Origin of the sequence: Lysobacter sp. 2RAF19 (assembly GCF_052115395.1) — a bacterium.
Lineage (GTDB): Bacteria > Pseudomonadota > Gammaproteobacteria > Xanthomonadales > Xanthomonadaceae > Noviluteimonas.
Genome location: NZ_JBFRGO010000002.1, coordinates 227,893 through 282,878 on the forward strand (window position 1 = coordinate 227,893; position 54,986 = coordinate 282,878).

56 protein-coding genes and 2 pseudogenes (2 of these 58 only partly in view) are annotated in these 54,986 nt (G+C 67.8%); 27 read left to right on the plus strand and 31 right to left on the minus strand.

The features are described from left to right. Positions 1 to 713, plus strand: partial view of an alpha/beta fold hydrolase gene (locus tag AB4059_RS07855; protein ID WP_498978258.1) — the 3' portion only. The gene continues 163 nt to the left of window position 1, outside the view; the window shows 713 of its 876 coding nt (coding positions 164–876); its start codon lies beyond the left edge, outside the window; the stop codon is at positions 711 to 713. Here the strand turns inward: AB4059_RS07855 and AB4059_RS07860 are convergent. The 4 genes from AB4059_RS07860 to ttcA all read right to left on the minus strand — a co-directional run bounded on the left by AB4059_RS07860 (position 685) and on the right by ttcA (position 4,010). Then, the gene (locus tag AB4059_RS07860) at positions 685 to 1,191 is read right to left on the minus strand and encodes a hypothetical protein (protein ID WP_498978260.1); all 507 of its coding nucleotides are present in this window, start codon (positions 1,189 to 1,191) and stop codon (positions 685 to 687) included. The two genes, AB4059_RS07855 and AB4059_RS07860, sit on opposite strands and share 29 nt — an antisense overlap. 49 nt (positions 1,192 to 1,240) lie before the next feature. Then, on the minus strand, positions 1,241 to 2,026 hold the full coding sequence (locus tag AB4059_RS07865) for a M48 family metallopeptidase (RefSeq protein ID WP_498978262.1): 786 nt from the start codon (positions 2,024 to 2,026) through the stop codon (positions 1,241 to 1,243). Positions 2,027 to 2,136: 110 nt separating this feature from the next. Beyond that, a complete protein-coding gene (locus tag AB4059_RS07870; protein ID WP_498978264.1) occupies positions 2,137 to 3,042 on the minus strand; it encodes a recombination-associated protein RdgC in 906 nt (301 codons plus the stop codon). 62 nt (positions 3,043 to 3,104) lie between these two features. Then, positions 3,105 to 4,010, minus strand: a complete 906-nt coding sequence (ttcA, locus tag AB4059_RS07875; RefSeq protein WP_498978266.1) for a tRNA 2-thiocytidine(32) synthetase TtcA — start codon at positions 4,008 to 4,010, stop codon at positions 3,105 to 3,107. A gap of 113 nt (positions 4,011 to 4,123) precedes the next feature. Here ttcA and AB4059_RS07880 point away from each other — a divergent pair, with 113 nt between their 5' ends. Continuing rightward, a complete protein-coding gene (locus tag AB4059_RS07880; RefSeq protein WP_498960185.1) occupies positions 4,124 to 4,306 on the plus strand; it encodes a YdcH family protein in 183 nt (60 codons plus the stop codon). Between the two features lie 3 nt (positions 4,307 to 4,309). Here AB4059_RS07880 and plsB read toward each other — a convergent pair whose 3' ends face one another. The 5 genes from plsB to AB4059_RS07905 all read right to left on the minus strand — a co-directional run bounded on the left by plsB (position 4,310) and on the right by AB4059_RS07905 (position 11,646). After that, positions 4,310 to 7,126: a glycerol-3-phosphate 1-O-acyltransferase PlsB gene (gene plsB / locus AB4059_RS07885; protein ID WP_498978268.1), complete on the minus strand. Its 2,817-nt coding sequence runs from the start codon at positions 7,124 to 7,126 to the stop codon at positions 4,310 to 4,312. Then, positions 7,126 to 8,049, minus strand: a complete 924-nt coding sequence (locus AB4059_RS07890) for a hypothetical protein (RefSeq protein ID WP_498978270.1) — start codon at positions 8,047 to 8,049, stop codon at positions 7,126 to 7,128. The genes plsB and AB4059_RS07890 overlap by 1 nt, the downstream gene beginning before the upstream one ends. A gap of 177 nt (positions 8,050 to 8,226) precedes the next feature. Next, positions 8,227 to 9,120: a 5'-nucleotidase, lipoprotein e(P4) family gene (locus AB4059_RS07895; protein WP_498978272.1), complete on the minus strand. Its 894-nt coding sequence runs from the start codon at positions 9,118 to 9,120 to the stop codon at positions 8,227 to 8,229. A gap of 61 nt (positions 9,121 to 9,181) precedes the next feature. Then, complete coding sequence (locus AB4059_RS07900) at positions 9,182 to 9,670, minus strand: GNAT family N-acetyltransferase (protein ID WP_498978274.1); 489 nt, start codon at positions 9,668 to 9,670, stop codon at positions 9,182 to 9,184. Beyond that, entirely contained in the window at positions 9,667 to 11,646 is a 1,980-nt protein-coding gene (locus AB4059_RS07905; protein WP_498978276.1) for a UvrD-helicase domain-containing protein, read from the minus strand. Before AB4059_RS07905 ends, AB4059_RS07900 begins: the two co-directional genes overlap by 4 nt. A gap of 66 nt (positions 11,647 to 11,712) precedes the next feature. Here AB4059_RS07905 and AB4059_RS07910 point away from each other — a divergent pair, with 66 nt between their 5' ends. Continuing rightward, positions 11,713 to 12,336, plus strand: coding sequence for a thymidine kinase (locus AB4059_RS07910; protein WP_498978278.1), 624 nt, complete (start codon positions 11,713 to 11,715; stop codon positions 12,334 to 12,336). Between the two features lie 7 nt (positions 12,337 to 12,343). Here the strand turns inward: AB4059_RS07910 and AB4059_RS07915 are convergent, their stop codons facing one another. The 3 genes from AB4059_RS07915 to mutM form a co-directional block, all read right to left on the minus strand. Continuing rightward, positions 12,344 to 15,169, minus strand: coding sequence for a serine/threonine-protein kinase (locus tag AB4059_RS07915; RefSeq protein ID WP_498978280.1), 2,826 nt, complete (start codon positions 15,167 to 15,169; stop codon positions 12,344 to 12,346). An 11-nt stretch (positions 15,170 to 15,180) separates the two neighbouring features. Continuing rightward, positions 15,181 to 15,744: an ECF-type sigma factor gene (locus AB4059_RS07920; RefSeq protein ID WP_036168671.1), complete on the minus strand. Its 564-nt coding sequence runs from the start codon at positions 15,742 to 15,744 to the stop codon at positions 15,181 to 15,183. A 74-nt stretch (positions 15,745 to 15,818) separates the two neighbouring features. Next, complete coding sequence (gene mutM, locus AB4059_RS07925) at positions 15,819 to 16,646, minus strand: bifunctional DNA-formamidopyrimidine glycosylase/DNA-(apurinic or apyrimidinic site) lyase (RefSeq protein WP_498978282.1); 828 nt, start codon at positions 16,644 to 16,646, stop codon at positions 15,819 to 15,821. Between the two features lie 188 nt (positions 16,647 to 16,834). On the opposite strand from mutM, the gene AB4059_RS07930 reads away from it, so the two are divergent. From AB4059_RS07930 to acs, 3 genes and pseudogenes are all read left to right on the plus strand, one after another. After that, entirely contained in the window at positions 16,835 to 18,031 is a 1,197-nt protein-coding gene (locus tag AB4059_RS07930; protein ID WP_498978284.1) for a DesA family fatty acid desaturase, read from the plus strand. A gap of 38 nt (positions 18,032 to 18,069) precedes the next feature. After that, positions 18,070 to 18,411: an EF-hand domain-containing protein gene (locus tag AB4059_RS07935; protein WP_498978286.1), complete on the plus strand. Its 342-nt coding sequence runs from the start codon at positions 18,070 to 18,072 to the stop codon at positions 18,409 to 18,411. Between the two features lie 55 nt (positions 18,412 to 18,466). Continuing rightward, a pseudogene (gene acs / locus AB4059_RS07940) lies at positions 18,467 to 20,344 on the plus strand (acetate--CoA ligase); the annotation flags it as partial. A gap of 63 nt (positions 20,345 to 20,407) precedes the next feature. Here acs and rpmG read toward each other — a convergent pair. From rpmG to AB4059_RS07985, 9 genes are all read right to left on the minus strand, one after another. Beyond that, positions 20,408 to 20,572, minus strand: a complete 165-nt coding sequence (rpmG, locus tag AB4059_RS07945) for a 50S ribosomal protein L33 (RefSeq protein WP_036168663.1) — start codon at positions 20,570 to 20,572, stop codon at positions 20,408 to 20,410. Between the two features lie 13 nt (positions 20,573 to 20,585). After that, positions 20,586 to 20,822, minus strand: coding sequence for a 50S ribosomal protein L28 (gene rpmB / locus AB4059_RS07950; RefSeq protein ID WP_036168661.1), 237 nt, complete (start codon positions 20,820 to 20,822; stop codon positions 20,586 to 20,588). 182 nt (positions 20,823 to 21,004) lie between these two features. Next, on the minus strand, positions 21,005 to 21,364 hold the full coding sequence (locus AB4059_RS07955) for a lipid-A-disaccharide synthase N-terminal domain-containing protein (RefSeq protein ID WP_498978288.1): 360 nt from the start codon (positions 21,362 to 21,364) through the stop codon (positions 21,005 to 21,007). A 2-nt stretch (positions 21,365 to 21,366) separates the two neighbouring features. Next, positions 21,367 to 22,092, minus strand: coding sequence for a glycosyltransferase family 2 protein (locus AB4059_RS07960; RefSeq protein ID WP_498978290.1), 726 nt, complete (start codon positions 22,090 to 22,092; stop codon positions 21,367 to 21,369). Then, a complete protein-coding gene (locus AB4059_RS07965; protein WP_498978292.1) occupies positions 22,089 to 23,105 on the minus strand; it encodes an SDR family NAD(P)-dependent oxidoreductase in 1,017 nt (338 codons plus the stop codon). Before AB4059_RS07965 ends, AB4059_RS07960 begins: the two co-directional genes overlap by 4 nt. Positions 23,106 to 23,185: 80 nt before the next feature. Further along, the gene (locus AB4059_RS07970) at positions 23,186 to 24,106 is read right to left on the minus strand and encodes a ParB/RepB/Spo0J family partition protein (protein WP_498978294.1); all 921 of its coding nucleotides are present in this window, start codon (positions 24,104 to 24,106) and stop codon (positions 23,186 to 23,188) included. Continuing rightward, positions 24,103 to 24,924 carry a ParA family protein gene (locus AB4059_RS07975; protein ID WP_498959402.1) on the minus strand — a complete coding sequence of 274 codons (822 nt, stop codon included), beginning with the start codon at positions 24,922 to 24,924 and terminating at the stop codon, positions 24,103 to 24,105. Before AB4059_RS07975 ends, AB4059_RS07970 begins: the two co-directional genes overlap by 4 nt. A gap of 55 nt (positions 24,925 to 24,979) precedes the next feature. Continuing rightward, positions 24,980 to 25,627 (minus strand): 16S rRNA (guanine(527)-N(7))-methyltransferase RsmG, encoded by a 648-nt coding sequence (gene rsmG, locus AB4059_RS07980; protein ID WP_498978296.1) that lies wholly within the window; start codon positions 25,625 to 25,627, stop codon positions 24,980 to 24,982. A 12-nt stretch (positions 25,628 to 25,639) separates the two neighbouring features. Next, positions 25,640 to 26,224, minus strand: coding sequence for a 4'-phosphopantetheinyl transferase family protein (locus tag AB4059_RS07985; RefSeq protein ID WP_498978298.1), 585 nt, complete (start codon positions 26,222 to 26,224; stop codon positions 25,640 to 25,642). A 133-nt stretch (positions 26,225 to 26,357) separates the two neighbouring features. Here AB4059_RS07985 and AB4059_RS07990 point away from each other — a divergent pair, with 133 nt between their 5' ends. Then, the gene (locus tag AB4059_RS07990; RefSeq protein ID WP_498979037.1) at positions 26,358 to 27,662 is read left to right on the plus strand and encodes an AMP-binding protein; all 1,305 of its coding nucleotides are present in this window, start codon (positions 26,358 to 26,360) and stop codon (positions 27,660 to 27,662) included. 161 nt (positions 27,663 to 27,823) lie between these two features. Beyond that, positions 27,824 to 28,093 carry a GlsB/YeaQ/YmgE family stress response membrane protein gene (locus tag AB4059_RS07995; protein WP_498959410.1) on the plus strand — a complete coding sequence of 90 codons (270 nt, stop codon included), beginning with the start codon at positions 27,824 to 27,826 and terminating at the stop codon, positions 28,091 to 28,093. Positions 28,094 to 28,189: 96 nt separating this feature from the next. Here AB4059_RS07995 and xth read toward each other — a convergent pair whose 3' ends face one another. Next, on the minus strand, positions 28,190 to 28,957 hold the full coding sequence (gene xth / locus AB4059_RS08000; RefSeq protein ID WP_498978300.1) for an exodeoxyribonuclease III: 768 nt from the start codon (positions 28,955 to 28,957) through the stop codon (positions 28,190 to 28,192). A gap of 40 nt (positions 28,958 to 28,997) precedes the next feature. Between xth and cysK the strand changes: the two are divergent. Further along, positions 28,998 to 30,029, plus strand: a pseudogene (cysK, locus tag AB4059_RS08005) (cysteine synthase A); the annotation flags it as partial. Next, entirely contained in the window at positions 30,009 to 30,524 is a 516-nt protein-coding gene (locus AB4059_RS08010) for a glutaredoxin (protein ID WP_498979039.1), read from the plus strand. The pseudogene cysK and the gene AB4059_RS08010, both read left to right, overlap by 21 nt. Positions 30,525 to 30,535: 11 nt before the next feature. On the opposite strand, the gene AB4059_RS08015 is transcribed toward AB4059_RS08010, so the two are convergent. Then, positions 30,536 to 31,963, minus strand: a complete 1,428-nt coding sequence (locus tag AB4059_RS08015; RefSeq protein WP_498978302.1) for a coniferyl aldehyde dehydrogenase — start codon at positions 31,961 to 31,963, stop codon at positions 30,536 to 30,538. Positions 31,964 to 32,001: 38 nt separating this feature from the next. Here AB4059_RS08015 and AB4059_RS08020 point away from each other — a divergent pair, with 38 nt between their 5' ends. The 8 genes from AB4059_RS08020 (at position 32,002) to AB4059_RS08055 (ending at position 39,731) form a co-directional block, all read left to right on the plus strand. Next, complete coding sequence (locus AB4059_RS08020) at positions 32,002 to 32,541, plus strand: gamma carbonic anhydrase family protein (RefSeq protein WP_498978305.1); 540 nt, start codon at positions 32,002 to 32,004, stop codon at positions 32,539 to 32,541. A gap of 65 nt (positions 32,542 to 32,606) precedes the next feature. Next, positions 32,607 to 33,119 carry an RDD family protein gene (locus tag AB4059_RS08025; RefSeq protein WP_498978307.1) on the plus strand — a complete coding sequence of 171 codons (513 nt, stop codon included), beginning with the start codon at positions 32,607 to 32,609 and terminating at the stop codon, positions 33,117 to 33,119. Positions 33,120 to 33,140: 21 nt separating this feature from the next. Continuing rightward, a complete protein-coding gene (locus tag AB4059_RS08030) occupies positions 33,141 to 33,821 on the plus strand; it encodes an RDD family protein (RefSeq protein ID WP_498978310.1) in 681 nt (226 codons plus the stop codon). After that, complete coding sequence (locus tag AB4059_RS08035; RefSeq protein ID WP_498978312.1) at positions 33,818 to 34,816, plus strand: stage II sporulation protein M; 999 nt, start codon at positions 33,818 to 33,820, stop codon at positions 34,814 to 34,816. Before AB4059_RS08030 ends, AB4059_RS08035 begins: the two co-directional genes overlap by 4 nt. Next, positions 34,806 to 36,302, plus strand: coding sequence for a DUF4129 domain-containing protein (locus AB4059_RS08040; RefSeq protein ID WP_498978314.1), 1,497 nt, complete (start codon positions 34,806 to 34,808; stop codon positions 36,300 to 36,302). Before AB4059_RS08035 ends, AB4059_RS08040 begins: the two co-directional genes overlap by 11 nt. Beyond that, on the plus strand, positions 36,299 to 37,429 hold the full coding sequence (locus AB4059_RS08045; RefSeq protein WP_498978316.1) for a DUF4350 domain-containing protein: 1,131 nt from the start codon (positions 36,299 to 36,301) through the stop codon (positions 37,427 to 37,429). The genes AB4059_RS08040 and AB4059_RS08045 overlap by 4 nt, the downstream gene beginning before the upstream one ends. Then, positions 37,426 to 38,433 (plus strand): AAA family ATPase, encoded by a 1,008-nt coding sequence (locus AB4059_RS08050; RefSeq protein ID WP_498978318.1) that lies wholly within the window; start codon positions 37,426 to 37,428, stop codon positions 38,431 to 38,433. Before AB4059_RS08045 ends, AB4059_RS08050 begins: the two co-directional genes overlap by 4 nt. Beyond that, complete coding sequence (locus AB4059_RS08055) at positions 38,430 to 39,731, plus strand: DUF58 domain-containing protein (RefSeq protein WP_498978320.1); 1,302 nt, start codon at positions 38,430 to 38,432, stop codon at positions 39,729 to 39,731. Before AB4059_RS08050 ends, AB4059_RS08055 begins: the two co-directional genes overlap by 4 nt. Positions 39,732 to 39,738: 7 nt before the next feature. On the opposite strand, the gene aroE is transcribed toward AB4059_RS08055, so the two are convergent. The 7 genes from aroE to AB4059_RS08090 all read right to left on the minus strand — a co-directional run bounded on the left by aroE (position 39,739) and on the right by AB4059_RS08090 (position 46,682). Then, positions 39,739 to 40,584 carry a shikimate dehydrogenase gene (aroE, locus tag AB4059_RS08060; protein WP_498978322.1) on the minus strand — a complete coding sequence of 282 codons (846 nt, stop codon included), beginning with the start codon at positions 40,582 to 40,584 and terminating at the stop codon, positions 39,739 to 39,741. 141 nt (positions 40,585 to 40,725) lie between these two features. Next, on the minus strand, positions 40,726 to 41,715 hold the full coding sequence (hemB, locus tag AB4059_RS08065) for a porphobilinogen synthase (protein ID WP_498978324.1): 990 nt from the start codon (positions 41,713 to 41,715) through the stop codon (positions 40,726 to 40,728). Between the two features lie 80 nt (positions 41,716 to 41,795). Beyond that, entirely contained in the window at positions 41,796 to 43,379 is a 1,584-nt protein-coding gene (locus AB4059_RS08070) for a PA domain-containing protein (protein WP_498978326.1), read from the minus strand. Then, a complete protein-coding gene (locus AB4059_RS08075; RefSeq protein ID WP_498978328.1) occupies positions 43,372 to 43,716 on the minus strand; it encodes a hypothetical protein in 345 nt (114 codons plus the stop codon). The genes AB4059_RS08070 and AB4059_RS08075 overlap by 8 nt, the downstream gene beginning before the upstream one ends. 335 nt (positions 43,717 to 44,051) lie before the next feature. Next, the gene (locus AB4059_RS08080) at positions 44,052 to 44,300 is read right to left on the minus strand and encodes a hypothetical protein (RefSeq protein ID WP_498978330.1); all 249 of its coding nucleotides are present in this window, start codon (positions 44,298 to 44,300) and stop codon (positions 44,052 to 44,054) included. Positions 44,301 to 44,316: 16 nt separating this feature from the next. After that, a complete protein-coding gene (locus AB4059_RS08085; protein WP_498979040.1) occupies positions 44,317 to 45,279 on the minus strand; it encodes a chorismate transformation FkbO/Hyg5 family protein in 963 nt (320 codons plus the stop codon). A gap of 32 nt (positions 45,280 to 45,311) precedes the next feature. After that, positions 45,312 to 46,682: an NAD(P)/FAD-dependent oxidoreductase gene (locus AB4059_RS08090; RefSeq protein ID WP_498978332.1), complete on the minus strand. Its 1,371-nt coding sequence runs from the start codon at positions 46,680 to 46,682 to the stop codon at positions 45,312 to 45,314. Positions 46,683 to 46,790: 108 nt separating this feature from the next. On the opposite strand from AB4059_RS08090, the gene AB4059_RS08095 reads away from it, so the two are divergent. The 9 genes from AB4059_RS08095 to AB4059_RS08135 all read left to right on the plus strand — a co-directional run bounded on the left by AB4059_RS08095 (position 46,791) and on the right by AB4059_RS08135 (position 53,899). After that, positions 46,791 to 47,063: a phosphopantetheine-binding protein gene (locus AB4059_RS08095; protein WP_498959442.1), complete on the plus strand. Its 273-nt coding sequence runs from the start codon at positions 46,791 to 46,793 to the stop codon at positions 47,061 to 47,063. Further along, positions 47,060 to 47,767: a COG4648 family protein gene (locus AB4059_RS08100; RefSeq protein ID WP_498978334.1), complete on the plus strand. Its 708-nt coding sequence runs from the start codon at positions 47,060 to 47,062 to the stop codon at positions 47,765 to 47,767. Before AB4059_RS08095 ends, AB4059_RS08100 begins: the two co-directional genes overlap by 4 nt. A gap of 86 nt (positions 47,768 to 47,853) precedes the next feature. Continuing rightward, on the plus strand, positions 47,854 to 48,132 hold the full coding sequence (locus tag AB4059_RS08105) for an ApeI family dehydratase (RefSeq protein ID WP_498978336.1): 279 nt from the start codon (positions 47,854 to 47,856) through the stop codon (positions 48,130 to 48,132). Continuing rightward, a complete protein-coding gene (locus AB4059_RS08110) occupies positions 48,129 to 49,154 on the plus strand; it encodes a lysophospholipid acyltransferase family protein (RefSeq protein ID WP_498978338.1) in 1,026 nt (341 codons plus the stop codon). The genes AB4059_RS08105 and AB4059_RS08110 overlap by 4 nt, the downstream gene beginning before the upstream one ends. Further along, a complete protein-coding gene (locus tag AB4059_RS08115) occupies positions 49,057 to 49,728 on the plus strand; it encodes a LolA-related protein (RefSeq protein ID WP_498978341.1) in 672 nt (223 codons plus the stop codon). Before AB4059_RS08110 ends, AB4059_RS08115 begins: the two co-directional genes overlap by 98 nt. Beyond that, positions 49,725 to 52,064, plus strand: coding sequence for an MMPL family transporter (locus AB4059_RS08120; protein WP_498978343.1), 2,340 nt, complete (start codon positions 49,725 to 49,727; stop codon positions 52,062 to 52,064). Before AB4059_RS08115 ends, AB4059_RS08120 begins: the two co-directional genes overlap by 4 nt. Further along, positions 52,061 to 52,504, plus strand: coding sequence for a hotdog family protein (locus tag AB4059_RS08125; RefSeq protein ID WP_498978345.1), 444 nt, complete (start codon positions 52,061 to 52,063; stop codon positions 52,502 to 52,504). Before AB4059_RS08120 ends, AB4059_RS08125 begins: the two co-directional genes overlap by 4 nt. Continuing rightward, positions 52,501 to 53,226: a 3-oxoacyl-ACP reductase FabG gene (gene fabG, locus AB4059_RS08130; protein WP_498978347.1), complete on the plus strand. Its 726-nt coding sequence runs from the start codon at positions 52,501 to 52,503 to the stop codon at positions 53,224 to 53,226. Before AB4059_RS08125 ends, fabG begins: the two co-directional genes overlap by 4 nt. Positions 53,227 to 53,290: 64 nt before the next feature. Beyond that, complete coding sequence (locus AB4059_RS08135) at positions 53,291 to 53,899, plus strand: hypothetical protein (RefSeq protein WP_498978349.1); 609 nt, start codon at positions 53,291 to 53,293, stop codon at positions 53,897 to 53,899. 3 nt (positions 53,900 to 53,902) lie between these two features. Here the strand turns inward: AB4059_RS08135 and AB4059_RS08140 are convergent, their stop codons facing one another. Continuing rightward, a protein-coding gene (locus tag AB4059_RS08140; RefSeq protein WP_498979041.1) for a cation:proton antiporter crosses the window boundary here: on the minus strand, positions 53,903 to 54,986 show its 3' portion. Its footprint extends 152 nt past the window's final position; the window shows 1,084 of its 1,236 coding nt (coding positions 153–1,236); its start codon lies beyond the right edge, outside the window; its stop codon occupies positions 53,903 to 53,905.

Consider the following 54,986-nt stretch of genomic DNA (forward strand, 5'->3'; position numbering starts at 1 on the left):
TCGTCGCACTCGATCTGCCGGGCCACGGCACGAGCCCGCACCTGCCGCCCGGCGCGGAGTATTCGCTCGCCGGCACGGTGCAGACGGTGCTCGATGCCGCCGACGCGCTGGGTTGGGACCGCTTCGCCGTGCTCGGCCACTCGATGGGGGGCGCGATCGGCACGATCCTCGCCGCCGCGGCGCCCGAGCGGGTGACGCGCTTTCTCGCGATCGAAGCGCTGGGCGCACTCGCCGATCGCGAAGACCGCACCGCGCAGCGTCTGCGCGAATCGATCGCCGCGCGCCGCGCGCTGGGCGGAAAATCGCTGCGCGTGTTTCCCGATCGCGATGCCGCGATCCGCGCGCGCATGCAGGCCAACGACCTCAGCGAACCGGTCGCGCGCCTGCTGGTCGAACGCGGCACGCGCGCGGTGGACGGCGGTTGGGTGTGGAGCAGCGACCCGCGGCTGACGATCGCCACCGCCGTGCGCATGACCGAAGGCCAGGTGCGCGACCTCATCGCGAACATCGAATGCCCGGTGCGCGTGCTCTACGCCGATCCGGCGCCGCCGTATTTCCCCGAAGCGATGCGTCGCGAACGCGCCGGCGCGCTGCGCGACGGCGAAACGGTGGTGCTGTCCGGCACGCACCACCTGCACATGGAAGATCCGCGCGGCGTGGCCGACGCGATCGGCGGTTTTTTCCTTACTGCTGCTTCGCCAGTTGGTAGTTGAGCTTCACGCCGGGCTCGGCGTCGTCGGCGAAGGACACCGTCGCCTGGCGCTTGTCCTTCTCGTACATCGTGACCGCCTGGCCTTCGGCGGCCTGCATCGACATCGTCTGCTTCCAGCCGTCGGCCGCCATCTTCTTCCCGCTCGCGTCGGTCATCGCGGCGAGTTCGCCGGGCACGTCGAGCTGCACGACCATCACGTCCTGCATCGCCATCACGCTCAGCACCTTGTATTGCGCCGGCAGGTAGACGTCCTTCGGGAAGTCGACCGGCAGCTTGGCCGAGTCGCCGCCGGAGATGCGCATCTGCTTGCCGTCCTTGGATTCCAGGACGACCTCGCCGGATTTGGCATCGACGTTGGCCTTCTGGCCCGTCGCGTGTTCGATCGCCGCTTCGGCGGCGCGTTCGCCCGGCGACTTGCCGCAGGCGGCCAGCGCGAGCGACGCCAGGCCGATGGAGAGGATCATCAAATGCGTGCGCATGCCGGTCACTCCGTGGGTTCGAAGACTTCGGAAAACGTGCCGCACCGCATCAACCGGCCAGCAGCGAACGCAGGGTGGCCTTCAGGCGCCGTCCGTCGGCGTGGAAATAATCGCGCTCGGCGCGCCATTCGGGAAAACGCATTTCGACTTCGTGCCAGAACGCGCGCGAGTGGTCGGCGCGCAACAGGTGGCACAGTTCGTGGACGAGCACGTATTCGAACGCAGACGGACGCGCGAGCACCAGGGCCAGGTCGAGCGCGACCACGCCATTGGGCGCGAGCGAACCCCACTGCGAGGACATCACCTTGAACTGCACGCGACGCGGCGGGCGCGGCAGCGACGGCAGGTATTTCGGCAACCAGCGCCCGATGTCCGTGCGCGCCTGGCCTTCATAGAACTCGCGAACGGCGCGCCGCATCGCGACATCGGTTGCGCGTGGCGTCGTGCGGAACACCGCGTGCCCGGCAAGTGCGTCGAATTCCAGCGACGTGAAGCGCCCTTCGGCCCAGCGCACGGGGACGTCCGCGCCGCGCAGCGGAAGCGCCGCGGTCACCTCGCGCTGCAAGACGGGCAAGCCTTCCAGCGTGTAGCGCTCGAGTTGTTCGGCGAGCCACGTGCGATGTTCGGCGAGGAAACGTTCGCCCGACACCAGGCTCGCGCGCTGCGGCAGCGTCAGGCGCGCACCGCGTTCGTCCACCGAGAGGCGCAGGCGGCGTGCGCGCGGATTGCGCACGCGCTGGATTTCGATTCGTCGACCGTCTTCGAGCTCGAGCGACGTGACGTCGCGTTCGAGGACGGGGGTGCGCGGCGCCAGCAGGCGACGGAGATGGGGCATCAGTTCGTGCGCGATTGTCGTCGGGGGACGCGGCGATTGTAGGGCGCGCGCAGGAAAAGTGTGTCGATCGCGCCGCACGATTTTTGTGCGGCGCAAGGTTCCACGCGTGGTCAGTCTTCGATGCGCGAGATCTTCAGCGCGGGCTCGAGGACGTTGAACAGCCGCTTGGCTTCCGCGGCCATGAGCGCGAAGCGCGCATCGAGTTCGGCGCGCACGTCGTCGCGTTCGGTGGATTCGAGCGCGTCGACCGCGCCGTCGAGCAGCTTGAACTTGCGCACCACCAGGTCCTCGCCCAGGACGAAGGAGACGTGGTCGTCCAGCGTGAGGGACAGGCGCGTGACTTGCTTGCCCGATTCCAGGTGCTTGGCGATCTCGTCGCCCTGGAGTTCCTGGCGCTGGCATTTCACGACCGCGCCCTTGTCGGCGGCGTCCTTGAGCTCGCACTCGTCGCCGATGCTGAGGCCTTCGGGCAAGGGTTCGCCGGCGACCCATCCGGTCAGGATGCTGCGCGGCGCCACTTCGGCGTTCACCGGCAGCGCGGGGAAGCTGCCGAGCGCGTGGCGGATTTCGCTCACGACGTTTTCGGCCGACTTGCGCGAAGACGAATCGACGATGCACAGGCCGTGCCCGAGGTCGAGCAGCGCATCGGTGCGGCCCGGGCGCACGAAGGCGCGCGGCAACAGTTCGTGCACGAGGTCTTCCTTCAGCCGCTTGCGCGCGCGCCCACCGGGCTTGCGGCCTTCCTTCTTCTCGATCTCCTCCAGCTTGCGCGACAGCAGGTCGTTCACGACCGCGCCGGGCAGCAGCTTGTCCTCGGTGCCCACGCTCAGCCAGATCGCATCGGAAATGCGATGGGACAGGGCTTCACCGTCGCGCCCGAAAGGCGAGACGAAGCCGCGTGAAGACAACTCGAGCGCACCGACGGGCTTGAGCACGCAATCGGCGAGGCGGGCTTCGAGTTCGGAAAAATCCAGGGACGTGGGGAAGCGGAAGAGCGTGAGGTTGCGGAAGAACATCGAGATCCTAAATGCAGCGCCCGTCCCCGCGCTGGCGAGGATCGGCAAAGAGGGAAGGCAGTTTACGCGCCGTCGTCGGCGCTGTCGTCGTCGCGCGTTTCGCCCGACAACCACGCATGCGCATCGGGCAAGGGCGCATCGCCGCGCGCCCCGAGCCCCATGAAATCGAATAGCGACGGATCGCTCAATTGCGAGGGCCGCACGTCGCCCAGCGCCCGCGCGATGGTTTCGATGCGCCCGGGAGACTCCTTCTCCCATTGCGCCATCATTTTCTGCACCTGCTTGCGCTGCAGGTTTTCCTGCGAGCCGCACAGGTTGCAAGGAATGATGGGGAATCGGCGGGCTTCCGCGTACTCGGCGATGTCCGCCTCGCGCACGTAGGCCAGCGGGCGGATGACCACGTGCTTGCCGTCGTCCGAACGCAGCTTGGGCGGCATGCCGCTCAATTTCGCGTGGAAGAACATGTTCAGGAAAAACGTGGCGACCAGGTCGTCGCGGTGGTGGCCCAGGGCGATCTTGGTGAAGCCTTCCGCTTCGGCGTGCGCATACAGCGCGCCACGGCGCAGGCGCGAGCACAACGAACACAGCGTCTTGCCCTCCGGCACGACGCGCTTGACCACCGAGTAGGTGTCCTGCTCGAGGATCGTGTACGGCACGCCGACCGATTTCAGGTATTCGGGCAGCACGTGCGCGGGAAAATCGGGCTGCTTCTGGTCGAGGTTGACGGCGTGCAGCTCGAAGCGCACCGGCGCCTTCTCGCGCAGCTGCAGCAAGACATCGAGCATCGTGTAGCTGTCCTTGCCGCCGGACAGGCACACCATCACCTTGTCGCCCTCCTCGATCATCCCGAAGTCGGCGATCGCCCGTCCCACCTGGTGGCGCAGGCGCTTGGCCAGCCGCACCCGCTCGTGCGCGATCCGGCGTGCGCGCGGCTGGGGCTCGAGCAGGGGAAGCGGAATCGTGGACATGGGGGAATCGGCTCGAAAGCGACGGAACGAGGCGGATCGCATTCTATCCCGGCGTCGACGGCGCTAAAGTCGGCGTCGTGACCCAGCCGAACGACCCGGGCGAACTCGCCCGCATGGCGCAGCGCGTGATCGAGCTCAAGCTCGAGCACCGCGACCTCGACGCCGCGATCCTCCGGCTGGCGGCCGACGCCGACGCCGACGAACTCACGGTCAAGCGCCTGAAGAAACGCAAGCTGCAGTTGAAGGACTGCATCGCGAAGCTGGAGTCGGCGCTGATCCCGGACGAACCGGCGTAACGGCTACTGCGGTGCGTCGGGCGTCTCCGTCGCCGACGGCGGCGTCTCGGCCGGCGGCGCCGCAGGCGGCACGGCCTTGGACGCTGCTTCCGGGCTGATCTTCTCGATCGTGTGGCGCAACTCGCGGCCCAGGATGATGCGCGCGTCCTTCGCCCATGCATCCAGGCGTTCGTCGAACATCAGCTTGCCGGCTTCGTTCGGCCACACCATGCGCAACTCGCGCATCTTCTGGATGAAGCTGCGGAACAGCGTGCGGTCGAAGAACTCGGGCGCCGCGGGCGCGTACAGCAGCGACAGGCGTTGCGCCGCGAGCTGGCACAGGCTTTCCAGTTCGCCGGAAGACAGCGTGCCCGCGCCGTTCTTCACCAGCACCGAGATCGCGATGTAATAACGCTCGAAGGCTTGCTGCAGCGAATGGCCGATCGCGCGGATGCGGAAGACTTCGTCGGTCTGCCCCGCGCTGCGCGAGAGGATCCCGCCTTCGTCGTCGCTCACGTGCTTGAGCAGGCCTTCGCGTTCGAAGACGTCGATCGTGCGGTCGATGCGCTGCGCGAATCCGTCCTCGTCCCACGGCAGGAACAGCTCGGCCTTGAGGAAGGGGTACACCGTGCGTCCCAGGCGCTGCACCATCAGGCGCGACAGGCGGCGGTTGTTGAGGAAGCACACCGCGATCCACGCCGAGGCGGTGAACAGGTGCAGCACGTTGTTGCGGTAGTAACTCATCAAGCCCGCGGTGTCGCCGTCCACGCTCAGCACGTCGCCGAGCGGATGCGCGGTGCGCGAGAGCATGTTGATTTCCTCGCCGTGCGCGATGATCTGCTCGGGCGTGTGCGGCGTCACCGTCACCAGCGACGAATACGGCACGTCGCTCAACAAGGTTTTCGACAACGCGATCTGCGCGAGCAGGTCGGCTTCGCCCATCGCGTGCTTGGGCGTGGACAACAACGCCATCGCGAGCAGGTTGATCGGATTGACGTCCGCCGCGCGATTGATGTTGACCTGGATCTGCTGCGCGGTGGAATCGACCGTGTCGGACAACCAATCGGGGCGATCGTCCTCGTCCAGCGGCGTGCCGTCCCAGGCGGGCGCGTGTTCGGCCAGCATGTCGTTGAGCCGGATCGGCTCGCCGAAATTCACCACGACCTGGCCGTAATTGCTGCGCAGCACCCGCGGGATGCTCATGAGCAACTGCCAGATCGATTCCTTCTGCTTGGGCTTGCCGATCAATTCATCGAGATAGCTGTCGCCTTCCAGCAACTTCTCGTAGCCGATGTACACCGGTTGGAACAGCACCGGACGCGTGGGCTGGCGCACGAAGGCGCGCACCGTCATCGCGACCATGCCGCCCTTGGGCGGCAGCAGGCGGCCGGTGCGCGAACGCCCGCCCTCGATGAAGTATTCGATCGAATAACCGCCCGCGACCAACTGCGAGACGTACTCGGTGAACACCGCCGAATACAGCGCGTTGCCGCGGAAACTGCGGCGCAGGAAGAACGCGCCGCCGCGGCGCAGGATCGGACCGATCACCGGCAGGTTGAGGTTGATGCCCGCGGCGATGTGCGGCGGCACGATGCCCTTGGTGTAGAGCAGATAGCTCAACAACAGGTAATCCATGTGGCTGCGGTGGCAGGGCACGTAGACGACTTCGTGGCCGGGCGCGTTCTGCTTGACCGCTTCCAGGTGATGCACGAGCACGCCGCGATAGATGCGGTTCCACACCGTGGAGAGCAGGAAGCTCGCCGAGCGCACGACCGGGTGCGAGTAGTCGGCGGCGATCTCGTAGATGTAGGCGTGCGCCTTCTTCCAGGCTTCGGCCTTGCCCTTCTCGGGGTTCGACGGATTTTCGCGGCGCGCCTGGTCGGCGATGGCTTCCTTCACCGAATCGGCGGACAGCACCTGGTCGGCGAGCAGGCGGCGCGTCGAAAGATCCGGACCGATGATCGCCGAACGGATGCGGCGGAAATGCGCGCGCAACACGCGCGAGAGCTTGCGCACGGTGCGTTCGGGATCCAGGCCTTCCTCGACCGCCGAACGCACGGGCACGGGCGGCGCGAATTGCACCGTCGTCGAGCGCCCGTTGAGCAGGATCGCGAGCAGGCGGCGGAAACGGCCGACGATCGTCCAGTTTTCGGAGAACAGCACCGAGAACCAGCCGCTGTGTTTGTCCGGCGCACGGCCGACGAAGATCGACACCGGCACCAGTTGCACGTCCAGCGCCGGGTCTTCGCGATGCGCCTGCAACAAGCGCGCGAGCGAACCGGAGTGCGTCTTGTGTTCCGGCCCCGGCGACAGGCCGAGCACCTTCAACGGATTGCTGTTGCGACGGCGCGAGAGCGCGACGTACGCGCGCTTGCGACCGAGCGGGTCGCCCGGCATCGGCTGCAGCGGCGAGGGAAGCCCGGATTCGCGACAGGCGCGCTCCAGGATCAGCGCGTTCGACAGGCCATAGTCTTCGAGCACGTAGCAGATCGGACGGCCGTCGGCCCAGTCGGCGGGTGAGCGCGGTTCGAGTTCCAGCCCGATCCACGGCTCCAGCAACTTGCCCATCAGGCGCGCCCACAGCGGCGGGCGCGCGCCCACCGGATTGGACGAGCCGTCGCGCGGCGCGACGGGCGATGGTGTTGCCACTTCGTCGTGGACCGGCGGCGCCTCGAGCGGCAGTTCGGGCGCGTCGTGCGCGGCCGTTGCGTCCTCGGGGACCGGATTGGAGGGCAGCTCGCGCGCGGGCGCTTCCGCCTCCGGCGACGGCGTCGGGGCCGGCGGCGGGGTGGGCGTTTCGTCGAAGAGCGGGAGGTTGGGCTGGTTGGGCATCGCCGCCATTATGGCGAAGGCGCCGTCGAGCGGGTCGAGGCGGGCGCCGGAGGCGTCGTGGCGCGCACTGCGGGCCCGTCGAGCGAGGCCTCCGCGTTGCGCAGATAGTCGGCCAGGTACCAGCGCCCGCCGATGCGCGTGACGTCGAGGATCGTGTCGATTTCCTCGCCCGCGAGCGGATAGCGCACGCGCACGCGGGCGGTGTCGCCGGTCTGCTGGACGAGCGTGGCGTCGAGGCCGTCGAAGCTCGCGTCCAGGTTCAGCCCGTAGCTGCCGAACACTTGCTTGGTCGCGGCGAGGAACGGCCCGAGGCGTTCGAGCGATTCGTCCATGCCGTGGTTGGCGAAGTCTTCGGGCGCGGTGATCCCGGCTTCCGCCGCGGCCGTCGAGAGCAAGGCGATCGCCCGGCGCGCGCGTTTGCCATCGGAGAGCGGCGCATTCGCGGCCCATCGGCTGAGCACCGCCACGGTTTGCGTGTAGTGGTCGCGCTCGGCCGCGCTGTAGTCGCCCTCGTTGCGGATGTATTGCACGCCGAAATCGCCGAGCGAGGTGGCCGTGGAGCGCAGTTCGTCGGCTGAATTCGCGAACTGGGCATCGAAGGTGCGTTGCAGGTCGGTACGCGCATTCGGCTCGGCCAGGGCGGCGAGCATCGCGGGGAGCCGATCATCGAGCGGAAGTTCGTCGAGCGGCCAGCGGCTGCGCCCGGTGCGCCACGCGGTTTCCAGGCGCGCGTGCAGGGCCGGCGGCACCGCGACCGTGGCGAAACCCGCGGGATCGTTGGCGCGCAGGCGATCGGCGAGTGCACGCACCGCCTGCGCGGGAACCTCGGCGCCGGGTTGCGCAGGGGGCGACTTCGCGCAGGCCGCGAGCAAGGCGGCAGCGACGAGGACGGCGGCGGCGAGGCGGGGGACGGACGGCGACCGGTTCGGCATGGCGCGGATCATCGCCGATCCCCGCAAAGAAAAAGGAGGCCGAAGCCTCCTTCAAAAGTCCGGTCGGGCCGGAAGACATCGGTTGTGGCATGGCGCCGGACGAACCGGCTGCGTGCAGGCTAGCCCAGCGGCCGTAGCTGATGCAATACCTGAAATATGGTGGTGCAACGCATTGATTCAATTGACCGGATCGAGCGCCGCTTCCTTCTTTGCGCGTCGCTCGGTGGCGGGCTGGCGCCATTCGTTGTCGAACAAGGCCGGTTCCCAGGACCCGTACATGGGGTTGGGCAGCACGAACCAGCGCTCGCCGATCCAGCTCGCGTATGGCGCAACGGCAGCCCGGCGGCCGTCGGGCGTGTTCGCGACGATCTGCACCAGGTCGCCGACCTGGTCGCCGAACTGCATCAACACGCGATACGAGCGACCGACGAGTTGGCGGCGGCACGACTTCTCCGAGCCTTCCTGCTCGCAACCGTCGACGACCGTACCCAGGCCCAGCACCTGGTCATCGCTGGCGAGCGGGAAGCCCGCGCTCCGCAGGTTGGCGATCGTCGCCGGCGCCAGGCTCGCATCGCGGTTGGTGATGTAGAAGACGGTGACGCCCTGCTTCGCCGCCGCATTAAGGAATTCCACCGCGCCCGGCAAGGCCTTCGCCTTGCGCTCTTCGACCCACTTGCCCCACTGCGCTTCGTCGAAGCCGCGGTGTTCGAGGATCTGCCGCACCGAGGCCGGCGCGTTGTCGAGCACCGTTTCGTCGACGTCGACGATGATCGCGGGCTTGAGCCCCTTCACCGGCCCGACGCGATCTTCCTTCGGCAACGCATCCCACGCCTTGTCGGCGAGCGCGGCCTTCAGCTGCTGCGACGCCGCGCGATACACCGTGCGATAGACCAGGTCGCGTTCGGCGGAGGTTTGATACCAGGCGACGGCGTTGAGCGCGTCGTCGGCCGGCGGCGTGTCCTGCGTTACGACAGGCGCGGGCTCGGGCGTCGGCGCAAGCGTCGTTCCGGCGGTGGTCGCGCATCCGACGAGGGCGAGCGTCAGCGAAGTGGCGAGAACGGCGAAGCGCATGCGGCGAACCTGGCGGCGAACGGGGCCGCGAGTGTAGCCGAGCGCCTGCGACGAACGAATGTCAGCTCGGCGCGCGCTGCAGCGAGACGCGCTTTCCGCCCGGCAGGGTTTGTGTGCCCACTTCGTCGAAGCCGTAGCGCGCATGGAAACGGCGCGAGGCCTCGTTCGGCGGATCGATGTCGAACTCGCAGGTCACGCTCGAGACATGCGCCTGGCGCGCGAACGCGAACAGATCCTCGTACAGGCGAGCGCCGAATCCGCGGCCCTGGTGCGCCTGCGCGACCACCACGCGATCGACATACAGGAAGGCTTCGTAGTGCGCATCGAACCAGCGATAGTTCACGCTGTCGTAGTCGGCGCCCTCGCGGAAGGCGAGCAGGAAGGCCACCACCGCGCCGTCTTCTTCGACCACGCGTCCGTACGCCGATTGCGCGCGCAGATGCGCATACCGCGCCGCGTCCATCGGGCTGAGCACCGCTTCGGATTCCAGGTTGAGCGCCAGGATCGCGTCCGTATCGGCGGCGACGATGTCGCGCACGCGCAGCTTCATGCGTCGAGCAACGCGCGGATGGCGGCGAAACCCGCGCTCGCGCGTTCCTTCTTTTGCGAGGCGTCGGCTTCGGGGTCGGCGCCGTCGCGCTGCACTTCGTCGGCGGGCAATTCGTCGATGAAGCGGCTCGGCTTCAGGCGGTGCTTCTCGCCCCAGCGTTGCGCCTCGCGCGAATGCGAGAGCCACAACTGCTCCTTCGCGCGCGTGATGCCGACGTACATCAGGCGGCGTTCCTCATCGATGCGCCCTTCCTCGATCGACGCATCGTGCGGCAGGTTGCCGTCTTCGACGCCGACGATGAAGACATAGCGGAACTCCAGGCCCTTGGCCGCGTGCAGCGACATCAGGCGCACCTGGTTGCCCGCATCGCCCTTGTCCGAATGCGAGAGCAACGCGAGCGCCGCCGCCAGTTCGCCGGGGCCCGAGGTCTTCGGCCCGTCGAACCAATCGGCGAGTTCGTCCAGGTTCTGCCGGCGACGCAGGAACGTCGCCTCGTCCTTGCATTGCGCGCGCACCATCGCGAGCAGGCCGGAGCGTTCGTTGAGCTTGCGCACGAGTTCGGCCGGCGGCATTCGAGCGGCATCGCCACGCAGACCCTTTAGCAGATCGGCCAGTGCCTGCAGCGAATTCGCCGCGCGCGGCTGGAGCTGCTTCAACATCCCCACCGACTCGGTCGCGCGCGCGAGCGGCAGTTGCGCCTGCTGCGCCATCTCCGCGAGCTTGGCGAGCGTCGTCGCGCCCACGCCGCGATTGGGCGACTGCACCGCGCGCAGGAACGCCGCGTCGTCGTCGGGATTGGCGATGCAGCGCAGCCACGCCATCGCATCTTTCACTTCACCGCGATCGAGGAACGCGGTGCCGCCGGTGATGTGGTACGGCACGCGCAACATCTGCAGCGCTTTTTCGAGCGCACGCGACTGGTGGTTGCCGCGGAACAGGATGCAGAAGTCGCTCCACGGCGCGCCGCGCGACTGGTTGAGAAAATGGATCTGGTCGGCGACCTTTTCCGCCTCGTGCGCGCTGTCGCGGCATTCCCACACGCGGATGCGCTCGCCGTCGGCCTGGTCGCTCCACAGCGTCTTGGGATGTTCGTGCGGATTGTTGGCGATCAGTGCGTTCGCCGCGCGCAGCACGCGATTGCTGCAGCGGTAATTCTGCTCGAGCTTGACGATCTTGAGCTGCGGGTAATCGCGGCCCAGTTCGAACAGGTTGTCCGGGTTCGCGCCGCGCCAGGCGTAGATCGACTGGTCGTCGTCGCCCACGCAGGTGAGGTCGCCACGCGGGCCGGCGATCGCCTTGAGCAGGCGGTATTGCGCGTCGTTGGTGTCCTGGCACTCGTCGACGAGCAGGTAGCCGATGCGTTCGCGCCAGGCGAGCACGGCTTCTTCGTCGGTTTCCAGCAACTGCACGGGCAGGCGGATCAGGTCGTCGAAGTCGACGGCGTTGAAGGCGGACAGGCGCGCCTGGTAACGCGCGTACAAGGCGGCGGCTTCGCGTTCGCGGATGCTCTGCGCAGCCTGCGCGGCCTCCTCCGGCGAAAGACCGGCGTTCTTCGCGCGCGAGATCAGGTTCTTCGCCGCGTCGAGCACGTCGGGCTTGCTGCCGGGCGGCAACAGATCCTTCAACTGCGCGGTGCTGTCGTCGGCGTCGAAGATTGAAAAGCCGCGACGCAGGCCAAGCTTGGCGTGCTCGATCTGCAACAGCTTCAGGCCGAGCGCGTGGAAGGTGCAGATCGTGAGGCCTTCGGCCGTGTCGCCCTTCAGGCGCTTGGCCACGCGTTCCTTCATCTCGCGCGCGGACTTGTTGGTGAAGGTGATCGCCGCGATGCGGCGCGCCGGCATGCGCCCGGAGTTGATCAGGTGCGCGATCTTTTCCACGATCACGCGCGTCTTGCCGCTGCCCGCGCCCGCCAGCACCAAAAGCGGCCCGTCGACGTGTGCGACGGCCTGGCGTTGGGGAGGATTGAGGCCGTGCAAGGGACGCTCCGTGGGCAAGCGCGGGGCGGCGCAGTTTAGCCGTTCTGCTCCCGCATAATCGCGCCCATGGCCAAGCTCTATTTCTACTATTCGGCGATGAATGCGGGGAAGACCACGACCCTGCTGCAATCGGCGCACAACTACCGCGAGCGCGGCATGCGCGTGCTCGTCTTCACGCCCGCGCTTGACGACCGCGCCGGCAAGGCGGGGGTCGTGGCCTCACGGATCGGGCTGCGGTCCGAAGGCGTCGCATTCGGGCGCACGGACGATCTGCTGGCGCGCGTGGAAGCCGACATCGCCGCGCACGGCAAGCTCGATTGCGTGCTGGTCGACGAAGCGCAGTTCCTGTCCAAGCCGCAGGTTTGGCAACTGAGCGAAGTCGTCGACCAACTGCGCATCCCCGTCCTGTGTTACGGCCTGCGCACGGATTTCCGCGGCGAGTTGTTCGAAGGCAGCCAGTACCTGCTGGCCTGGGCGGACGAGCTCGCCGAGATCAAGACGATCTGCCACACCGGCAAGAAGGCGACGATGACCGTGCGCGTCGACGAACGCGGCCACGCGGTGCAGGCCGGCCCGCAGGTGGAGATCGGCGGCAACGATCGCTACGTGTCGGTCTCGCGCGCGGAGTTCAAGAAGGTGATGCGCGGGGAAGGCAGGATCGATCCGATGCAGCCCTCGCTGCTGGACTGAGCGCCGCCTACTGCATCGCGACCGGTGCGCACGCCGCGCGGATCGCGTCGACTTCGCGCGGCAATCGCCCGCCCTGCGGCAGGCCCGAACGCACCTCGCCGGACAGCGCATCCAGTTCCGTGCGCGCTTGCGCGGCGTCGGCACCGCGGCATTGGACTTCGCCGAGGTAGGCGCGTGCGCGCCAGCGCAGGTTGCGGGGCTCGCTGCCGCCGGAGACGGTGGCCGTCGCCATGCGTTTCAAGGTCGCTATGGCCTTGGCGTCGCCGTCGCGCGCCTGTTCGCGCGCAAGCGAGAGTTCCATCTCCTGCGTGTCCAGGGATGGCTGCCCTTCGGCACGGCGCGACAACGCGGCCGCGCGCGCCAGGCTCGCCTTGGCGGCGGCGTGGTCGCCTTCGGCCGACAGGATCAGGCCGTTCGCATATTCGACGTCGGCGACGAAGGGATGCTGCAACCCGAGTTGCGTCACCGCCAGTTGCGCCGCCTGCTTGACCTCGGCGCGCGCTTCCTCGACGCGCCCGAGCGCCTGCAGGATCTGCGCGTGTTCGGCCATCGCGCGCGCCATGCGGGTGCGGGCCGAGGAGGTCCGCCAGATCGCGACGGCCTGGGCGAGATCGCGTTCGGCTTCGTCCAGGCGGTTCTGTTCCCACGCCAGCATGCCGAGGGTGTAGAAACTGGCGCCGACGTCGACATGGCGTTCGCCGACGCGTTCGATCAGCAGCGGCGTGGTGTCGCGCAGGTCGCGCTCGGCGACGTCGAGCCAACCCTGTTCCATGTACACCGCCGCGCGCTGGCGATGCAGCGCCAGCGTGGTCGGATGGCGTTCGCCGAGCAGTTCGGCCGAAAGCGCGAGTGCGGCATCGACCGACTTGGCCGCTTCGCCGGGAAGTCCCTTCTCGCGCAACAACACGCCCATGCGGCGATGGATCTGGATCGCGAGCGGATGGCGTTCGCCCACGCGCTGCTGCAGGAAGGCCAGCGCATTGCGCAGGTTCGCCAGCGCGACGTCGGACTTGCCCGCGTCGGCATCCACGTTCGCCAGGTCGAACAGGTTTTCCGCGACGCCGGCTTCGTCGTCGAGCGTCTCGCGGCGGATGGTCATCGCGTATTCGAGCAACTGCCGCGCGCCGTTGAACTCGCCCACCGCGCTGCGGCATCGCGCGAGCTGCGAGTAGAACTCGGCGACCTGTGCCGGCAATTGCGATTGCTCACGACGCGCGCGCTCCATCCAGGGTTGCATCGCGTCGATGCATTTGCGCGGGTCGTCGAGCTGCCGATGCGCGAAACCCTGCTGCGTCGCCGCTTCGATCTGCAGGCTCGCCGGCGCGTCGTCGCCGACCGCCTTGAGGATCTCGGCCTGGCGTTCGAGCAGCGACATCGCCTCGGGATAGTCGCCCAGGCCCAGCCGCAGGCGCGCGATGATGCCGAACACTTCGGCGCGCGCGAGCGGTTGCCGCGCAAGCTCGCTGTTGGCGCGCACGATGCCGTTGTCCAGCAGCGAGCGCATGTCGATGGCGTCGTCGCGCGGTGCCGCGCCCGCGCCTTCGAACAACCCGATGACGAAATCCTGCAGCGCCTGCGCGCGCGCGGTTTCGCGCACCGCCTGCTGGCCCTGCCACGAAACGATGGTCAGCGCGGCGCCTAGCACGCCGGTCACGACGATGGTGGTCGCCAGCGCCCAACGATGGCGGATGACGTACTTGCGCAGCCGATAGCTGACGCTCTGCGGCCGCGCGAGCACCGGCTTGCCGGCCAGATAGCGCTCCAGGTCGAGCGACATCGCCTCCACCGACGGATAACGCTGCTCGGGCTTCTTCGCCAGCGCCTTGAGCACGATGTTGTCGAGGTCGCCGGTGACGTTGCGCGCGCGACGGCGCAGCATCGCCGTGTCGCCGTCGCCTGCATCGGCCTGGCGTTGGAGGGCGGACGAGGGTTTGGTCGGGTCGCCCTGCAGGATGGCTTCTTCCCACTCGGCGTCGCTCTGGCGCTTGAGGCGATAGGGTTTGGCGTCGGCGAGCAATTCGTAGAGCACGACGCCGAGCGAATACACGTCGGTCATCGTCGAGACCGGTTCGCCCCGCACCTGTTCGGGCGCGGCGTAGTGCAGCGTGAACGCGCGCACGCCGGTGCGCGTCTGTTCCGGCGCGGCGACATCGGCGTCGATGAGCTTGGCGATGCCGAAGTCGAGCAGGCGCACGTCGCCGGCGGGCGTGACCAGGATGTTCGACGGTTTGAGATCGCGGTGGACGATGAGGTTGGCGTGCGCGTGCGAGACCGCGTCGCAGATCTGGTGGAACAGGTCGAGCCGCGATTCCAGCGAAAGGCGGTGCGCGCGGCAGTAGTCGGTGATCGGCTCGCCTTCGATGTATTCGAGTGCGAGATAAGGTTGATGGTCGTGGCTCACGCCGGCATCGAGCAGGCGCGCGATGTGCGGATGCGCCAGGCGCGCGAGGATCTGGCGTTCGCGGGTGAAGCGCAGGCGCAGGTTCGGATCGACCAGGCCCGGGCGCAGCAGCTTCAATGCGACGCGGCGTTGATACAGGCCGTCGGCGCGCGCGGCGAGCCACACCTGGCCCATGCCGCCTTCGCCGAGCATGCGTTCGAGGCGATAGGGGCCGACTTCCACGCCGGGCCGCGGGCCGGGCAAGGGCGCGACGAGGGGTTCGCTGAGGAAATCCTCGCGATCGGTTTCCAGCTTGAGCAAGGCTTCCAGGTCGTCCGCGGTCTGCGGATCTTCCTCGCGCATCAGGCGCAGGCTGCGTTCGCGTTCGTCCTGGTCGAGCTCGAACAGCGCATCGAGCAGCGGGGACAACCGTTGCCAGCGCTCGGGGTCCATCACGTTCCCCGTCAGGAGTCCTTCAAGGAGGCGAGCAGGAACAGGCGGGCTTTCTGCCAGTCGCGCCGGATGCTGCGTTCGGACCGCTTGAGCAGCGCGGCGATCTCCAGTTCGGAGAGGCCGGCGAAGTAACGCAGTTCGACCACCTGCGCCAGGCGCGCGTCGACCGCGGCCAAACGCGTGAGCGCGGTATCCAGGCCGAGGGTTTCCTCGTCCAGGCGCAAGCCGCCTTCGACTTCCTCGGGCAGCTCGGTCACGCGATGCAGGTCGCCGCCGCGTTTCTGCGCCAGGCGCTGGCGCGCGTAATCGACCACGACGCTGCGCATCGCGGAGGCGGCATAGGCGAAGAAGTGCGCGCGATCGTCGAACTGCGCCGAATTGCGGCCAACGAGTTTGAGGTAGGCCTCGTGCACCAGCGCGGTCGCATCGAGCGTGTGCCCATGCTGCCCGGCGAGCTGGCGGCGGGCCATCGCGTGGAGTTCCTGGTACAGGGTGGCCAGGACACGGTCGAGCGCGCCACGGTCTCCGTCGCGTGCAGCGTCCAGCAACTCCGTGATATCGGCCGTCTCGGACATATCTCCCCTCAGGCGCCGGAATATACCCGCGTTGGGCGATGCTTGCCTGCGTGGACCGTTGGTGGCTGAAGCTTTCAGCGTTGGCAGCGGGGGCACCAGACGGTGGTGCGCTGGCCGATCGACCCCTCTTTCATCGTCCGCCCGCATTTCGGGCAGGGCTCGCCGCCCCGGCCGTAGGCGGCCAGCTCGAGCTCGAAATACCCGGGCAGGCCATCGGGGCTGATGAAGTCCCGGAGCGTCGTGCCGCCCCGCTCGATCGCGTAGGCCAGGATCCGCTTCACGGCGTCGGCGAGGGCGTGGTAGCGCTCCCGCGAGACCTTGCCGGCCTCGCGCAGGGGCGAGATGCCGGCCTCGAACAGGGCCTCGGCCGCGTAGATGTTGCCGACGCCGACCACGATCCCCTGGTCCATCAGGAAGGTCTTCACCGGCGCCTTCCGGCCCCGGCTGCGGGCGAACAGGTAGTCCCCGTCGAAGGCGTCGGACAAGGGCTCGGGCCCCAGGCCGCGCAGGAGTTCGTGGACCTCGCCCGGCGCCTGCCAGAGCAGGCAACCGAAGCGCCGCGGGTCGTTGAAGCGCAGGACGCGGCCCTTGCTGCGGCCCCGGTCGGCAAGTTTCAGGTCGACGTGGTCGTGCGCTTCCACCGGCGTGTCGCCCTGCAGGACGCGCAAGCTGCCGGACATGCCCAGGTGGAGGAGCGCGCTGCCGACTTCGGTGTCGAGCAGCAGGTATTTCGCTCGCCGACGAACGGAATCGATCCGCCGACCGGGGAGCAAGGCCGCTACTTCCGGCGGAATCGGCCAGCGCAGGTCCGGACGACGCAACACGACGTCGGCGACGATGCGCCCTTCAATATGCGGTGCGAGGCCGCGCCGCGTGGTTTCGACTTCGGGCAGTTCGGGCATGGCGTGAGTTTGCGCGATTCGCGTCGACTCATGAGATGGGGCGTGAAAGCGGCCGGTGCAACGTGAAGATTGTTATCCGGTCTGAACACCCCCATCACGGATCTGCGCCGTACCCGGGCGCATGGATGACCGCGGGTGGCATGATGCCCTCGGGGTGAAACGCCCCTGCTTTTACACTCGGAGTCACGATGCAAGCTTTTCTCGATTTCCTCGGCGGCGGTCTGCTGCAATTCGGTTGGGTCGGCCTGGTGGTCTACCTCCTGGTTGCCACGCAGCTGACGATCTTCTCGGTCACCCTGTACCTGCATCGCAGCCAGGCGCATCGCGGCGTCGATTTCCATCCGGTGCTCGCGCACTTCTTCCGTTTTTGGACGTGGATCACCACGTCGATGATCACGAAGGAATGGGCGGCGATCCACCGCAAGCACCATGCGAAGTGCGAGACCGAAGAAGATCCGCACAGCCCGATGCACAAGGGCATCAAGACCGTCTTCTGGCGCGGCGTGGAGCTGTATCGCGAAGCGCGCGGCGATCGCGAGTCGATCGAGAAGTACGGCAAGGGCTGCCCGGAAGACTGGATCGAGCGCAAGGTCTATACGCCGCACGCGACGATGGGCCCGACGCTGCTGCTCTTCATCAGCTTTGCGTTGTTCGGCATCCCGGGCGTGGCCGTGTGGGCGATCCAGATGCTGTGGATCCCGTTCTGGGCCGCGGGCGTCGTCAACGGCCTCGGCCATTGGTGGGGCTACCGCAATTTCGAAACCACCGACACGGCGACCAACCTCACGCCGTGGGGCGTGTGGATCGGCGGCGAAGAACTGCACAACAACCACCATGCCTTCCCGAGCTCGGCGAAGTTCGCGCTGCGCAAGTTCGAAGTGGACATCGGCTGGGCCGTGATCAAGTTCTTCGAATCCATCGGCATGGCCAAGGTGCTGCGCGTGGCGCCGACCCTCGACGTGCGTCCGAACATCAACGTGCCGGACACCGAGACGATCAAGGCGCTGCTCGCGCATCGCTTCCAGGCGATGACCGATTACCAGCGCAATGTCCTCAAGCCGGCGCTCAAGGAAGAAGCGCAGGCCACCGGCAGCAAGCTGCGCGCCATGCTCCCGCGCCAGCTGCGCAAGGGCCTGAGCGACGATGGCCGCTGGCTCAAGCCCGATGCGCGCCAGCAGATGCAGGAATGGGTGGAGGCGCGTCCGCGCATCCGCGCCCTGGTCGAACATCGCGCCCGCCTGGCCGCCGTGCTCGAAGCGCGTGGCAACGACGCCGCGGCCACGCTGCAGAACCTGCAGCAGTGGTGCCGCGAAGCCGAAGCCAGCGGCATCCGCGCGCTGCAGGATTTCTCGGCGCGCCTGAAGGGCTACCAGCTGCAGGCCTGATGCAAGCGACAAGGCACCGTCCACGGATTCAGAACAGAATGAGCCCCGCACGTTCGCGTGCGGGGTTTTTGTTTGCCTGCCTGCTGGCGCCGGCTGCCTTCGCCCAGGTCGTCGCGAGCGGCGATTACCTCTCGCGCATGGACACCGACCACGACCAACGCGTCTCGCTGGTCGAATACCAGGATTGGCTGAGCTACGCCTTCGATGCGATGGACGTCGACCACGACGGCACGCTCTCGCCGGCCGAGCAACCCGGCGGCCGTGGCAAGCCGCTCACGCGACAAGCGCACCGAGCGCGCCTGGCCGACGCCTTCCGTCGGCAGGACGCCAACGGCGACGGCGTGTTGAGCGCCGCCGAACTCGCCGCCCCGCCGCGTTGAAGGCAAACTGTCGGCCCACGTCGCGAGGGGTTGGCGCATGACCGGTTCGACCGACTACGCGCGCGAGTACGCGCAATCGCTCAGCGATCCCGAGACCTACTGGAAGGCGATCGCCGAGCGCATCGACTGGATCGCCAAGCCGACGCAGATCAGTGACGTCAGCTTCGACGCCGACGATTTCCGCATCCACTGGTACGCCGACGGCGTACTCAACGCGAGCGTCAACTGCCTGGATCGGCACCTGGCCAAGCGCGGCGATCGCACGGCGCTGATCTTCGAACCCGACGACCCCGACGGCCAGGCGCAACGCATCACCTACCGCGATCTGCACGCGCGCACCTGCCGTCTCGCCAACGCGCTGCGCAACCTCGGCGTGCGCAAGGGCGACCGCATCACCATCTACCTGCCGATGATTCCCGACGCCGTCGTGGCGATGCTCGCCTGCGCGCGCATCGGCGCGATCCACTCGGTGGTGTTCGGCGGGTTCGCGCCGCACTCGATCGCCGACCGCATCGCCGACTGTCGCAGCAAACTGATCATCACCGCCGACGAAGGCCTGCGCGGCGGCAAGCGCATCGCATTGAAGGCGAACGTCGACGCCGCGCTCGCGCTACCCGGCACGAATTCCGTCGAAACCGTGCTCGTCGTGCGCCACACCGGTGCCGCCGTTGCGATGCAGATGCCGCGCGACCGCTGGGTCGACGTCGTGGTCGAAGGCCAGCCCGACACCTGCGAACCCGAGCCGATGAACGCGGAAGATCCGCTCTTCATCCTCTACACCTCCGGTTCGACGGGCAAGCCGAAAGGCGTGCTGCACACGACGGGCGGCTATCTCGTGTTCGCGAGTTTCACGCACGAGCGCGTGTTCGACCTGCGGCAGGACGACATCTACTGGTGCACGGCGGATGTCGGCTGGATCACCGGCCACAGCTACATCGTCTACGGCCCGCTGGCCAACGGCGCGACGGCGGTCGTGTTCGAAGGCGTGCCGAACCATCCGGATTTCTCGCGCTTCTGGCGCGTGGTCGATAAACACCAGGTCACGGTCTTCTACACCGCGCCCACCGCGATCCGCGCGCTGATGCGCGAAGGCGATGCGCCGGTGAAGGCCACTTCGCGCAAGTCGCTGCGCCTGCTCGGCACCGTCGGCGAACCGATCAATCCCGAGGCATGGCGTTGGTATCACGACGTGGTCGGCGATGCGCGATGCCCGGTCGTCGATACCTGGTGGCAAACCGAAACCGGTGGCGTGCTGATCGTGCCGCCCATCGGCGTCGAAGCGAAGCCGGGCAGCGCAATGAAACCCTTCTTCGGCGTGCAACCGGCGCTGGTGAATGCAGAAGGCCACCTGCTCGAGGGCGAAGCAGAGGGCAACCTCGTGCTGATGGATTCCTGGCCCGGCCAGATGCGCACCGTGTACGGCGACCATCAACGCTTCATCGAGACCTACTTCCGCGCGTATCCCGGAATGTATTTCACCGGCGATGGTTGCCGGCGCGATGCCGACGGCGATTACTGGATCACCGGTCGCGTGGACGACGTGATCAACGTCAGCGGACATCGCATCGGCACGGCGGAAGTCGAAAGCGCGCTGGTCTCGCACGCGAAGGTGGCCGAGGCGGCGGTCGTCGGCTTCCCGCACGACATCAAGGGACAGGGCATCTACGCCTACGTGACGCTCGTGGCCGGCGAAGTCGAAAGCGATGCGCTGCGCGCGGAACTGATCGCGCACGTGCGCCACGAAATCGGGCCGATCGCGACCCCCGAACACCTGCAATGGGCGCCGGGGCTGCCCAAGACGCGCTCCGGGAAGATCATGCGGCGCATCCTGCGGAAGATCGCCGAGGACGCGCCGGATCAACTCGGGGATACCTCGACGCTGGCCGATCCGTCGGTGGTCGAATCGCTGGTGCGCAATCGGCGCGGCGCGTGATCGACAGGCAAAAAGAAACCCGCCTTCCGGCGGGTTTCTTTCGAAGCGTCGAACAACGAAGGCTTACTTGATCTTGCCTTCCTTGTAGATCACGTGCTTCCGGACGACGGGGTCGTACTTCTTGACCTCCATCTTGTTCGGCGTGTTCTTCTTGTTCTTGTCGGTCGTGTAGAAGTGGCCGGTGTTGGCCGAGGAGATCAGGCGGATCTTGTCGCGCTTGCTTGCCATGGTCGTTTACTCCTCAGACCTTCTCGCCACGGGCGCGCAGTTGCGCCAGGACCGAGTCGATACCGTTCTTGTCGATGGTGCGCAGCGCGTGCGCGGAAACCTTCAGCTTGACCCAGCGGTTTTCGCTGGCGACCCAGAAACGACGCTCGTGCAGGTTGGGCAGGAAGCGACGGCGGGTCTTGTTGTTCGCATGCGAGACGTTGTTACCCGTCTGCACGCTCTTGCCGGAAACTTGGCAAACGCGGGACATTGCGCACCTCGATTGGTGTCTGTGATGCACCCCATGGCCTGGGGTACGACGGCCACGCTGCAATGGGCCAGAGGGCCCGGGACTGCCGCAGCGAGCCGCGCATTATGCCCGCCCGAAGGCCGCCGGGCTACCCCGGCGAGGGCAAAACCCCTTGATTTGCCTGAAATCCCCTTCAAAGGGGGTCAGTGGCTCGCCTTGTCCCGATGCCACCCGCGATGCCGGATGTCCAGATACAGGCTGTAGCCGGCCGTGAAGGCGGGGAAGAGGTTCTGGATCACGCCCACCGAGTCCTGCTTGGCCGAGAACACGAAGTAGGCCAGGGTCATGACCGAGCCGACCAGGCTCATGTACCAGAACAGGCGCGGGATCACCGGCTTGCCGTGGCGGCGGGAGGCGACGAACTGCACCAGCCACCGGCCGCCGAACATCAGCGCCCCGGTCAGGCCGATCAGCTTCCACGGGGACATGTGCAGGCCGGTCCACGCGAGCCACGGGACCGGCGAATTCATGAAGTCCTGTGCGACCGGCGCTGCCTCCAGCATCCTCAGGACTCCTCGACGCCGGTGCGCTTGCTGCGCACGATCAGCCAGGCCACGCCCATCAGGTCGCGGATGCCGACCAGGGCGCGGTTGAGGTTGTTGTACTTCGACACGCCGGTCGAACGCGCGCGGTGGTTCACCGGCACGCTCACCGTCTGCCAGCCCGCGCGCTGCATCAGCGCCGGCAGGTAGCGATGCATGTGGTCGAAATACGGCAGGTCGAGGAAGGCTTCGCGCTCGAAGAGCTTGATGCCGCAGCCGGTGTCGGGCGTGTCGTCGTGCAGCATGCGGGTGCGGATCGCATTGGCCCATTTGGAGGCCCAGCGCTTGCTGCCCGAATCCTGGCGATTGACGCGCCAGCCCGCGAACAGGCGGATTTCCGGCTTCGCCGCATCGCGCGCGGCGAGCAGCTTGGGGATGTCGGCCGGATCGTTCTGCCCATCGCCGTCGAGCGTGGCCACCCACGGCGCGCGCGCGTGGCGCACGCCGGTGCGGATCGCGGTGCTCTGGCCGCTTTGCTTGACGTGGTGCAACACGCGCAATTCCGGGACTTCAGCCTTCAGCGCGCGCAACGCGGCGAGCGTGCCGTCCTTGGAATTGTCGTCGACGAAGACCGCTTCGAATTCCACGCGGCCGCGCAAGGCGGCCACGACTTCCCGCAGCAAGGGGCCAACGTTGTCCTGCTCGTTGAAGACCGGCACGACGACGGACAGCTGCGGGGCGTGGGTCAAGCCTTGTCTCCGAAGTACTCGCGGCACCAGCGCACGACGGGTGGCAGGCCGGTGTCGATGGGGGTGGCGGGTTCGAAACCGAAGTCCGCGTGGGCGCGCGCAGTATCCGCCATGGTCTCGACCATGTCGCCTGGTTGCATCGTCAGATACTTCTTTTCCGCCGGACGGCCCGCCGCCTGCTCGATCACGGTGATGAAGCGCTCCAGCTCCACCGGCGTGTGGTTGCCGAGGTTGTAGACGCGGTGCGGCCCGCCCTCGGCGGCGTTTTCGCCCGCCGGGCGCGTGGGGGCGTCCATCGCGCCGAGCACGCCGGCGACGATGTCGTCGATGTACGTGAAGTCGCGTCGCATGCGGCCGTGGTTGAACACCTGGATCGGCCGGCCGGCGAGCACCGCGCGCGAGAACAGCAGCGGCGCCATGTCGGGCCGGCCCCAGGGGCCGTACACGGTGAAGAAGCGCAGCCCCGTCGCGCGCAGGCCGTACAGGTGCGCGTAGGTGTGGGCCATCAGTTCGTTGGCGGCCTTGGTCGCGGCGTAAAGCGAGCGCGGGCGGTCGATGCGCTGCGCTTCGGAAAACGGCGGCGTCGCCGAATCGCCGTAGACCGACGAAGAGCTCGCATACACCAGGTGTTCGACGCCGCGATGCCGGCACAACTCCAGCATGTTGACGAAGCCGATCAGGTTGCTGTCGACATAAGCGTGCGGATTCTCGAGCGAATAACGCACGCCGGCCTGCGCGGCGAGATGGATCACGCGGCAAAAGCGATGCTTGTCGAACAGCGCTTCGAGCGCCGCGCGATCGGTCAAATCGATCTCCGCGATTTCGACATCGGGGCACAGCGCGGCGACGCGATCGCGCTTGAGCTGCGGATCGTAGTAATCGTTGAAGTTGTCCAGGCCCACGACGTTCGCGCCGCGTGCGCGCAATTCCCGACACGTGTAGGCGCCGATGAAACCGGCGGCGCCGGTGACGAGGATCGTGTCGGTGACAGCCGTGTCAGTCGTGTCCGCCATGGGGCGCCAAGCTCCGCTTTTCGAAAGTGCCGCAGCCTAGCCGCGCGCCCGTGCACGCGGCCTCACGCCCGTGCGACAACTCAGTCGGCCTTGCCGCGCAGCCGTTCGAGCACGCCGTCGAGCGATTCCAGGTCCGAATAGTGGATCACCAGCCGGCCCTTGCCCGCGCGCCCGTGCAGGACGTTGACCCGCGTGCCGAGGGATTCGGACAACTCGCGCTCCAGGGTCGCGATGTCGGCCTGCGGCTTGGCCTTGACCGGCTTGGCCTTGCGCGTGGCGCTGCCGTTGGCGACCTGGCCGGCCATCAGTTGTTGCACGCGATGTTCGACTTCGCGCACCGACCACTCGTGTTCGGCGGCCTGGCGCGCCAGGGCGACCGCGGCCTGCGGCGCCAGCGTGAGCAGCGCGCGCGCGTGGCCCATCTCGATGGCCTTGGTTTCCACGAGCACGCGGATTTCCGGTGGCAGTTCGAGCAGGCGCAGCAGGTTGGACACCGCCGCGCGCGAGCGGCCCACCGCATCGGCGGCCTGCGCGTGCGTCAGGTCGAATTCGTCGATCAGGCGCTGCAGCGCGAGCGCTTCTTCCAGCGGATTGAGGTCTTCGCGCTGGATGTTCTCGATCAGCGCCATCGCGATGACGGCGTGGTCGTCGACCACGCGGATCACCGCGGGGATCGCAGCCAGGCCCGCCAATTGCGAGGCGCGCCAGCGGCGTTCGCCGGCGATGATTTCGTAACGCGCGCCCTTGCCCGCGTTGTCGATCTCGCGCACGACGATGGGCTGGATCACGCCCTGCGCGCGGATCGATTCGGCCAGCTCGGCGAGCTTGCCCTGGTCCATGCCGCTGCGCGGCTGGTAACGGCCGGGCTGCAGTTGGCCGACGGGCAGCTGGCGCAGCTGTTCGCCGGGCTGGGCTTCCAGCGGCGCGGTTTCGGCGGCGGCCTTGGGCCCGAGCAGGGCTTCGAGACCTCGCCCGAGGCCGCGCTTCTTCGCGACGGTCATGCTTGCACTTCCTTCTTCGGTTCCGGCGTCGCGCTCTTTGCGGTCTGCTCGCGTTCGCGCTGGCGACGCATCACTTCCCCGGCCAGGCCGAGGTAGGCCACGCTGCCGCGCGAGGCCTTGTCGTAGGCGACGATGCTTTGCCCGTGGCTCGGCGCTTCGGCCAGGCGCACGTTGCGCGGCACGATGGTGCGGAAGACGCGATCGCCGAAGTGTTGCGTCAATTCCGCCGACACCGCGTTGGCGAGATTGTTGCGCACGTCGAACATCGTCCGCAGCACGCCTTCGATCTCCAGCGCGGGATTGAGCCTGCGCTTGAGCGCATCGATCGTGTCGATCAGCGCCGACAGGCCTTCGAGCGCGTAGTACTCGCACTGCATCGGCACGAGCACCGAATCGGCGGCCGTCAGCGCATTGAGCGTGAGCAGCGACAGGGCCGGCGGGCAGTCGATGATGATGAAGTCGTACTGGTCGCGGATCGGCTCGAGCGCGCGCTTGAGGCGCTGCTCGCGGCCTTCCTCGTCCATCAATTCGATTTCCGCGGCGGTCAGGTCGATGTTGCCGGGAAGGATGTCGAAGCCTTCGGGCGTTTTCACGATCGCCGAGGGCGCGTGCATTTCTTCCAGCAGCACGTCGGTGATGGAGGCGCGCAGGTCGCGCTTCTCCACGCCGCTGCCCATCGTCGCGTTGCCCTGCGGATCCAGGTCCACGAGCAACACGCGTTTTGGCGTGCGCGCCAATGCCGCCGCGAGATTCACGGAGGTGGTGGTCTTGCCGACGCCGCCTTTCTGGTTGGCAACAGCGATGATGCGGGCCGTCACGGCGCGATGTCCCCCGGTGGTTCGGCGCTGCTCGGTGGAGGCGGCCGGATCCCGATTATGCCGCAGCCACGACGATGAGGTGCCGCTCGGCATGCAGACCGGGCACACGCATCGGATGCATCTCACGAACGCGCCATCCGGGCGGCAGCGCGGCGATCTCCTCGCTGGGCACGACACCCTTCATTGCGAGCAGAACGCCGCCGGGTCGCAGGAGATGGCCGCCGGATTGCAGGATCGCGGGGAGCGTGGCGAGCGCGCGCGCGGTAATCGCATCGAACCGGCCGGGAGCGTCGAAGGCCTCGATCCGCGATTCCACCGCCTCCGCGTTGGTCAGTCCCAGCTTGCGGATCGCCTCGCGCAGGAAGCGCACCTTCTTGCCGTTGCTCTCCACCAGCGAGACCTGCAGCCCCGGTTTGGCGATCGCCAGCGGAATGCCGGGCAGGCCCGCGCCGGTGCCGAGGTCGGCCAGGTGCGCCACCTCGTCGACGTAAGGGTGCATCGCCAGCGAATCGAGCAGGTGCTTGGCGATCATCTCGCGCGGGTCGCGGATGGCGGTGAGGTTGTAGGTGGCGTTCCAGCGCACCAGCAGCGCGACGTAGTCGAGCAGGGGCGTGGCGAGCGCCACATCCAGGCCGAGCGTGCGCAGGCCCGATTCGAGTTCGGGGCGCAGGGCGGACAGGTCGGGGGCGGTGGGCGTCGTCATGGGGCGCGCATCTTAGCGGCCGCGCCAGGCGAGCGCCGCACGATAGCCTGCGCGTGGCGCCCATTCATGCAAGGACCAGGGGCCGCCGAGGCCGACATGCGGATGTGTCATCGCCAATCCGCCGTCGAGATCGGCCAGCCCGAACTTGTCCAGGCCGTAGGCGATGCCGCGCCCATGCGCCTTCAACACCGCTTCCTTCGCACACCACAGGCGGAGGAAGGCCTCGTTGCGATCGGGTTCGGGCAGTCCGCGGAGCCAGTCGTGTTCGGTGGCGTGGAAGAAGCGGTGCGCCAGTTCCAGCGCACGCGGGCGCGGGCGGGCGCGTTCCAGATCCACGCCGACGTCCACGTTTTCCCCCAGCGCGATCAGCAAGCCATCGCCGCTGTGGCTCCAGCTCACGTCCAATCCCTGCAGCGCGCCGGCCAAGCGCGGCCGGCCCAAGGCATCGCGACGCAACTCGATCGACGCCGACGGCACCGCCAGCACCGCGCCCAGCCAATCGCGCACGAGTGGCTCTGCGGGCGTGCCGCGCGCGTGGTCGCGCCAGGTCCAGCGCGGCAGCCGGACCGGATCGACCGATGTGAAGGCGGGTTCCATCGAATGGGGGAACAATCCCGGGACCAGAAAGCCAGCGTAAAGTACGCGAAGGGGGGCGGCTCAGGCCGCCAAGGGAAAAAGCAGGGCCATGTCCGCAGTCATCGAGACCGGCGCGCGCGCGCCGCACACATCCATTGCCGCGGGCGATCCGTCGCGCGCGGTGGTCTTCGACGCACGTGGGGACGTGCCGCTCGAAATCTTCCTGGCACAGGTGCGCGGCGTGGCCGCGATGCTGCCGCCGGGTTTGCACGCCATCAATCTGTGCGAAGACCGCTATCGCTTCCTCGTCGCCTTCTGCGCGATCGCGCTGCGCGGGCAAACCAACCTGCTGCCGCCCTCGCGCGCGCCGGGCATGGTGGACGAGGCGATGGCGCAGCATCCCGACAGTTACTGCATCGGCGATGGCGACCTCTCACCGGCGCCGGCGCGATACCTGCGCCTGCCCGAGGTCCTGCCCGAACGCGTCGGCGAAACCCCGACGCTCGACGACGATGCGCTGGTCGCGATCGGTTACACCTCCGGCAGCACCGGCCGCCCGCAGGCGAATCCGAAAACCTGGGGCAGCTTCCGCCGCAGCACCGCGCAAAACCTCGCTGCGTTGTCCGATCTGTGGCCCGAAGGCGACGCGCACCTGGTCGCAACCGTGCCGCCGCAACACATGTACGGCATGGAGATGTCGGTGTTGTTGCCGCTGCTCGGGCCGGTCGCCGTGCACGCGGCGCGCCCGTTCTTCCCGGAAGACATCGCGCTCGCGTTGGCGCACGCACGCGCACCGCGCATTTTGGTGACCACGCCCGTGCATCTGCGCGCGCTGCTGGTTTCAGGCTGCGACTTGCCGCCGATGCGCGCGATCGTGTCGGCGACCGCGCCGTTGTCGGCCGAACTCGCCGCGCAAGCCGAAGCGCGCTTCGGTTGCGAAGTGCGCGAAGTCTTCGGTTCGACCGAAACCTGCGTCATCGCGCGCCGCCGCACTGCGCTCGAAACCGCGTGGACGCCGTTGCCCGGCGTGCGCGTGGTCCCGCAGCCCGACGGCACCGCGGTGCATGCGCCGCATCTGGAAACACCGGTCGTGCTTGCCGACCTGGTCGAAACCCAGGCCGACGGCAAATTCGTGCTGCGCGGACGCAACGCCGACCTGCTCGAAATCGCCGGCAAGCGCGCTTCGCTCGGCGACATGACGCGCAAGCTGCTCGCGATTCCGGGCGTCGAGGATGGCATCGTTTTCCAGCTCGACGAACCGGGCGAAGGGGGCGTGCGCCGCATCGCCGCGCTCGCCGTCGCACCGACGCTCGACGAAACCTCGATCCTCGCCGCATTGCGGCGCGCGCTGGATCCGGTCTTCCTGCCGCGACCGCTGCGTTGCGTGCCCATGTTGCCGCGCAACGAAACCGGAAAACTGCCGCGCGAAACGCTCGCGGCGCTGCTCGCAGGCGCGTGAGGCGCCCTTCACGAATTTCACAAACCGCTGAAAACAAGCGGTTTTTCGCCAGAATCGAGTTCTGACTCCACCTTCACGCGTGCCCGCAGAGACTGCCGCCGTACCCCCTTCCCCTGGGGGGTCACGCGGAATTCGCTGACACATTCAAAAGGAGTGGGTGCATGAACATCATCATCTGGTTGATCGTTGGCGGCATCGTCGGTTGGCTGGCCAGTCTCATCATGCGGACCGATGCGCAGCAGGGCATCATCCTCAACGTGATCGTCGGCATCGTCGGCGCGTTCCTGGGCGGCTGGCTGGGCGGCATGCTCGGCATCAGCGGCGCCAACATCAACGAAGGCTTCAGCGTTACGGGCTTCATCATCTCGCTGATCGGCGCGGTGGTCCTGCTCGCGATCGTCAATCTGTTCCGCCGCGGTCGCGTGCGCTAAGCACTGCGGAAACGGCATGCGGGGCGCGGCCAGGATGGCCGGGCCCGGCGACAGAAGCAAAACCCGGCCTCGCGCCGGGTTTTGTTTTTTGGGCGCTCAGTCGATCTGCACCCACACCGGCGTGTGGTCGCTTGGGCGGTCCCAAGTGCGCGGCACGGTGTCGATGCCCGCGGCCGTCGCGCGGGCTTTCAAGGCCTCGCTGATCAGCACCAGGTCGATGCGCAATCCCCAGTTGCGCTGGAACGCGGCGAGCCGGTAATCCCACCAGCTGTACTGGCCGCCGTCCTCGTTGAAGAGGCGGAAGCTGTCGTGCAGCCCGAGGTCGAGCAGCCCGCGCAGCGCTTCGCGTTCGGGCGTGGAGCACAGGATCTTCTCGCGCCAGCGTTTGGGATCGTGCACGTCGCGATCGTCCGGCGCGATGTTGAAATCCCCCAGCACGATGAGGTTCGGGTGCGCGAGCAACTCGGCGCGCAGCCATTCGCGCACGGCCGCAAGCCAGCGCAGCTTGTACTCGAACTTGGCGCTGCCCACGCTTTCGCCGTTCACCACGTACAGATCCACGATGCGCAGATCGCCCACGCTGGCGGCCAGCACGCGCTTTTGCGGGTCATCGAAACCGGGGATCGCCGTGATGCACTCGCTGCTGAACGGCAGGCGGCTCAGCAGTGCCACGCCGTTGTAGGTCTTCTGCCCGCAGAAGACGCTGCGGTAGCCCAGGGCGGCGAGGTCCGAATCGGGAAACCGTTCGTCGTCCAGCTTGGTTTCCTGCAGGGCGACGATGTCCGGCTGCGCCTCGCGCAGCCATTGCGACAGGTGCGCCATGCGCACATTGAGCGAATTGACGTTCCAGCTGGCGATCTTCAAGCAGGCGGTCCCTTTGGCGCGCGCTGTCGCGTTGGTCCTGATGCAGGAGCCCTACGGAGACAGCAAGGTGCGGTACGACACGATACTCGACACGATCGGCAACACGCCCCTGGTGCGGCTGGGAAAGCTCGCGCCGCCGGGCGTGAATGTCTACGCCAAACTCGAATCCTTCAATCCGATGGCCTCGGTGAAAGACCGCATGGCGCGCGCGGTGATCGAAGCCGCCGAACGCAGCGGCGCACTCGCGCCGGGCCAGACCGTGGTGGAAGCCACCAGCGGCAATACCGGCATCGGCCTTGCGATGGTGTGCGCGCAGAAGGGCTATCCGCTGGTCGTGGTGATGGCGGAGAACTTCAGCATCGAGCGCCGGAAGTTGTTGCGTTTCCTCGGCGCGAAAGTGGTGCTCACGCCCGCGGCGGACAAAGGCTCGGGCATGCTGGCCAAGGCGGTCGAACTGGCGCAGGCGCACGGGTGGTACCTGTGCCGCCAATTCGAGAATCCGGCGAACGCCGAAGTCCACATGCGCACGACGGCGAAGGAAATCCTCGCCGATTTCAGCGATGCGCCCCTGCATTGCTTCGTCACCGGCACGGGGACGGGCGGCACCTTGCTCGGCGTGGGCCGCGTGTTGCGGCAAACCGATCCGCGCATCCGCATCGTGGTCGCCGAACCGGACAACGCACCGATCCTCGCCAGCGGCATTCCGCAGCCGCGCGATGCGAGCGGCAACCCCAGCCGCAGCCATCCGCATTTCCAGCCGCACCTGATCCAGGGATGGACCCCCGATTTCATCCCGCGCCTCACGCAAAGTGCGCGCGACGAACACCTGGTCGACGAAATCATCCCCGTCGCCGGCAACGACGCCCTGCGCCTGGCCCGCGAACTCGCCACCGTCGAAGGCATCCTCGTCGGCACCTCCAGTGGCGCGACACTCGCCGCCGCACTCACCGTCGCGCGATGCAGCGACCCCGGCACCAACATCGTCTGCATGCTGCCCGACACCGGCGAGCGGTACATGTCGACGCCGTTGTTCGAACACATCGGCGAAACGATGAACGACGACGAAGTCGCGATCTCGCGCTCCACGCCCGGCTATCGATTCGATCGCGCACCACCGCCGCCGGCGTGCGCCGTTCCCGCACCCGCGCCGGCGCCGTCCGAAGAACCGCTCGACGCCGATGCCGAAGCGTTCGTCGCGCGGGTCGTGCGCGAGAAGCCGGTCGTCCTGTTCGCGCTGGAGTGGTGCGAATTCTGCTGGGCGGTGCGCAAGTTGTTCGCGCGCCTGGGGATCGAATACGAAAGCGTCGACCTGGATTCGGTCGCCTACCAGCAGGACGCTCTCGGGGTGAAGATGCGCGCGGTGCTACGCGCGAAGTTCGCGCCGACGATCCCGCAGATCTTCATCGGCGGCGATTGCATCGGTGGTTGCACGGAGTTGTTCGATACGATGCGCAGCGGGGAGATGCAACGTCGGCTCGATGCGTTGGGCGTGCACTACGACAAGCGCATTGCCCTCGATCCGTACACGCTGCTCCCCAACTGGGTGCATCCCCGCGAACACGCCTGATTGAAGCCGGCCTAGCGCGCGAGGAAACGCACCAGGCGATCGACGAATCCCGTATACGGCGGCCGCAACAGATCGGTCGCCGCCCAACGCGACTGATGCAGCACCGGCAACAATTTGCTGAAGGTGTCGAAGCCGGCGCGGCCATGGATCGCGCCCATGCCGCTCGGCCCGCTGCCGCCGAAGGGCAGGGTATCGACCGCGAAATGCACGAGCGTGTCGTTCACGGTCACGCCGCCGGGCAGCGTGGAATCGACGATGCGCTCGACCGTCGCGCGATCGTTGGAGAACGGATACAAGGCCAGGGGCCGATCGTGCGTGCCGATGTAGGACAGCGCTTCGTCGATTCGCGCATACGCCTTCACCGGCAGGATCGGGCCGAAGATCTCGTGTTGCATCAGCGCGCTGTCGTCCGGCGCATCCAGCACCACCGTGGGCGGCAACAGGCGCTCGGCCTGCATCCGCTCCGGTGCGATGTCGATGAGGGGAAGGACCGTCGCGCCGCGCGCGCGCGCATCCGCAAGCAGGCCCTGCAAGCGATCGAACTGCGCGCTGTTGATGATGCGCGTGTAGTTCGACGCGTCCGACAGATCGCCGAAACGCGCCGTCACCTGCGCGCGCAAGGCTGCGACGAAGCCATCGCGCCGCGCGGCATCCACCAGCGCGTAATCCACGCCGATGCAGGTCTGCCCCGCGTTGAACCACTTGCCGCTCGCGATGCGCGCCGCGGCCAGGTCCAGCGGGAAATCCGGCGCGACCACCGCCGGCGCCTTGCCACCGAGTTCGAGCGTGACCGGCGTGAGGTTCGGCGCGGCGGCGGCCATCACCTTGCGCCCGACCGCGGTCGAACCGGTGAACAGCAGATGGTCGAAGGGCAGCGCCGAAAACGCCGCGCCGACATCCGCACCGCCGACCGCACAGGCCACGCGATCGGCGGGAAACACGTCGGCGAGCAAGGCGCGCAGGAATTCGCTCGTGCGCGGCGTGTGCTCCGACGGCTTGAGATACACGTGGTTGCCCGCCGCGATCGCCGACACCAGCGGCACGAGCGCCAGGTTCACCGGGTAATTCCACGGACTGATGATGCCGACCACGCCGACCGGCATCGGCCGCAGTTCGGCGCGCGCCGGCCAGAATTTCCAGCCCACGCCCACGCGTCGCGGCTTCGCCCAACGGCGCAGCTTGCGGCGCGCCAGGTCGATTTCCGACAGCGTCACCATCGCCTCGGAAATGAGGTTTTCGTGCGGCGAGCGATGCCCGAAATCGGCGCGGATCGCCGCATCCATCGCGTCCAGGCGCTGCGCGAGGAGGTGGCGCAGCCGGCCCAGGTCGGCGCGGCGTTGGTCCACGCTCGGCTTGTTCGCGCGCCAGGCGTTCCGGAGCGATTCCAGCGTCGGGCCCAGCTCCGCCAGTTCCGGCGACGGGGCATTCATGTCGTTCATGGCGGCAGTGTATGCGCTGCAGTCCTTACAATGCCGACATGTCCATCCGACCCTATTCCGGGCACCTGCCCGTCCTCGGCGAACGCGTCTACGTCGACCCGGCCGCCACCGTCATCGGCGATGTCGTGCTCGGCGACGACGTCTCCGTGTGGCCCGGCACCGTCGTGCGCGGCGACGTCAACTTCATCCGCATCGGCGCGCGCACCAATCTCCAGGACGGCACCGTCGTCCACGTGAGCCACGATGGCCCGCACGCGAAGCTGGGCGGCTTCGCGACCGTTATCGGGAGCGACGTGACCATCGGTCACAAGGCGATCGTCCACGCGTGTCGGATCGAGGACGCGGTGCTGATCGGCATGGGCGCGATCGTGCTCGACGGCGTGGTCGTCGAGAAACACGGCTTCGTCGGCGCCGGTGCGCTCGTCGCGCCGGGCAAGGTCGTGCGCAGCGGCGAATTGTGGCTGGGCAATCCGGCCAAGCGCGTGCGCATGCTGTCGGACGCGGAAATCGAAGCGCTTTACTACTCGGCCGGCCACTACGTCCGGTTGAAGGACCAGTACCTGTCCGCCGCACCCTGAGTTGCGGGCCGATCCGCGCCAGTCCAAAGTAGGGGCGGGGATAGTCGCAACATCAGGGGAAACACATGCAGGACACCAACGGCGTCAATCCGTACGCCGCGCCGAGCGCGCGCATCGAACAACACAAGGCCTACGCGGACGAACAATTCGCGCTCGCCTCTCGCGGCAGGCGCCTGGGCGCGGTGCTTCTGGATGGCGTCATATTCGGTGTCGCCTTCATGCTCGCCATGGTACCGCTCATGATGATCCGGGATGCGCAGGGCTCGGCGTCCAACAGCGCGGTGTGGATCGTCATGGGGATCGTCTTCCTGGTGCTCGGCTCGATCAATCTCGTGCTGCTGTACAAGGACGGCCAGACCATGGCCAAGCGCCTGCTGGGCATCCGCATCGTGCGCGCCGACGGCAGCCGCGCGAGCTTGGGCCGCATCCTGTTGCTGCGCAGCTTCGTGCCCGGTTTCATCGGCGGCATCCCGCTCGTCGGCCCGCTGTTCACCCTGACCGACGCGCTCTTCATCTTCGCCGACGACCGCCGCACGCTGCACGACAAGATGGCCGACACGATCGTCGTCGACGCCTGATCGAAGCAGCGCAAGACCGCCGTGCTCGACACTGTTCGCGAAGTCCACACGCCCGAAGGCGTCGCACTGCGATTGCCGACGGCCGGCCCCGTGCCGCGCGCGCTTGCGTGGGCGATCGATCTGGCGATCCGCGGCGGGATCACGATCGCGGCCAGCAGCGTGCTGCTCGGATTGAAGCAAGCGGGCATGGGCTTGTACGCGATCGTGGTCTTCGTGCTGATGTGGGGCTATCCCATCGTGTGCGAAGGCGCGTTCAACGGGCAGACGCCCGGCAAGCGCGTGATGGAATTGCGCGTGGTGTCCGCCGACGGTGCGCCCGTGGGCTGGATCGCGGCGATCGTGCGCAACCTGCTGCGCACCGTGGACATGCTGCCCTTCGGTTACACCGTCGGCCTGATCGCGACGCTGGCCGATCCGCACGGCCGCCGCCTCGGCGACATGGTCGCGCACACGGTCGTCGTGCACGTCCCGAACGAACGCGCGCGCCCACCGTTGGTCGAAGTCGAGGCGCTCGGCCCGGCGGTCCCGCTGCGTCCCGCGGAACAGGCGGCGGTCATCGCCTTCGCCGAACGCGCGCCGCGCCTGACGCCCGAACGCCAGCGCGAACTGGCCGACATCGCCGAATCGGCGACCGGTGCGCGCGGCGATCTCGGCGTGCGGCGCCTGGCCGGCATCGCGAACTGGCTGCTGGGTCGTCGATGAGGCAGGAACAGTTCGTCGCGCGCCACGGCGTGGAATGGCACGACTTCGAAGCGTGGCTCGACGCGCGTGCGAACAGCCCGCGTCGCGCGCGCAACGACCGTACGTGGCGTGGTTTACCCGATGAAGATGCACCGCACGCGTATCGACGCCTGTGCCAGCAACTCGGCCTCGCGCGCCGACGCAACTACAGCCCGGCCGTGGTCGATCGCCTGCAACAGTTGATGCAACGCGGGCATACCGCGCTTTACCGCGCCGCGCCGCCGCGCTGGTCGCGCATCCCGCGCTTCTTCGTGGCCGAATTTCCGCGCCTGGTGCGCGCGGAGTGGGCCTGCATGTCGATCGCGCTGGTGTGCTTCGTGTTGCCGCTGGTCGGAATGTACCTGCTCGTGCGCTTCCATCCCGAACTCGCTTCCAGCGTGCTCTCGCCGAGGCAGCTCACGGAAATGGAAGCGATGTATTCGTCGGCCGAAGCCACCGGCAAGATCGGGCGCGAAAGCGGCACCGACGTCGGTATGTTCGGTTTCTACATCTTCAACAACATCTCCATCGGCCTGCGCACCTTCGCCTCCGGATTGCTGGCCGGCGTCGGCAGCCTCTTCATGATGGTCTTCAACGGCGTGGTCTTCGGCACGATCGCCGCGCACCTGCAGAACCTGGGCCTCGGCCCGAACCTGTGGCGCTTCGCCGCCGGCCACGGCAGTTTCGAACTCACCGCGATCGTGATCGCCGGTGGCGCGGGACTGCGGCTGGGCCTGGATTTCATCGCGCCCGGGCGGCGCAGCCGCGTCGACGCGCTCATCCATGCCGGCAAGCGCGGTGCGCGCCTGTGCCTGGGCGTGGCGCTGATGTTGTTGATCGCGGCCTTCATCGAAGCCTTCTGGTCCTCGATGGCGACCTTGCCCGCGACCCTGATGTATTCGGTCGCCGGCGTGCTGTGGACGCTGGTCTTCGCATGGCTCGCCTTCGGCGGCCGGGGCGTGCCCGATGCGGATTGACCAGGTGTCCGTCGAACTGCGCCCGCGTTCGTCGTGGGAAGCCGTCGAACTCGGCACTGCGCTCGTGCGCACGCATGCGCGCGCGATCTGGATTCCGTACCTGCTGGTCACGCTGCCGGTGTACGTCGCCCTGTGTGGCGTGTTCGCGTGGATGGGCCGGCTGGAATGGGTCGGCCTCGCGTACTGGTGGCTCAAGCCGGTGTTCGACCGCATTCCCTTGTTCGTCGTCTCGCGCGCGGTGTTCGGTGCGGTGCCGGGCGTGCGCGAAACGCTCGCCGCGCAACGGACGTGGGGCTGGCGCTGGATGGCGCATTACTTGACGTGGCGCCGCTTCAGCCCTTACCGCGCGTTGTACTTGCCGGTCGACCTGCTCGAAGGCGGCACGCAGAAACGGCAGCGCCGCAACGTCATCGGCGGTTCGGCGCGCGGCGTGGCGGGATGGCTGATGTTGGCCTTCGCCAACTTCGAGTTCGCGTTTTTCGTCGGCGTGGTCGCGCTGGTGCCGATGTTCACGCCGGTCGACGACTGGCGAGGTCTCGCGGAAGGCTTCGGCGTTTCGTATTTCGCGCAATCGATCTGGCTGCAGGTCGTGACGGCGGCGCTGACCTACATTCCGACGACGTTGCTCGAACCGTTCTACATCGGCGCAGGCTTCGGTCTGTACCTCAACCGCCGCACGCAGTTGGAAGCGTGGGACGTCGAACTCGCGTTCCGTCGTCTGCGCGAACGACTGGGCGGCGCGCTGCTCATCGCCTTCTCCACCCTGGGCCTGACCTTCGCGCCCGGCCGCCCCGCGATCGCCGCACCGGCGAAGGCCGAGGTAAAGGACCTGCGCACCACGATGGGCGACGCGTACGTCGATCCGGCGGACCTGGCCAAAGCCATCGAGGCGACCGACAAGGATCCGCTGCTGCATCCGGTCGAACGCCGCACGATGTGGGTGCCGCGCAACACCGAGCAGAAGAAGCCGAAGAACGCGGGGCCGATCGCGCTGTTCATCGCGGACCTGATCGCGGGCCTGGTGAAATACGCGCTGTGGATCGTGCTGGGCCTGTTGGTGGGCACGCTGCTGTGGACCTTCCGCACCTGGTGGCCGTGGCTGCAGTCGATGGCGCCGCAACGTCACTCAGACCCTTCACCGATCGATACCGCGCCCATCGACCACGACCAGGCCTTGCCCGACGACGTCGCAGGCACCGCACGCACGCTGTGGTCGCAGGGCCTGGCGCGTCGCGCACTCGCCTTGCTGTATCGCGCGAGCGTCGAAAGCATGGTCGCCCGCACCGGCGCCACGCTCGTGCCCGGTGCGACCGAGGCCGAATGTCTCCGCGCATCGCGCGCATTCGGTGAAGCCGAGGATCGCGATGTGTTCGCGCGCGTCGTGCGCACCTGGCAGTACGCCGCCTACGCCGACCGGATGCCGGCGCAGGCCGACTTCGAGGCACTGCTCGCGCGTGCGGCCATGCGCTTCGGATGGGCGAGATGACGCGCGGCAAAGCCATCGCCATGACGGCGGTCGCGCTCGCCGCGATCGGGTTGCTCGTCGCCTGGTTCCTGCTGACCTTCGAACGCAAGACGCAGGACTTCCCGCTGCCGCCCAAGGGCGAGGCGGTCTACAACCCCTTGTACGGATTGAAGGTCGCGTTGTTGCAGGCGCACCAACGCGTGCAGTCGCGTCCGCACTTGTTCGACGACAAGCATCCGCTGCAACCGGGCGATACGGTGCTGGTCCTCGCCGATCCCGCGCAGCTGTCGCGCCGGGAAGCGCAGGCCTTGCGTGCGCACGTCGCGCGCGGCGGGCACCTGATCGTGAAGGCGCCGACCGCAATGCTCGGCAAGGACGGTCGCGCGCTCTTGCTGGAGGGCCTGGGCGTCCTCCACCATGCATTCGTCGAAGATGCGTGCCTGTTCGCCAAGGGTGCGCAGACGAAGACTGTCTCCAATGCAAGCCAGCTGTTTTGCGAGGATCGCTTCATCCTTGCGAAGTCGGCCACGCCCGTCCTGGCGTGGCGTGACTCGTACGGGACCGCGTTCGCGCGTTTCCGCGAAGGGGCAGGGACGCTCGATGTCGTCGCGACGCTCGACATCGCGCGCTCGTCCAGTTTGCGCTGGGGCGGAAATTCCGCACTGCTGTCGCAATTGCTCCGCCCGAACTGGAATCGCGGCACGTTCCACCTGATCTACGCATCCGAAATGCCGTCGCTGTGGCGCCTGCTCGCCGAAAACACCTGGCGCGCCCTGATCGCGCTGCTACTGTGCATCGGTGCGTGGTTGTGGATGCGCATGCAGCGTTTCGGCCCACGCCTGCCTTCGCCGCCCGACGCGCGCCGCTCGTTGCTCGAACACGTGCAGGCCACCGGCGATCATCTCTACCGCTATGGCCGCGCGCATCTGCTCCATGCCGCGCTGCGTGCGCACGTGATTGCGCGCCTGCGCCGCAAAGATGCGGTCGCCGCCGCGCTCGAAGGCCAGGCGCAGATCGGTCGACTCGCGCAACGCACCGGTTTGCCGCCCGCCGACATCGCCGACGCACTGCATTCGCCGCGGCCGTTCGACGCCAAGGATTTCCGTTTCCGCATCGCCCGCCTCATTGCCCTGGGACGACACACATGAACGACATCGCCACGCCGGCCACGCCGGTTGTTCCTTCCAACGCGATCACCGGCGAAGCGCTCGTCGCGCAGGCCGCCGCCATTCGCGACGAAGTCGGGAAGGCCTTCATCGGGCAGGACGCGGTGCTCGACCAGGTGATCGTCGCGCTGCTGGCCGCCGGCCACGTGTTGCTCGAAGGCGTGCCGGGCCTGGGCAAGACGCTGCTCGTGCGCGCACTCGCGCAGGCGCTGGGCTGCAACCACGCACGCGTGCAGTTCACGCCCGACCTCATGCCCAGCGACATCAGTGGCCACGCGGTCTTCGACCCGAAGACCGAGCGCTTCCAGGTGCGCCGCGGCCCGGTGTTCACCAACCTGCTGCTCGCCGACGAAATCAATCGCGCGCCGGCGAAAACGCAATCAGCCCTGCTCGAAGCGATGCAGGAACAGCAGGTCACCATCGAAGGCCAGAGCTTCCCGCTCGCGCCGCCGTTCATGACGCTCGCCACGCAGAACCCGGTCGAACTGGAAGGCACGTATCCGCTGCCCGAAGCGCAGCTGGATCGTTTCCTGCTCAAGCTGCTCATCGGGTATCCGACGCTCGCCGACGAGAAGCGCATGGTGACCGCGGTGAGCGAAGGGCGCATGGCCTCGGATTTCGATCTGGCGAGCGTGCGTCGCGTCGTCGCCGACGGCGATATCGTGCGGCTGCAATTGGGAACGGCCGCGGTCCGCGTGGATCCGGCGGTGATCGATTACGCAGTGCGCGTCACCGCCGCGACGCGCAAGTGGCCGGGCATCGCGTTGGGCGCGGGCCCGCGCGGCAGCATCGCGCTGGTGCGTACCGCGCGTGCGCAGGCCGTGCTCGCCGGCCGCGACTTCGTCACGCCCGACGACATCCGCGAAATCGCGAAGCCTGCCTTGCGCCATCGCATCGCGCTCGCGCCGGAGTTGCAGATCGAAGGGCAGTCGCCGGACGACGTGCTGCACGCGCTGCTGGCCAAGGTGGAAGCGCCGCGCCAGTGAGGCCCGCACCGCCCCTGCTGTGGGCATTGGCCGCGTGGGCGCTGGTTGGCGCACTCGCGAGCGTGTCGCTCGTGCCGTCGCTGGCATGGTCGCTGGCCGGCGGCGCGTTGCTGTGTGTGCTCCTCATCGATGGATGGCGCCTGCGTCGTCGCGCCGTGCCCGACATCGCGCGCCACCTCCCCGATGCGCTGCCGCTGGGCGTCGAACGGGAAGTGACCTTGCAGATCGACAACGGCGGTGCCCCTCTGCGCATGGACGTGCACGACCTGCATCCCGGTGCGTGGGCCGCGCAAGGACTGCCGCGTTCGCTGACGCTGGAGCCGGGAACGAGCGCGAGCTTCGCCTACACGCTCAAACCGATCGAGCGCGGGGACCACGTATTCGAAGGCGTGCACGTGCGATTGCATTCGCCTTGGCGCCTGTGGCGGCGCGCGTTGGTCGCGGGCACCGCGCGTTCGGTGCGTGTGTTCCCGAATTTCGCTCCGCTAACGCGCCTTGCGATGCTCAGCGCGGACCAGGCCTCGCGCCTGGTCGGTGCGCATTTGAAGCGCCGCCGTGGCGAAGGCACCGATTTCCACCAGATGCGCGACTACCGCGTCGGCGACAGCCTGCGCCAGGTGGACTGGAAGGCGACCTCGCGCATGCGCCGCCTGATTTCGCGCGAATACCAGGACGAGCGCAACCAGCAACTGATCGTGGTGATGGACACCGGCCGCCGCATGCTTGCGCGCGATGGCGAGCTCACGCATTTCGATCGCGTGCTCGACGCTGCGCTCGTGGTGTCCTACGTCGCGCTACGCCAGGGCGATGCGGTCGGGCTGCTCGCGACGGGCGGCGACCAGCGCTTCGTCGCTCCGCAACGCGGCATGGCCGCGATCGACACGCTCCTGCAGGCGACGTACAACGTGCAGCCGCGAGCAGTGGCCACCGACTACCTCGCCGCCGCGGCCGAACTCGCCACGCGGCAGACACGCCGCGGGCTGGTGATGCTCGTGACCAACCTGCGCGACGAAGACATCGACGACCTGCTGGTCGCGGTGCGCATGTTGCAGCGTCGCCATCGCGTCGTGGTCGCCAGCCTGCGCGAAGAAGCGCTCGACGCCGCGCTCGAAAGCACCGCCGACGATCTACAGGGCGCATTGCGCGTGGCCGCCGTCGCACGCTACCTCGAACAGCGCAAGGCCGCGCACGATGCGCTGGCCAGCCAGCACGTGCAGGTGCTCGACGTGACGTGCGCGCAATTACCCGGGGCGCTGGTCGAACGTTACCTGGCGATCAAACGCGACGGCGCGCTGTAACGGCGGTTCAATCCGCGGTGACGAGCGCATCGTGATGCGACAGGAGCATCTGGTACACCGCATCGGTCTCCGGCCGCACGCCGTGCCAGCGCGCGAAACTTTCCGCCGCCTGTTCCACCAGCATGCCGAGGCCATCGACGACGTCATGGCAACCGGCGGCGCGGCCCCACGCGAGGAAGGGAATCGCGGCTTCGCCGTAATTCAGATCCACCGCCGCGCATCGACGGCCCACGATGCTGCGCGGCAGCGCCGGGATCTGCCCATCGCGCGCGGCGGACGTGGCATTGATGATGAGGTCGAACTCGCCATGGGAGGCCAGATCGTTGAGATAGCGCGGATGCACGCGGCCCGGTTCGCCGAGTGCATCGGCGAGTGCGTCGCTGCGTTGCGGCGTGCGATTGACGATGTACATCTCGCCGATGCCCGCATCGAGCAGGGCCGGCGCGACACCGCGCGCCGCGCCGCCGGCACCGAGCAACAAGGTGCGTCGTGCGCGTAGGTCGAGTGCATGGCGATCGGTGAGGTCGCGGACCAGGCCCGCGCCGTCGGTGTTGTCACCGTGCCAGGTGTCGCCGTTGCGGACGAGCGTGTTCACCGCGCCGGCGCGGCGCGCGCGTTCGGTGAGGTCGTCGCAGAGGGAGAAGGCCACCTGTTTCAGCGGTAGCGTCACGTTCGCGCCGACACCGCCCATGGCGATGAAGTCCGACAGCGCGTGCACGAACTGGCCGGGCTCGGCGTCGATCGCGCGATAGTCGACCGGGATGCCGGTCTGTTTGCCGAAGGCCGCATGGATCTTCGGCGAAAGCGAGTGCGCGACCGGGTGGCCGAACACCGCGAAGTGCTTGCTCATCACGGAATCCCTCGAAAGGCGCCCCGCCTTTGCCGGTCGGCTGTCCCGATCAACGGGGGGCCGGCCGGCACGCGGCCAACCCTGGACGCGTGGGCCGAAGATCGCACAAGCCGCATTCAGATCGCGTCACGGATGGGCTGGGCCTCAGGCCTCGCGCAGCCACCGCGCCGCATCCAGGGCGAAGTAGGTCAGCACCCCGTCGGCGCCGGCGCGCTTGATGGACGTGAGCGCTTCGAGCACGCAGCCGCGCTCGTCCAGCCAGCCGTTGCCGATCGCCGCGCGCAACATCGCGTACTCGCCGCTGACCTGGTAGACGAAGGTCGGCACGCCGAATTCGTCCTTCACCCGGCGCACGATGTCCAGGTAGGGCAGGCCGGGCTTCACCATGACCATGTCGGCGCCTTCGTCCAGGTCGAGCGCGACTTCGCGCAAGGCCTCGTCGCTGTTGGCCGGATCCATCTGGTAGGTGAACTTGTTGCCCTTGCCCAGCGCGCCGGCCGAACCGACCGCGTCGCGGAACGGGCCGTAGAAACTGGAGGCGTACTTCGCGCTGTAGGCGAGGATGCGCGTGTGGAGGTGGCCGTCCATTTCCAGCGCGCCGCGAATGGCGCCGATGCGCCCGTCCATCATGTCCGACGGCGCGACGACGTCCGCACCGGCGCGCGCATGCGACAGCGCCTGCTTCACCAGCGCTTCGACCGTGTCGTCGTTGACGACGTATCCGTTCTCGTCGACCAGGCCGTCCTGCCCGTGCGAGGTGTAGGGATCGAGCGCGACATCGGTGATCACGCCCAGCTCGGGGAACCGTTCCTTCAGCGCGCGCACCGCGCGTTGCACGAGGCCCTCGTCGTCCCATGCCGCCTGCGCGTCGAGCGATTTGGCTTCCGGCGCGGTGACGGGGAACAAGGCGAGCGCGGGAATGCGCAGGGTGCTCGCTTCTTCGGCCACGCGCAGCAGCTCGTCGATCGAAACACGCTCGATGCCCGGCATCGACGCGACGGCCGCGCGGCCTTTCAATTCATGGACGAAGACCGGATAGATCAGGTCGTTCGTGGTGAGGACATGCTCGCGCATCAGGCGGCGCGAGAACTCGTCGCGACGCATGCGCCGCGGGCGGACGAAGGGGTAGGTCATGGGGGCGCATGATACCCCCACGAAAAAAAGCCGGCGCCCGAAGGCGCCGGCCGGTTTGGAACATCGCGTTGCGCCGATCGTTACTTCGGGGCCTTCGCGATCTTCGCGGCGCAGGACATGATCTTGCCGCCCTGGCGACCGGAGACCAGCCCGGAGGCGAGCAGGCCGTCGCGATAGGCCTCCATGCGGCTCATGTACTGGTCCTTGTTGGCCGAGGTCCTGGCGATCATGTTGCTCGTCGCCACGACATTCGCGCCCACGATCAGGCCCGCGTCGGTGATGACCTTCACTTCCGTGTTGCACCCGTTGATCTGCGCAGTGCCGGTGTTGAGGCGCCAGCCGGTGTCCTTCAGCAGGTTGGCCGTGTTGTCGACGATGAGCGCGGCGTTCAGCGAATCGTTGATGGCAGGTTCCATCAGCGCATTCGGCGACAGCGCCGTGTCGTAGTGCGAGCCCGACGAGCCCGGCGCGACCGGGTTGGGCATGTACAGGCGCGGACGGCCCTGATTGTCGGCACCCTGCCGCAACGTGTTGTCGACGGCGAAGCCCACCGTCAGCGGTGCGTTGCCCTTCAGCAGCGCGCCGTCGGACTGCGTGACGCTGATCGTCGGGATGGTGACCGTCGGATCGCTGCCGCCCAGGCCCGGCGGCGGATTGCCGGGTGCATTGTTGGCGACGATCAGGCCGATCGCGCCCGCGGCCTGCGCGTTCGCGGCCTTCACCGCGAATCCGCACGTGCCGCGATCGACGATCGCGATCTTCCCGGCGACATCGGCGGCGTTGGTGAACGCCGTGCAGCCGTCGGTCGTCGCGGGACCCGCATCGAGCCCGACGATCGCCGTGCCGCTGAAGTTCGCCGGCGTGGGCGCCGCACCGAAGCTGGCGGTGCCGTACTCGTAGAACCCTGCGACGGCGGCCGGTGCAGTGACGCGGAAGCCCGTGCGCGGACCGAGGGTCAGCGCAGCGCCGGCCTTCGCATTCGCGCCGGTGAACACCACGTTGCCGTAGTTGATCGCCGACGCCTGGCGTTGCGCGACCGACATGTCCGGCCAGAACAGGTTCTGCGTGTTGTCGTAGGTGAAGCGCGAATAGATGTCCGGGATGCCCGACTGGAACTGGCCCGTCGCTTCGCTTTCGAAGTTCTGGAAGCCCAGGCCGTGGCCGAACTCGTGCATCACCACGTCGAGGAAGCTGAGCTTGCCGGCCGGCGTGTTGCCGTCGAAGCCGTAGTAGAAATCGAAGTCCGAACTGAACTGCGAGAAGATGTCGATGTCGCCTTCGGTCAGGTCCGCGCCGACGAGCGATTCGGCGAGCGCCGCGCTGTACCAGGTGTTCGGCACCGAGCCCGGGAAGTCGCTGAAGATGTAGGTCGCGCCGGCCGAACCGAGCACGTTGGCACCGAGCGGATTGAACTGCGCGCCGACATACACCGGCTCGTTGCTCACCAGGATCGTGCCCCACAGGTCGGCCGCGAACTGCGCGACGAGTTGACGCTGCTGGCCACGCGTGAGGCCCGGGTTGCCGCCTTCGGGGGAGACGGCGGTGGGGTCGTTGTAACCCTCGTTGGCATCGTCGAAGTTGACCGGGATGATCTCGCCGGCGTGGACCAGGCCGGTGAGCGCGACGCCGACTGCGACGGCGAGGGAAAGGATGGACTTATTCATTGGGCAGGGCCTCCGTCTTGGTGGCGGGGGCTGCTTGCGTGCCGTCGGTTTCGAGCACGCGCAGGGTGCCGTTGGCGTCGCGCTCGACGCTCAACGTCGACCAGAGTTCTTCGGGCACGCGCACGGCGGTCGCACCGCCGGCCTTGCGCACTTTCGTCGCGTCGGCTTGCGACATCGTGCGCGGTTGCGTGGCCTTGAACGAATGACGCTTGGCCTTCATCGCTTCGGCCTTTGCCGCGTGTTGCTCGAGCTTCGAATCCGGTTGCGCCGCCTGTGCCGCTGCGGCTGCGCCGACCAGCACGATGCTGGCCAACACGATGGTTGCCTTACCTTTCATTTGGGGGACCCCTCTCTCATTCGTCCTGAATTGCGACAGTCGCGCCGCCGGCGGAACGGGATGCCGGAGACAATTCCGAAACTTCGGAGGCCCGTCGCTGCTGTCGCTGGAGCAACGGGCCGAGGCGAGGATGCGCGCGGGCGCAGAGCGGCCACATGTCGCGGTGCAGCACGCCGCGAGGGGCCTTTACCTGCATCGGATGAGGCACGGCGCGCTTCACAGACCGCACATCACATGGGCCTAACGCTTGCGGCCCGACGAGTGGCTACGTTCTCAGGACGAACGGACGATTTGTGAACCGGGCATTCCCCATTCAGGGGATCGATTCGCACGAATCAAAGGATTCCGCCGCCGAGATGCAGGCGGATCACGGCAACCACGATGACGATCCCGTTGAGGATCAGCCCCGCCTTGGCGCGGCCGTTGCCGCCCTTGCCGCTGAGCATCACGCCGATCGCGCCGATCACCGCGCCGACGGCGGCGAAGGGAATCACGAGCCAGTTGGCGATGCCGATCAAGGGGATGAGCGCGATGCACATGAACAGCAGCGCGAAGATGCCCCACACCAGGCTGATCAAACCCATTGTCCGCTCCGTGGCGTCACAGGACGCCGTCGATTTCCACGCGCAATTCCCGACGGCACACCGACGCGTGCAACAGCACGCGCGGCACCGACGGATCCAGGTGCGCAGCCAGCGCCTGCGCGATGCGCGGCAGCGCGTCGCTGTCACGCACATACACTTTCAAACGCGACTCCGGCCCGAAGCGCGCCGGCAAATCCGGCCGCACCGCGCGCGAGGCGGCGATGAGGCTTTCGAAATTCGCGAAGGTTTCGGCCAGCTGCGATTCGATGCAATCGTGGTGGCGCGATTCGTGGCCCACGACACTCGCCGTGCCCGAAAGCAACAAGGGCATGCCCGAAGCGGGCGGCACCATCGCACGGGCGAAACTCGGCGGCTGCGGGCCGTATTGGCGCGGATAGCGATACGCGCTCACCTGGCGCGGATTTTCCACGGGCGTGCCCGGCACGCGCGAAGCCAGCCAATAGACCTGCAAGGTCCGCACGCCGTCGCATCGGCCGATCGCCGTGGCCGCGGGCAGCGTGCCGGTCGTGATATCGCCCAGGCCCGCGGCGCGGCCCACGCAGAAACGGCGATAGCGCTCCTGGTCGCCCTCGCCTTCGGTAATCGCATCCAGGTAGTTCCAGCTGCGCAGCAGGTGCGGAAAACCGCGCGCGCGCACGAAAGCCGAGAGATTCGCGTAGGCCCGCGCGCTCGCTGCTTCCAGCCCGCCGTCGCCTTCCGGGATTTCGATCCAGCCGAACTGCAAGGACCCTGATTCGGCGAAGCGCAACGTACCCTGTTGCCCGGCCAGCACCGGACCGGGCGTGCGCCACACTTCGAACGGCGCGGCGCCATGCGGCTGCAAGGGCACGCGCAGATACCGCGGATCGTCATGCGAGGGTGCGTCGCTGCCGAAACCGAACACGGCGAGCGTGTCGGGCTGCGCGAGCAGGGCGTCCAGAGACGCGGCGTTCGCCGCGTCCACGTAATCCACGCGCATCTGCGGCGCATGCGGCAGGGGACGGACTGCGCTCACGGATTACCCGACTGCAGGGTGTCGCCGCTGACCGCGACGTTGACCTGGCGGCGGCGGTTGAGCCACCCGCGAAAGGCCTGCGGTGCGAGCTGCAGGGCCGTGAAGGCGTAGATCGCGCGGAAGATGCGCAGGCGCCGCAGCACCTTCCTGTTGTCGAACACATCGCCGGCCAGCATCGAAATCACCGCCTGCTCCACCTGCCAGACATTGCGCGGATTGTTGAACAGGTGGCGCATGACCGGCGTGTTGAAGCGGTAGATGAACCACTGGAAGTGCTTCAGGCCGCGCTTGAGGCGTTCCACCATCGCGCCCTGCAGCGCGGCTTCGCGCGCAGGCTCGCGCAGCGCGCCATCCACCACTTGCGCCGCCATCTCGGCGCTGTTCATCCCCAGGTACACGCCCGAGGAGAACACCGGATCGACGAAGGCATACGCATCGCCGACCATCACCCAGCCCGGGCCGGTCATGCGCGTGCACGTGTAGGAATAGTTGCCGGTGACATGCACGGGCGCGACGCGTTGCGCGTTGTCCATGCGATTCCACGCCGAGGGCTCGGACTGGAGCGTGCGCATGAGGAAGTCTTCGTTCTGCCCCTTGCGCGTCTTCAGGTATTCGGGGAAGCACACCGCGCCGATGCTCATCACGTCGCCCTGCAGCGGGATCAGCCACATCCAGCCGTGTTCGAAACGCTGCACGGTGATGTTGCCGGCGTCTTCGCCCGGCCGTCGCGCCACGCCGGTGAAATGGCTGAAGATCGCCGCCGATTGGTGCAGCGGGTTCTTCTTCTTCAGCTTGAGCTGCGCGCCGATGAGCGTGTCGCGGCCGCTGGCATCGACCAGGTAGCGCATGCGCACGCGCAATGCCTTGCCATCGGCGTCGGTGGCGAAGGCTTCTTCGGGGCGGCCGTCCTTGCCGAAGGCGATGCGATCGACCTTCACGCGTTCGCGCGCGTCCACGCCATTGGCCTTCGCGTGTTCGAACAGCAGCTGGTCGAACTCCTCGCGCTTGACCTGGTAGGCGTAACCGAACTTCGCATCGATCGCGCGCTCGAAGCGGAAGGTATTGAAATTGACGTCGTCGACCGGGAATTCGGCGCCCGGCTTGAACGTGCCGATGGCGCGCACCTGGTCGAGCACGCCAAGGCGCTCGAGGATCGGCAGGTTCATCGGCAGCAGCGATTCGCCGATGTGGAAGCGCGGATGGCTCGACTTCTCCAGCAGCAACACGCGGTAGCCGCGGCGCGCCAGGTGGGTGGCGGCGGTGGTGCCCGCAGGCCCGCCGCCGACCACGAGCACATCGACCTCATGGATGTCCGTTTCGATCGTCTTCACGGGGGCATCGGGTGCTGCGAGGGTGTCGATCGTCATGCAATCGGTCGGCGTGAAGAAGTGCGGACCGCATCATAACGCGGCGTCCGGCCGCCAAGCCCCGCCGCGCGGCTAGAATGCAGCCATCCCAGCATTCCGGAACACCCGATGTCCCAGCTCAGCCCCGCCGAAGCCGACCTTGCCAAGTTGCTGGTCGAAAGCCTGAACCTGGAAGGCGTCGACGCCGCGCAGATCGATCCGGACGCGCCGCTGTTCAACGACGGCCTGGGGCTGGATTCGATCGACGCGCTGGAGCTCTCGCTCGCCATCTCCAAGCAATACGGCTTCCAGCTGCGTTCGGACAACGACGCCAATCGCCGCATCTTCGCTTCGCTGCGCGCGTTGTCGGCGCACGTCGAACAACACCGCACCACCGCTTGAACGCAACGCCGCTGGCGCGGCTGGCGCTGGCGCTGGCCTATCCCGTGCTCGCCCACCTGGCGAGCCTGCGCGACGATCCGGTGCTCGCCGCCGCAGCGCTCGGCGACCTGGCCGTGTTCGTGTTGCTCGATCCGCTGCTGCATCGGCGTGCGTGGGCGTGGCTGGTGTTGCTCGCCACCGGTATTGGCCTGGTGACCCTCGCGCATTCGCCGCACTTGCACCTGATCCTGCTGCTCGTGCCCGCGGCCTTCGTCGCGCTCGTGGCGTGGACCTTCGGCCGCACGCTGCGGGAGGGCCACGTGCCGCTGATCACGCGCATGGTGTCGGCGATCGACGGCGTGCCGCTCGCGCAACTGGCGCCGGATTTGCTCGCGTATGCGCGCGCGCTCACCGCCACCTGGGCCGCGGTGCTGTCGGGCCTGGCCGTCTGCAACTTCCTGCTCGCGCTGATCGCCGTGCCCGGGGGCCTGCTGCACAGCCTGGGCGTGCCCTCGCCGGTCTCGGTTTCCGAGAGCGCGTGGTCGTGGTTCGCAAACCTCCTCAATTACGGGCTGGTCGGCGGGCTCTTCGTAGGCGAATATTTCTATCGCGTGCGGCGCTTCCCTGGGCGCTACACGAGCTTCTTCGATTTCGTGCGCAAGATGGCCGGGTTGGGGCCCACCGTCTGGCGCGGGCTGCTGCGGGACGAGCCCGGTCGAAGCTGAACAAGTCAGGGACCGCCGCGGCAGGGGGCCGCGTTGCATAATCCGCGCGCGCATCAGGCGCTCGCCGATGTTTGAATGAATTCGCCATGCAGTTCTTCGTGCCATCGGATCATCCCAGCCTGCCCGGGCATTTCCCGGGTCGTCCCGTCGTTCCCGGCGTGGTCGTGCTCGACCGCGTGCTCGATGCGATCGAGGCGCGCCACGGCGCGCTCGGCGACGTGCGCTTGCCGCAAGTGAAATTCGTGCAGCCCTTGCTGCCGGACCAGCACGCCGAAGTGTTGCTCGAAGGCGACGAGGGTCGCTGGCGTTTCCGCGTCGTGCGCGACGGCCAGCCGATCGCCAGCGGCGAAGTGGTGCGCGCATGACGAACCCGAATGAAGCCGCCAACTGGAAGCAGCGCCCCGAAGGCGGGAACCGATTCGCCATCCAGCTGATCCGCGCGATCGCGCGGCGCGGCGGCCGCGTGATCGCGCGCCTGTGCCTGTATCCGATCGTCCTGTATTTCCTCGCGCTGCGCGGGCCGGAGCGGCGCGCCTCGCGCAGCTACCTCACGCGCGTGCTGCGCAAGCCGGCGACGCTACTGGGCGTGGCGCGGCACTTCCATACCTTCGCCGCGACGATCCTCGACCGCGTCTTCCTGCTCGGCGAAGACCTGCGACGCTTCGACGTGCGCGTGCACGGCCTGGAACATCTCCATTCGACCGTCGACCAACATGGCGGCGTGCTGCTGTTCGGCTCGCACCTGGGCAGCTTCGAAGTGATGCGCGTGCTCGCGCGCGAACGCCCCGACATTCCCGTGCGCGTGGTACTCGACAAGGCGCACAACGCGGCGATGACGCAGTTGCTGGATGCGCTCAACCCCGAGATCGCCGCGACGGTGATCGACGCGGGGCAGGACGGGCCGTCGATCGTGCTCGAAATCCAGCACGCCATCGCCGAAGGCGCGGTGGTCGCCTTGCTCGTCGACCGCACGCAACCCGGCGAGCCCGGCTATCCGGTCGAATTCCTCGGTGCGCCGGCCCAGATGCCCGGCGCGCCGTGGCTGATCGCCGCGGTGCTGCACGCGCCGGTGGTGCTCGCCTTCGGCCTGTACCGTGGCGGCAACCGTTACGACCTGATGTTCGAGCCGTTCAGCGGCCCTATCAAGGTGGCGCGCAAGGATCGCAACCACGCGCTGGCCGACATGGCCCGCCGTTACGCCGCGCGCCTGGAACACCATGCACGCAGCGCCCCGTACAACTGGTTCAATTTCTACGATTTCTGGCAAGCGCCCACCGGAGCCCCCGTCGATGACAAGCCGCAAACACGACCGCAGGACGAGAGCGACGCTCGGCCTCGCGCTGCTGGCGGCGATGTGGGCGGGGGCACCATGGGCCGCGCCGCCTGAGCCGAAGCCTGCGTCGGTCGACGCGGGCTGGATCCTTTCGAAACTCGCGCGCCCCGCACCCACGCAGACCGATTTCGTCGAATTGCGTGGATCTGCGTTGCTGAAGACGCCGTTGCGCATCGAAGGTGAATACCGCCGCCCGGCGGAAGACACGCTCGTGCGCGCCGTGCGCGCGCCCTACGCGGAGACGACCACGATCCGCAACGGGCAGGCCACCATCGAACGCAACGGCAAGGCGCGCACGTTCTCGCTGGCGCGCGCGCCGGAGTTGCAGGGCCTGCAGGCGAGCTTCGGCGCGATGCTCGCCGGCGACCGCACGCAACTCGAACGCTATTACACGATCGACGCGAGCGGCACGCGCCAGTCATGGACCTTGCGCCTGTCGCCGCGCGACCGCGCGCTGGCCGCCAAGGTGCGCGACATCGTTCTGCGTGGCCGAGGTGCGGAACTGCGTTGCATCGAAACGCGGCCGGTGAAGGGTGATCTGCAGCGCACGCTGCTCGCCAGCGCTGCACGCAACGCGCACGACACGACCGACGGCGCGGCGCTCGCCGCGCTGTGCGCCGCGCAATGAGCGACGCCCCGTTGCGGCCGGGCGCGCGCATCGCGCTCGCCGCACTCTGGCTTGCCGTGCTGCTCGTCGCCGGCTGGGCGATCGCGCAGCATCTGCAACTCAGCGGCGATTTGCGCAAGTTCATGCCGAGCGCGCGCACGCCGGAGCAGCGCCTGCTGATCGACGAACTCGGCGAAGGCCCGGGTTCGCGCCTGTTGCTGGTCACGTTGTCGGGTGCGCCGGATGCGCAAACGCTCGCCGCGCAGTCGCGCGCCCTGCGCGCCACGCTTTCGAAGGACACGCGCTTCACCCTGGTCGCCAATGGCGAAGGCGGGCTCGAAGCGTTCCCCGAACGCCTGCGGCCCTATCGTTATCTCCTTTCGCCAACCCTCGACACGCAGCGCTTCGATGCGGCGTATCTGACCGAACAAGTGCAGTCGCGCGTGGCCGATCTTGGTTCGCCCGCGGCTGGCCTCGTCGAACCACTGGTGCCGAGCGATCCGACGCTGGAAACGCTCGTGCTCGCCGAAACCTGGGAGCCGGCGACCGCGCCGCAACGTATCGAAGGCGTGTGGTTCGATCGCGCGGGTAAACGCGCGCTGCTGGCGATTCAAACGCAAGCCGCGGGTTTCGATCCGACGGGCCAGCGCGATGCGGTCGCCGCCATCGAATCGGCGTACGCGGCGGCGAAGCACGGTCAGGCAGGCACGCTGTCGATGACCGGCCCCGGTGCGTTCTCCGTCGAAATCGGCGGACGCACGCAGAACGAAGCCAACTGGATCGGCATGGTCGATTCGCTCGGCCTGCTTGTGCTGTTGTTCGTCGCGTATCGCAACTGGAAGATCCCGGTGCTCGGCGCACTGCCGCTCGCGAGCGCGGGTCTCGCGGGCCTGGGCGCTGTTGCGTTGATGTTCGATGGCGTGCACGGCATCACGGTGGCGTTCGGTTTCACGCTGATCGGCGTGGCGCAGGACTATCCGATCCACTTCTTCAGCCACCAGCGCACGGGCGTGAAGCCGTATGCGAGCGTGCGCGCGCTGTGGCCGACGCTGGCGACGGGCGTGGTGTCCACGTGCATCGCGTATGCGACCTTCTTCGTCTCCGGCGTCGACGGCCTGGAGCAACTGGCGGTGTTCACCATCGTCGGGCTCGGCACGGCGGCGGCCACGACGCGTTTGCTGTTGCCGGCGCTCGTGGATCCGGATCTGCGCGATCCGGCGCAATCGGCATTGCTCGAACGCCTGCGCGCGTGGGTCGCGCGCCTGCCGCAACCGCGCATCGCAATCGTCGTGCTCGCACTCGCGGCGGCGGGCATCACGATCTTCGCGCCGGGCCCGTTCTGGCAGAACGATCTTTCGCGCCTCACGCCGGTGCCGGCCGATGCGCTCGCCCGCGACGCGCAGGTACGCAAGGAGCTCGGTGCGCCGGACGTGCGCTATGTCATCGCGATCCACGGCCGCGATGTCGAAGAGGCCTTGCAGCGCAGCGAGCATCTGGGCGCGGCACTCGAACACGCACGCGCGCAACATTGGCTCGCCGGTTTCGAACATGCGGCGCAATACCTGCCCAGCGCGCGAACGCAACAGGCGCGCCAGGCGAAGTTGCCCGCGCCGCAAGCCTTGCGCACCGCGCTCGACAGCGCCGTAGCCGCATCCCCGTTCCGCACCGATGTGTTCGAACCCTTCCTCGCCGACGTCGAAACCGCGCGTCGTGCACGACCGCTGGTGCCCGCCGACCTCGACGGTACGCCGCTGAAGATCCGCATCGACGGCCTGCTGCGCGAACGCGAAGGCCACGCGACCGCGCTGGTGTCGCTCATCGGGCTCGACGCGCCGGACAAAGTCGCCGCGCTCGCGCAGCGCGAAGGCGCGCAACTGGTCGACCTGAAAGCCGCGTCCGAATCGCTGGTCGTCGCGTATCGCGAACGCGTGCTCTGGGCCCTGGGGCTGGCGGCCGCGCTGCTGATCGTCGCCGTGCGCATCGCGTTGGGGTCCTGGCATCGCGCGTGGCGCGTGCTCGCGCCGATGGCGGTGACCACGCTGGTGATCCTCGCCGCGCTGCGCATCGCGGGCGTCGAGCTCACGCTGTTCCACCTGGTCGCCCTGATCCTCGCCGCGGGCCTGGGCCTCGATTACGCGCTGTTCTTCGAACACGCCGGCGACGACCGCGAAGAACAGCTGCGCACCTTGCATGCGCTGCTGGTGTGCAGTGCGATGACCTTGCTGGTGTTCGCCTTGCTCGGGCTGTCGTCGATCCCGGTGCTGCGCGCCATCGGCGTGACGGTGACACTCGGTGTCGTGTCGAACTTCGTGCTCGGCCTGTTGATCGCGCGCCATCCGCACCGGGAGGACGCATGATCGATCGGGCCACCATCGAATCGCTCGTGCCGCACGCAGGTTCGATGTGCCTGTGGGACGAGGTCGTCGCGTGGGACGCGCAACGCATCACCCTGCGCAGCCACGGGCATCGCGACCCGGCGCATCCGCTGCGCAGTCACGATCGACTTCGCGCCATCCACCTGTGCGAATACGGCGCGCAGGCCATGGCGGTCCACGGCGGCCTGATCGCGCGCGAAGACGGCGCATCGGCGCCGCCGGGGATGCTCGTGGCCCTGCGCGGCGTCGAGTTGCATTGCGCGCGGGTCGACGATCTTCCGGGCGCGCTGGAATGCGAGGCGCAGGTACTGGTCGCCGGCGAAGGCGCGCAGCAGTATCGTTTCACCCTGCGCCACGCAGGCACGGTCCTGGCCGAAGGCCGCGCGGCCGTGATGCTGCAGCCACAGGAGAGATCGGCATGACCCAGCGGCGCGCACTCGTGACCGGCGGCAGCGGCGACATCGGCGGCGCGATCTGCCGGCAACTCGCGGCCGACGGCCTGCATGTGATCGTGCACGCGAACGCGAACATCGCGCGGGCGCAAAGCGTCGTCAGCGAGATCCACGCGGCCGGCGGCAGCGCGCAAGCGATCGCGTTCGATGTCGCCGATGGCGATGCGACCCGCACCGCCATCGATGCACTCCTCGCCGACGGTCCGATCCAGGTGGTCGTCAACAACGCCGGCATCCACGACGACGCACCGCTCGCCGGCATGTCGGCCGAACAATGGAAGCGGGTCGTCGATGTCTCGCTGCACGGCTTCTTCCACGTGACCCAACCGCTGTTGCTTCCGATGGCGCGCACGCGCTGGGGCCGCGTGGTGAGCGTCTCGTCGGTCGCCGCGGTGCTCGGCAACCGAGGCCAGGCGAACTACGCCGCCGCGAAATCCGCGTTGCACGGCGCGAGCAAATCCCTCGCGCGCGAAATGGCCAGCCGCGGCATCACGGTGAATGTCGTCGCGCCCGGCGTCGTGCAAGGCGCGATGGCCGATGCGAGTTTCCCGCCGGAATTGGTGAAGCAGATGGTGCCCGCCGGTCGCGCGGCGCGGCCCGAGGAAGTCGCCGCGCTCGTGCGCTTCCTGTGCTCGGATGCGGCCAGTTACGTCAACGGCCAGGTCATCGGCGTCGACGGTGGGATGACCTGACGGTTATCCTGCGCGCGCCGGCAGGGGTGCCGGCATCTCACTCAAGTCTCAGGGGAATCACCGAATGATCCTTAAGTTGCGCCTTTTCGCGCTGCTGTCGCTGCTGTTCGCCTCCACGATGGCCATCGCGGCCGAAACCGGCAAGCACGCGGAAAACCAATCGCCCGTTCCGGAAGAAGGCAAGGCGCTCGTCGTCTTCATGCGTTCCTCGTTCGTCGGTTCGGGCATCAGCGCCTCGGTCTACGACGCGCCCGACGCCGAAACCAAGTTCATCGGCATCATCCAGAACAAGCAGAAGGTGGCCTACCAGGCCGAGCCGGGCGTCCACCGCTTCATGGTGATCGCCGAGAACGCCGACTTCGTCGACGCCACGCTCGAAGCCGGCAAGACCTACTACATCCTGGTCAGCCCGCGCATGGGTGCGTGGAAGGCACGCTTCTCGCTGCTGCCGATCCACCCGGATGCGAAGGCCGAGTACAACACGCAAAGCGCCGATTTCAAGAAGTGGATGGCGAACACGAACGTCGTGGAAGCCACCGAATCGAACGTGCGCTGGTACGAGAAGAACAAGGCCAGCATCGAAGAAAAGAAGGCCGATTACCTGAGGAAGTGGACCGTCATGCTGCCTGTCGACAAGGCCGTGCTGACGATCCACCCCGAAGACGGCGTCTGATTTTCATGCACGCGACGACGCCGGGTCGACCAGACCCGGCGATCGTCCCGCGAACCACGTCAGCAGCGGGCTCGTCATCACCGTGGTCACCAGCGCCATCACCAGCAGCATGGTGAACAGCGACGGCCCGATCAGGCCCGCATCCAGGCCGACCTTCAGCACGATCAGTTCCATCAGGCCGCGCGCGTTCATCAGCGCACCCGTCGCGAAACTCTCGCGCCAGCCGTAACCCGCCACGCGCGCACCGAGCGCACCGCCCGCCATCTTGCCGACGACCGCGGCGAGCAAGACCAGCAACAACGCGCCCAGGCCCGTGCCGACGAAGGCATCGGACGTCGTGTTCAAACCCGCCAGCGCGAAGAAGATCGGCATCAACAACACGATGGCGATGTATTCCAGGCGCTCGACGAGGCAGCGCAGCAGGCGATCGTCGCGCGGCAAACAGGCGCCGAACAGGAACGCACCGAACACCGCGTGCAAGCCCAGCCATTCGGTGAGTCCGGCACAACCGAGCGCGCCGAGCAGCAGCGCCGCGAGCAGCATCTGCGAGGGCTCGCCCGAGGGCGCATAGCGACGCAGCAACCACGCATAGAACGGGCGCAACCCGCCGAACACGAGCGCCAGCAAGGCGAGCATCCCGCCCGTCGTGCGCAATAACCCCGACGTGCCGCCACCGAGCCCGGCCAGCGCGACGACCACCGCCAGCATCACCCACGCGAAGACGTCCGCGATCGCCGCCGAGCTCAGCGCCAAGCGCCCGATGCGTGTTTGCGTCAACCCGCGATCCTTGAGGATGCGCGCCATCACCGGAAATGCGGTGATCGACAGCGCGGCCGCCATGAACAGCGCGAAGGGCCAGAACCCCACGCCGGCCGGCGCGAGGCGATGCAACACCGGCGAGATCGCAAAGCCCGCGCACATCGGCAACAACACGCCCAGGACGCCGACCCATCCGGCTGCCTTCACCTGCGCGCGCACGCCTTCTGGCGCGCGCAACTCGACGCCGACGATGAACATGAAGAGCACCAGGCCGACGGTCGACAAGGCCGACAAGGCGCCGAGCGATTCCTTCGCGAACAACTGCGCG

Excerpts from the sequence above, each read along its gene's own strand:
- AB4059_RS07910 (WP_498978278.1), top strand. The coding sequence starts at position 11,713 with ATGGCCAAGCTCTATTTCTACTATTCGGCGATGAATGCGGGGAAGACC.
- AB4059_RS08025 (WP_498978307.1), top strand. The coding sequence starts at position 32,607 with ATGCAGGACACCAACGGCGTCAATCCGTACGCCGCGCCGAGCGCGCGC.
- hemB (WP_498978324.1), bottom strand. The coding sequence starts at position 41,715 with ATGACCTACCCCTTCGTCCGCCCGCGGCGCATGCGTCGCGACGAGTTC.
- rpmB (WP_036168661.1), bottom strand. The coding sequence starts at position 20,822 with ATGTCCCGCGTTTGCCAAGTTTCCGGCAAGAGCGTGCAGACGGGTAAC.
- AB4059_RS07865 (WP_498978262.1), bottom strand. The coding sequence starts at position 2,026 with ATGCCCCATCTCCGTCGCCTGCTGGCGCCGCGCACCCCCGTCCTCGAA.
- AB4059_RS08080 (WP_498978330.1), bottom strand. The coding sequence starts at position 44,300 with ATGGGTTTGATCAGCCTGGTGTGGGGCATCTTCGCGCTGCTGTTCATG.
- AB4059_RS08135 (WP_498978349.1), top strand. The coding sequence starts at position 53,291 with ATGATCCTTAAGTTGCGCCTTTTCGCGCTGCTGTCGCTGCTGTTCGCC.
- AB4059_RS08040 (WP_498978314.1), top strand. The coding sequence starts at position 34,806 with ATGCGGATTGACCAGGTGTCCGTCGAACTGCGCCCGCGTTCGTCGTGG.
- AB4059_RS07900 (WP_498978274.1), bottom strand. The coding sequence starts at position 9,670 with ATGAAGCTGCGCGTGCGCGACATCGTCGCCGCCGATACGGACGCGATC.
- AB4059_RS07935 (WP_498978286.1), top strand. The coding sequence starts at position 18,070 with ATGAGCCCCGCACGTTCGCGTGCGGGGTTTTTGTTTGCCTGCCTGCTG.
- AB4059_RS08015 (WP_498978302.1), bottom strand. The coding sequence starts at position 31,963 with ATGAACGACATGAATGCCCCGTCGCCGGAACTGGCGGAGCTGGGCCCG.
- AB4059_RS08110 (WP_498978338.1), top strand. The coding sequence starts at position 48,129 with ATGACGAACCCGAATGAAGCCGCCAACTGGAAGCAGCGCCCCGAAGGC.
- AB4059_RS08020 (WP_498978305.1), top strand. The coding sequence starts at position 32,002 with ATGTCCATCCGACCCTATTCCGGGCACCTGCCCGTCCTCGGCGAACGC.
- AB4059_RS07970 (WP_498978294.1), bottom strand. The coding sequence starts at position 24,106 with ATGACCGTCGCGAAGAAGCGCGGCCTCGGGCGAGGTCTCGAAGCCCTG.
- AB4059_RS08075 (WP_498978328.1), bottom strand. The coding sequence starts at position 43,716 with ATGAAAGGTAAGGCAACCATCGTGTTGGCCAGCATCGTGCTGGTCGGC.
- AB4059_RS07870 (WP_498978264.1), bottom strand. The coding sequence starts at position 3,042 with ATGTTCTTCCGCAACCTCACGCTCTTCCGCTTCCCCACGTCCCTGGAT.
- AB4059_RS07930 (WP_498978284.1), top strand. The coding sequence starts at position 16,835 with ATGCAAGCTTTTCTCGATTTCCTCGGCGGCGGTCTGCTGCAATTCGGT.
- rpmG (WP_036168663.1), bottom strand. The coding sequence starts at position 20,572 with ATGGCAAGCAAGCGCGACAAGATCCGCCTGATCTCCTCGGCCAACACC.
- fabG (WP_498978347.1), top strand. The coding sequence starts at position 52,501 with ATGACCCAGCGGCGCGCACTCGTGACCGGCGGCAGCGGCGACATCGGC.
- AB4059_RS08035 (WP_498978312.1), top strand. The coding sequence starts at position 33,818 with ATGAGGCAGGAACAGTTCGTCGCGCGCCACGGCGTGGAATGGCACGAC.
- AB4059_RS07860 (WP_498978260.1), bottom strand. The coding sequence starts at position 1,191 with ATGCGCACGCATTTGATGATCCTCTCCATCGGCCTGGCGTCGCTCGCG.
- mutM (WP_498978282.1), bottom strand. The coding sequence starts at position 16,646 with ATGCCCGAACTGCCCGAAGTCGAAACCACGCGGCGCGGCCTCGCACCG.
- AB4059_RS08050 (WP_498978318.1), top strand. The coding sequence starts at position 37,426 with ATGAACGACATCGCCACGCCGGCCACGCCGGTTGTTCCTTCCAACGCG.
- AB4059_RS07920 (WP_036168671.1), bottom strand. The coding sequence starts at position 15,744 with ATGTCCGAGACGGCCGATATCACGGAGTTGCTGGACGCTGCACGCGAC.
- AB4059_RS08085 (WP_498979040.1), bottom strand. The coding sequence starts at position 45,279 with ATGCGCGTGGATTACGTGGACGCGGCGAACGCCGCGTCTCTGGACGCC.
- AB4059_RS08115 (WP_498978341.1), top strand. The coding sequence starts at position 49,057 with ATGACAAGCCGCAAACACGACCGCAGGACGAGAGCGACGCTCGGCCTC.
- AB4059_RS07895 (WP_498978272.1), bottom strand. The coding sequence starts at position 9,120 with ATGCGCTTCGCCGTTCTCGCCACTTCGCTGACGCTCGCCCTCGTCGGA.
- AB4059_RS07880 (WP_498960185.1), top strand. The coding sequence starts at position 4,124 with ATGGCGCAGCGCGTGATCGAGCTCAAGCTCGAGCACCGCGACCTCGAC.
- AB4059_RS08090 (WP_498978332.1), bottom strand. The coding sequence starts at position 46,682 with ATGACGATCGACACCCTCGCAGCACCCGATGCCCCCGTGAAGACGATC.
- AB4059_RS08070 (WP_498978326.1), bottom strand. The coding sequence starts at position 43,379 with ATGAATAAGTCCATCCTTTCCCTCGCCGTCGCAGTCGGCGTCGCGCTC.
- AB4059_RS08010 (WP_498979039.1), top strand. The coding sequence starts at position 30,009 with ATGAACGACGACGAAGTCGCGATCTCGCGCTCCACGCCCGGCTATCGA.
- AB4059_RS07915 (WP_498978280.1), bottom strand. The coding sequence starts at position 15,169 with ATGGACCCCGAGCGCTGGCAACGGTTGTCCCCGCTGCTCGATGCGCTG.
- plsB (WP_498978268.1), bottom strand. The coding sequence starts at position 7,126 with ATGGCGGCGATGCCCAACCAGCCCAACCTCCCGCTCTTCGACGAAACG.
- AB4059_RS08045 (WP_498978316.1), top strand. The coding sequence starts at position 36,299 with ATGACGCGCGGCAAAGCCATCGCCATGACGGCGGTCGCGCTCGCCGCG.
- AB4059_RS08125 (WP_498978345.1), top strand. The coding sequence starts at position 52,061 with ATGATCGATCGGGCCACCATCGAATCGCTCGTGCCGCACGCAGGTTCG.
- AB4059_RS08095 (WP_498959442.1), top strand. The coding sequence starts at position 46,791 with ATGTCCCAGCTCAGCCCCGCCGAAGCCGACCTTGCCAAGTTGCTGGTC.
- AB4059_RS07995 (WP_498959410.1), top strand. The coding sequence starts at position 27,824 with ATGAACATCATCATCTGGTTGATCGTTGGCGGCATCGTCGGTTGGCTG.
- AB4059_RS07985 (WP_498978298.1), bottom strand. The coding sequence starts at position 26,224 with ATGGAACCCGCCTTCACATCGGTCGATCCGGTCCGGCTGCCGCGCTGG.
- AB4059_RS07890 (WP_498978270.1), bottom strand. The coding sequence starts at position 8,049 with ATGCCGAACCGGTCGCCGTCCGTCCCCCGCCTCGCCGCCGCCGTCCTC.
- ttcA (WP_498978266.1), bottom strand. The coding sequence starts at position 4,010 with ATGTCCACGATTCCGCTTCCCCTGCTCGAGCCCCAGCCGCGCGCACGC.
- rsmG (WP_498978296.1), bottom strand. The coding sequence starts at position 25,627 with ATGACGACGCCCACCGCCCCCGACCTGTCCGCCCTGCGCCCCGAACTC.
- AB4059_RS08120 (WP_498978343.1), top strand. The coding sequence starts at position 49,725 with ATGAGCGACGCCCCGTTGCGGCCGGGCGCGCGCATCGCGCTCGCCGCA.
- AB4059_RS07965 (WP_498978292.1), bottom strand. The coding sequence starts at position 23,105 with ATGGCGGACACGACTGACACGGCTGTCACCGACACGATCCTCGTCACC.
- AB4059_RS08105 (WP_498978336.1), top strand. The coding sequence starts at position 47,854 with ATGCAGTTCTTCGTGCCATCGGATCATCCCAGCCTGCCCGGGCATTTC.
- AB4059_RS07955 (WP_498978288.1), bottom strand. The coding sequence starts at position 21,364 with ATGCTGGAGGCAGCGCCGGTCGCACAGGACTTCATGAATTCGCCGGTC.